Raw genomic sequence first — 56,205 nt, 5'->3', positions numbered from 1 at the left:
GCCGATCTTGTCCCGGCGCAACTGGGTCAGCTGCTTGTCCTTCAGCGTGGACAGCTCGGTCTCGCCGATCCGCACCGAGCCGCTGCTGAAGCTGTCGAGCCCGGCGACACAGTGCATCAGCGTCGACTTGCCGGAGCCCGACGGGCCCATGATCGCGGTGAACTCGCCCTGCGGGAAGTCCACGGACACCCGGTCCAGGGCGACGACCTGGGTCTCGCCCTCGCCGTAGACCTTCGACAGCTCCGTGGCGCGGGCAGCCACCGCGGTGGCGCGGTGAACGGTGGGGGTGGTGGTCACTGGGACGCTCCTGGTTCGGGTGATGCGGATGGGGCCGGGGCCGTGATGCGACGGCGCTGACGCCATGCCTCGGGGACTTACTCCATCCTTACGGTTCGATCGCCTCCGGTCGTCCCTCCCGATGCCCGTTCCCGGGGCCCTCTTGAGTCGCATCACGGGCGTGGATCCGTCCTCCTCGGGTATGACATCGACCCTGAGCAAAGTCGTGCGACCGCCTTACGGCCGCCCGTGGCGGTGACCCAGCGTGAGGGGGCGGGGGTGGCGGCGGGGGCCGGTCGCGAGGGCGCGCGGGCCGCCCCGGAGCGGTGTCGGCCGCAGGGCCGGAGCGAGGCGGCGGCCGAGGGTGGCGTACGCCCTGGCGAGGCCTGGCGGGGACCTGGCGCGTTGGGCCGTACGGGTGCGGCGACTTTCCGTCATTCCGATGCGGCGCGCACACCGCCCGCGATCGGCCGGGGGCGTGTGGTCAGCCCGGCCCGATGTGCTGACGACCCCTCAAGCAGTCAATAAAATAGGACAACATCGCGCCACTGTTCCGCTGATCGAGGGATGGCCCCGGATAGGGTCGGTAGCCAGACGCGGAGCCGCGCGGCACGCCCGGATGGTGGAACGTAGACACGGCGAGCTTAAACCTCGCTGCCCCTCGGGGGCGTGCCGGTTCGAGTCCGGCTCCGGGCACTACGCGCCGCACGCTGCGTGACCCGGACGGCCCTCACCGTGACCGGCGCACCGCCCGGGACGGCGGCCGCCGCACCGTCCGGACCCTGACCGTCACGCCCCCCGACCGCGACCGGAGACCGTTCCGGGACCCGGCCCGGTCTTTGCCGGGCGGTCCATCACGGATGCCGGAAAGATCCTCCCCGGGCGCTAGGGTGATTCTTTTGCCTACCCATTACTCTTGTGGCAAGGCCACGCAGTGTGGCCATGGAGGAGTGAGATGAGGAGCAGCAACCCGGTCTTCTCGCGACGGGGGTTCAGCCGCGACAACGGCCACGCGGGTTTCAACGCGGCGCCGCAGGCCGGGGCCCCCGCGACGGGCAACCCGTACGCACAGGGCACCGCCGCCAACCCGTACGCCACCAACCCCTACGCGCAGACGGACATGCACGGCGCCCCGCAGGCGCCCGCCCGTACCGACGCGATGACCATCGACGGCGTCGTGACGCGCACGGCGATGACGCTCGGCACCGTGATCCTGGCCGCCGCGGCCGCGTGGTGGATCATGCCGGTCGACCAGGCGAACCTGGGCAGCGCCTACGGCGTGGCCATCGGCGCCGCGATCATCGGCTTCGTGCTGTCGCTGGTCAACTCGTTCAAGCGCCGGCCCTCGCCCGCGCTGATCCTGACCTACGCGGCGTTCGAGGGTGTCTTCCTCGGCATCGTCAGCAACATCGTCAGCATGTACGTCGCCCCCGGCGCCGCGATGCAGGCGGTGCTCGGCACCATGGCGGTCTTCGCCGGTGTGCTGATCGCCTACCGCACCGGGCTGATCCGGGTCACGCGCCGCTTCTACGGCTTCGTGATGGCGGCTGCCATCGGCTTCATGCTGCTGATGATGGTCAACCTCCTGTTCGCCGTGTTCGGCGGCGGTGACGGCCTCGGCTTCCGCAGCGGCGCCCTCGGTGTCGTGTTCGGCATCGTGGCCATCGTCATCGGCGCGGCCATCCTCGCCCTGAACTTCAAGCAGGTCGAGGACGGCATCGCCTACGGCGCTCCCCGCGAGGAGGAGTGGCTGGCCGCGTTCGGCCTCACCGTGACCCTGGTGTGGATCTACATCGAGATGCTGCGCCTGGTCGCGATTCTCAGCGGCGACGACTGAGCGGCCCCGTAGTACCCGCAGTACCCCGTAGCACCGGAACGGCCCGCAGGCATGGCGCCTGCGGGCCGTTCCGCGTTCGCTGGGCCAGTGCGGGGCCAGTGCGGGGCGCGTGCGGGGCCGACTGTGCGGATCGGGCCGTTGGCGGGGGCGCAAGCGGGGCGCGTAGGGTCGGCCGGGTGCTCGATACGACGCCTCTGATCCTGGCCGTGGACCGTTTCGCCGACCGGCTGCGTTCGGCCCCGCAGAGCCGCCTCCAGCGTGGTGCGGCCGCCGAGGCGCTGGCCGCCGCCCGGGAGCTCGCCGTACGGGCCCAGCGGCTGGAGACCCCGGACGCCGAGCCGCGGGAGCTGCCGGACGCCGGGATGTTCGCCGTGGGCGACCAGCTCGCCGTCGTCGGCCGGGACCTGGCCGCGGCACTGGAAACGGCCCCGTCCCGGGAACTGGACGAGGCCGTGCGGTATGTCGACGAAGCGGCGGCGCGGGCTTTCGCGTGAGCGGCGCGGGCGAGCGGCCCGCGCCCGGCGGTCAGAGCGAGGCGATGACGCGATCGGCGAGGATGTACACGTTGTCCTCACCGCAGGAGAAGGTCAGCGCGTAGGCGCCCGAGACGCCCGAGCCGCCCAGCAGCACCGGCTGCCGGCCCGCCCGCAGCGCGTCCGCGAGCCGCTCGGCGGTCTCGCGGTGGCCCGGGGTCATGCAGAGCGTGGTGCCGTCGGCGAAGACGTACACGTCGAGCGTGCCCAGCGGGCCGGGCCGCACATCGGTCAGTTCGGTCGCGGTGTCGGCCAGCTCCTCAAGACGGTTCACGGTGCGCTCGTGGTCGGTGACCACCGGCGTCTGCACGGGAACGAAGTCCGGGTGAGAGGGGTGGCGGCGGCGGGCGGCGGCCAGCTCGGGGGAGTCCTCGGGGAACTCCGCAATCTCCGGCAGCCCGGGCACCGGGTCCGTCGCCAGGTCGGCCGGCGGATCGGTCAGCTCGCCGGCCTCGTGGTCCGCGAGGGTCCGCTCGCTGAGCTCGACGAGCTCCTCCATCGCCTCGGCCGCCTCCAGGTCCATCGACTCCAGGCCGGCGAGGTCGGCCTGCCGGGGCAGGTAGTACGGGGCGTCGTCGCCCAGGCCGGACAGACCGCCCAGCAGGGACGGGGCGTCGGCGGCGTCACGGGCCTCCTGGGCCGCCCAGAAGGCGCGCGCCTCGGCCAGCTCGCGCTCCCGCTCCTCGGCGAGGGCGTCGGCGACGGCCGCGCGTATCTCCTCGGCGGGAGTGGCCGCACTGCGGCTCTGCGGTGGCACCGATGCGCCGGAAGCACGGCCGGCGGCCAGCTCCGAGCGCAGCGCCACGACCTGCTTGCGCAGCCCGTGAGCGGCGTGCAGTGCGGCGGCGCCGACGGCCGTGGCAGCGGCGGTGGTCAGCAACAGGGCAAATGACATGGCGCTCACTGACATACTCCCGGTCTCAATCGATACCCCCGACTTCCTACATCAGCTTGGCCTGTACCGGTACGCGCTGTCAGTGCATTACGTCACGAAATGGACAGGTCTTTCGGTCCGATGTTTAGCCTCAAACGGCTGTGACCTGCGGAAATGACGCTCCCCCGGGACGCAGATCACATCCTGGGGGAGATTCGGTCACGGTCGGAGCTCGCTGCGGCTCAGCTCAGCCGCTCGATCACCATCGCCATGCCCTGGCCGCCGCCCACGCACATGGTCTCCAGGCCGAACTGCTTGTCGTGGAACTGGAGGCTGTTGATCAGCGTGCCGGTGATGCGGGCGCCGGTCATGCCGAAGGGGTGGCCGACGGCGATCGCGCCGCCGTTGACGTTGACCTTCTCCAGCGGCAGGCCGAGGTCCCGGTAGGAGGGGATGACCTGGGCGGCGAACGCCTCGTTGATCTCGGCGAGGTCGATGTCGTCGACGGTCAGGCCGGCCCGCTTCAGCGCCTGCTTGCTGGCCTCGACCGGGCCGTAGCCCATGATCTCGGGGGAGAGGCCGGAGACGCCGGTGGAGACGATCCGGGCCAGCGGGGTCAGGCCCAGCTCGCGCGCCTTGGTGTCGGACATGATCACCAGGGCCGCCGCGCCGTCGTTGAGCGGGCAGCAGTTGGCCGCGGTGACCAGGCCGTCGGGGCGGAACACCGGCTTCAGGCCCTGCACGCCCTCCATGGTGACGCCCGCGCGCGGGCCGTCGTCCTTGGCGACCACGGTGCCGTCGGGGGTGGTGACCGGGGTGATCTCCCGCTCCCAGAAGCCGTTCTTCAGGGCTTCCTCGGCGAGGTTCTGCGATCGTACGCCGAACTCGTCCATGTCCTGGCGGGTGACGCCCTTGAGGCGGGCCAGGTTCTCCGCGGTCTGCCCCATCGCGATGTACGCGTCCGGGACGAGGCCGTCCTCGCGCGGGTCGTGCCAGTCGGTGCCGGTCTGCTCGGCGCGGGCGGCGGTGCGGGCCTCGGCGTCGGCGAACAGCGGGTTGTGCGTGTCCGGCAGGCTGTCGGAGTTGCCCTTGGTGAAGCGGGACACCATCTCGACACCGGCCGAGATGAAGACGTCGCCCTCGCCCGCCTTGATCGCGTGCAGCGCCATCCGGCTGGTCTGCAGCGAGGAGGAGCAGTAGCGGGTGACCGTACAGCCGGGAAGGTGGTCCATCCCCATCTGTACGGCGATGATGCGGCCCAGGTTGTTGCCCTGCTCGCCGCCGGGCAGACCGCAGCCCAGCATCAGGTCGTCGATGTCCTTCGGGTCCAGCTCGGGGACCTTGGCCAGCGCGGTCTGGATGATCGTGGCGGTCAGGTCGTCCGCGCGCAGGTCCTTCAGGGACCCCTTGAAGGCGCGGCCGATCGGCGAACGGGCGGCAGAGACGATCACGGCTTCGGGCATCACGCGGCTCCAAGGGGCTGGAAGGCTGTGTGGACGGCAGAACTCCTCTGGAAGTTACCCGGACGTATCGCCGGGGTCACCCGGCAGGCCGTGTGATGCGGGACTCTTTTCTAAGCGCTTGCTCAGCACGGCCTGCCGTCGGCGCCGGCCGTCACGCGTGGCCGTGGCCGCCCACCGTCACGCGTGCCCGTGGGCGGCGTCCGGGTGGGCGTGCGGGGTGGGTTCCGTGGAGGCGGGCAGACGCCGCCGCCTGCGGTGCTTGAGGAGGGCCCAGGGCGCCCGCGCCCCCGTGACCTCCGTACCGGCCTCCCGGGCCGCCTGGGAGGCCGCCTTGGCCACCGGCAGGATGTCCTCGCGCCGCGCCCCGTCCAGCCGGTCGGTCTCCGGCCACAGGCCCAGCACCGCGCAGAGCGTGGGCAGCACCGCCATGGCCGCCGTGGCGTAGCCCTCGGCCGAGGGGTGGTAGTTGTCCGGGCCGAACAGTTCGCGCGGGTTCGCCGCGAACTCGGGGCCCAGCAGATCGCCCAGCGACACCGTGCGCCCGCCCTGCTCCACCGTGCCGATCGTCTGCGCCGCCGCCAGTTGCCGGCTCACCCGCCGGGCCAGCCAGCGCAGCGGCTGGTAGACCGGCTCGATCGTGCCCAGGTCCGGGCAGGTCCCGACGACCACCTCCGCCCCCGCCGTCCGCAGCCTGCGCACCGCCGTCGTCAGACAGCGCACCGACTGGGTCGCGGGCATCCGGTGGGTGACGTCGTTCGCCCCGATCATGATCACGCAGACGTCCGGGACCCGCGCCGGATCCGCGAGCAGCAGCGACACCTGCCGCTCCAGATCGTCCGACCGGGCCCCGGGCAGGGCCACGTTCCGCAGATCCACCGGCCGCTCGGACACCGCCGCGAGACCCGAGGCGAGCAGCGCCCCCGGGGTCTGCCCGGCCCGCCGCACCCCCTGCCCCGCGGCCGTCGAGTCCCCGAGCATCCCGAGCCGCATCGGGTCGTTCGGTCCGGCGAACGCCACTCCGTACCGCCCGTCCGCACTCGGCGGAACCGGAGCCGTCCCACCGCCCACCTGCCTCTTCGCGAGCTGGACCTCCGCCAGGAACACGCCCACGGCCGCCGCACCGATCAACCCGATGCTGCCACCGCCGTAGGCCGCGCCCGCCGCGATCCGCCGTGCCACCCTTGCTCTCGACACAGTCCGGTCCACCTCCTTCTCGCCGTACAGCCGTACACGTACCTACTTGCCCCGCTCGGGGCTCCGTGTACTCCTTCCCGTACGCACAGTGCGTCCCGTACGCATACTCTGGGCCGGACCATCTCGGAGATCCCGGAGTACACGGTGCAATTCCACGATTCGATGATCAGTCTTGTCGGCAACACCCCGCTGGTGAGGCTGCGCAACGTCACGGCAGGTATCCAGGCGACCGTCCTGGCCAAGGTCGAGTACTTCAACCCCGGCGGGTCCGTGAAGGACCGCATCGCGCTGCGCATGATCGAGGCGGCCGAGCAGAGCGGGGAGCTGAAGCCCGGCGGCACGATCGTCGAGCCGACCAGCGGCAACACCGGCGTCGGCCTCGCCATCGTCGCGCAGCAGAAGGGCTACAAGTGCATCTTCGTCTGCCCGGACAAGGTGTCCACGGACAAGATCAACGTGCTGCGGGCGTACGGCGCCGAGGTCGTCGTCTGCCCCACCGCCGTTGACCCCGAGCACCCGGACTCGTACTACAACGTCTCCGACCGGCTGGTCACCGAGACGCCGGGCGCCTGGAAGCCCGACCAGTACTCCAACCCGAACAACCCGCGCTCGCACTACGAGACCACCGGTCCCGAGCTGTGGGAGCAGACGGAGGGGAAGATCACCCACTTCGTCGCGGGCGTCGGCACCGGCGGCACCATCAGCGGCACCGGCCGCTATCTCAAGGAGATCAGCGACGGCGCGGTCCAGGTCATCGGCGCGGACCCGGAGGGCTCGGTCTACTCCGGCGGCTCCGGTCGGCCGTATCTGGTCGAGGGCGTCGGCGAGGACTTCTGGCCGAGCGCCTACGACCGCGAGGTGACGGACGAGATCGTCGCGGTGTCCGACAAGGACTCCTTCCAGATGACCCGCCGCCTCGCCAAGGAGGAGGGCCTGCTCGTCGGCGGTTCGTGCGGCATGGCGGTCGTCGGCGCCCTGGAGGTCGCCAAGCGGCTCGGTCCCGACGACGTCGTCGTGGTCCTGCTCCCCGACAGCGGGCGCGGCTACCTGAGCAAGATCTTCAACGACGAGTGGATGGCGGACTACGGCTTCCTGGAGGACTCGGGCGCCTCCGCCAACGTCGGCGCGGTCCTGGACTTCAAGGAGGGCCCGATGCCCTCCCTCGTCCACATGCACCCGGAGGAGACGGTCGGTGAGGCCATCGAGGTGCTGCGCGAGTACGGCGTCTCGCAGATGCCGATCGTGAAACCGGGCGCCGGCCACCCGGACGTGATGGCCGCCGAGGTCATCGGCTCCGTCGTGGAACGGCAGCTGCTGGACGCGTTGTTCACCCAGCGCGCCTCGCTGACCGACCCGCTGGAGAAGCACATGTCGGCCCCGCTGCCGCAGGTCGGCTCCGGCGAGCCGGTCGAGGACCTGATGGCCGTGCTCAGCGGCACGGAGGGCGCCGACGCGGCGATCGTGCTCGTCGAGGGCAAGCCGAAGGGCGTCGTCAGCAGGCAGGACCTGCTGGCGTTCCTGGCCAAGGACGCGGGCACGGCGAAGGCCTGACGGTCCGGGGGGTCTCCGGGGCAGCCCCGGGAGGCGCCCGGTGGCCGGGCTTCGCGAAGACGGTACGAGCACGTCATGTCCGCGCAGCACCCGCTTAACACGGCTCCGGCACATTGGTGGGTGTCGGCAGGGGAACCCGCCGGCACCCAGAACGGCGACACCGGACTACGGAGCGGCTCCCGGACCTCCACCGTCGCCCGGACGCGAGCATCCGGCCCTGACCCGGACCGCGTCCCTCGCGGGGACCGCCGTCGTCCCGCCCCCCGGGTGACCGGGGGTGCGGCGGTCCCCGCGACATAACGTCCGGGCTCGCCCCGTCTCCGCCCGCGCCGGGCTCAGTCCTTCCAGTCGGACGACGCCCGTTCGTCCCGGCGGCGGAACAGCCCCCCGCCCCGCGCCGCCTGGAACGCGTTGACGCCGACGATGCCCAGCCAGGCCACCACCAGCCCCTCGATCCCGGCGTTCGCGACGCCGATCGCGGACAGCGGGACGGCCAGGATCAACGAGGCGATCCCCAGCGCGTACCGCTCCCCGAAGCTCTCCGGCTGAGCCGGACGGGCGCCCCGGACACCGGCCGTCTGCTGCTCGGCGAGCTGGCGGCGGACCCTGCGGTCGAGCGTGGTGTCGAGGCGCTGCTCGACCTTCTCCAGGAACGATTCGATGAGCACGGACTCGTACTCCGCACCCAGCTCGCCGCGGGCCTGGAGGGTGGCGGCGAGCTCCTTCTTGAGCTCGTGGTCACGGGCTTCCATGGAGATGACGGTACGGAGTCCAGGCCCCCGTGACAGTGGGGCTAACCCCCGGGTTTTGTCGCGGCCAACCCCCCTCGCGGGTCTCCCGCGGTCTCCTTCCGGCCAGCTGCTGCATATGGACATACAGCATCCTTCCTGGCTGAATAGAACGGTCGGCGCCGGTCGTGGCGCGACGGATCCAACGAGGGGACAGCATGAGGGGGAGCAGCCCCGCCGCACGGTTGCAGCGGCTCTTCGAGGGCCACCGGCTCACACCCACCCAGCGGCGCATCGCACACTGCATGGTCCGCCGGGCCGCCGACGCGCCGTTCCTCTCCAGCGTCGAGCTGGCCGAGCTGGCCGGGGTCAGCCAGCCCTCCGTCACCCGCTTCGCCGTCGCCCTCGGCTTCGACGGCTATCCGGCGCTGCGCAGGCACCTGCGCGAGGTCGCGCCCGCCGAGGCGGAGCAGGAGGAGGCGGGGGAGACGTACAACGAGTACCAGCAGGCCGTCCGCGCCGAGATCGAGAACCTCCAGCACCTCAGTGACATGCTCGCCGACCCCGCGCCCGTCGAGCGGGCCGGCCGGCTGCTCGCCGCCTCCCGGCCCCTGCCGGTGCTCGGGCTGCGCGCCGCCTCCTCGCAGGCGCGCGGCTTCGGCTACTTCGCCGCCAAGGTGCACCCCGACGTCCGGGTGCTCGACGAGGGCGGCACCATGCTGGCCGACCGGATCGACTCCGCCCGCCGGGCCGGGGCCACCGCCCTGATGTGCTTCGCCCTGCCGCGTCACCCCAAGGAGAGCGTGGACGCGCTCGCGTACGCCCGGGACCAGGGGCTGACCGTCGTGACGGTCGCCGACTCCGCCTTCGCGCCCGTCGCCAAGCACAGCGACCTGCTGCTCCCGGCGGCGATCGGCTCCGGGCTCTCCTTCGACACCGTCTGCGCGCCGATGCTCCTCGGCCGGGTGCTGCTGGAGGCGATGTGCGACGGACTGCCCGACGCCCAGGCGCGGTTGGAGGAGTTCGACGTACGGGCGGCGGCGCGCGGCCTGTTCGTGGAGTGAGACCCGAGGGCCCCGCGCCGCCCCGGACGGGTCAGACCTCCAGCTCCGCCTCGATCTTCTTCAGCTGGTGGCGGGCCATCGCCAGGTTCGCCCGGCTCGAGTCCAGCACCAGGTAGAGGAACAGGCCGTTGCCGCCACGGGTCTTGAGCAGCCGGATCAGGTGGTACTGGGTGCCCAGGGTGATGAGGATGTCCTCGATCTCCTCCTTGAGCCCCAGGTGTTCCATGGTGCGGAGCTTGGCGCGGATCACGTCGGTGTTGCCCGCGGCGGCGACCTCCAGGTTGAAGTCCTTGCCGCCGCCGAGCGTGCCGAGGGCCATTCCGCTCGTGTAGTCGACGAGGGCGACACCCGTGGTGCCCTCGATCGAGCTCATCGCTTCCTTCAAAGACGCTTCGGTGTTCGCCATGGTGGCTCGTTTCCTTTCCCTGGCCGGCCGTGGTGACCGGGTCCGTTTCTGTGCCGGCCGCTGGGCCGGTTTCCGTGCGGGCTGGTGCTCGGGCTTCTGCGTGATGGCTGAGTCCCGGTGGTTGTGGCGGTACGGGTGGGGGGAATCGGGCGACCGCTGCGCGCAGGCGCGTTACGTGGGGCGTTGCGGCAGGGCGCGGTCGGGTGCGGTGGCCGGGCGCGGCGGCGCGGCACGGGGAGTGGCCGCGGCGGGGCGCTCGACGCGCTCCAGCGCGGTGTCGACGAGTTCGCCGATGCGGGCGCCCGCGCGGCGGCCCTCCAGATGGAGCCGGCCGACGTTGATGCGGTCCTCGGCGAGCAGGGTCAGGACGGCGGAGGAGCCCGCGGCGTAGGTGGCGATGTAGCCGCTGCCGCCGCGGACCAGCAGTTCCCGGAAGCCGCCCCGGCCGGTGGCGTCGGTCATGCGGATGGAGACGCCGAGGGCGGCGGCGGTGAGGGCGGCGACGCCCTCCGCCTCGACGCCCGGGGTGTCGTGGGCCAGGACGAGCCCGTCGGTGGAGGCGGCCAGCGCCCCGGAGAGCAGCGGGACCCGGGCGCGTAACCGCTGGAGCTCGTCGAGGACATCACGCACTTCGGCCTCGGGCACCATCAGCTGTCTCCTCCCGGCACGCTGTCTGAGCGCGCGTATCACAGGGCCTCCAATGCGTCTCGGAGTCGGCGCAGCAGGGCGATATCGGGGTCGGCCGTCACCTCGGGGAGTGGGATCCGGCGCGGCGTCGCGGCGGCCGGCAGGGGCTGGGCGCGGACCGCCGCCACCAGACCGGCCGCGGCGAGCCGTCGCAGGTCGACCAGGATGTGGAACGCGGAGCGGCCCAGGGCCTGCGCGATGTCCGAGGCCGTACGGACCCCGTCGACCAGCTCCAGGAGCCGGCGTTGCCGGGCCGGGACCGGGGCGTCTGGCCCGTGGGCCGTCCGCAGGAGCGGGGCGCTGTCGCAGGCGGGATCGGGCCAGATCCGGTCCAGGAACTCGCGTCTGCGCAGCGTCTCGCGTTCCACGGCGGCCACCGGCACGGGCCGCACCGGACCGATCCAGTGCGCCACCCCGTAACGGAAGCGGGCGGGCGTCCCGGTCGGGGCGAGGGCGAAGAACGCGGCGTCGTACAGCGCGCCCAGATGGCACAACTCCAGCGCGCCGCCCGGCACATGACCGCTGTCCACCAGATAGCGGCCGACCCGGCGGCCCGCCCCGGCCTGCGCCACCGCGTCCCACCAGCCCTCGTGCCGCAGGGTTCCACCGGTGGTGAGCAGGACGTCGATGCCGGGGGTGGCGGGGCTCTCGGCGTGCACGACCTGGCCGTCGGCGAGGTAGAGCGTGCCGCGGTCGCGCATCAGGGCGCCGGTGGCGCGCTCGGCGGCCAGGCGCTGGAGCATCGGGGAGAGGACCGGCAGCCGGTCCGTCGCGGGTGCGTCGGGGTCGGCGGCTATCGCGCTCATGCCAGCACCAGCCGCTCGGCCAGCTCACCGAGCCGCCTCCGGGCGAGCGCGAGGTTGCCCGCCGAGCGGTCCATCCAGAGGTGCAGGAAGACGCTGCTGTCGAATGCCGTCTCCACGAATCGGAGCATGTGGTATCCGTCATGGGTGGTGACGATGACGTCCTCGACGGGCGTGCTCGGTGGCTCCGCGGTCCGTTCGCCCTCGGCGCCGAGGCGGGCGAAGGCGGGCTGTTCGGCGGTCATCCGGGCGACCTCCGCGGTCTCGGCGGCGGTCGCCTCGTGGTCGCCGTTGGGGGAGTCCCCGATGGTGCCGAGGGCGAGACCGCTCGTCCAGTCGACCACCGAGGCGCCCCGGGCACCGGGCAGCCTCATGACTTCGAGCAGGCACTCGTCGATTCCGGGCACGCGGATTTCCCCTCCCGACGTGGCGTACGGCTGTAACGCAGAGGCTACGCATCGTGCTCACGCCTGGTGGAGGTTCTGGCATTTTCCTTTGGTACATGCCCTCCGGGGTGTAAAGGGGCGGCTGAAATGTGGTGGCCGGGGGGCGCTGTGATGTCCGGTCAGGGGGCGTCGGCGCCGGACCTCTCGCGGGCGGTCATCACCGCCCTGTTGAGCACCCAGAGCCCGATCCCGATGAGCAGCAGGACTCCGGCGCGCACGTACACGTCGGAGCCCCGGTCGGCGAGCGGGCTCGCCAGGATCAGCGAGGTGAGCGCGCCGAGCACCGGAAGCGCCGTGGGCGTACGGAAGTGGGGGTGGTCCACCGGGTCCCCGCGCAGCACCAGCACGGCGATGTTGACCACGGCGAAGACGCAGAGCAGCAGGAACGAGGTGGTGTCGCCGAGCCCTTCGATCTCGCCGGTGGAGACCAGGCCGATCGCCAGGGCGGAGACGAAGACGATCCCGACCCAGGGGGTGCGCCGGCCGGCCAGTACCTTGCCCATCGCGGGCGGCAGGATGCGCTCGTTGGCCATGCCGTAGCAGAGCCGCGAGGCCATCATGATGTTGATCAGCGCCGAGTTGGTGACGGCGAACAGCGCGATCAGCGCGAAGAGTTTCGGCGGGAAATCGACGCCCCCGGCCTTCACCACCTCCAGCAGCGGGCCGCTGGACCCCGACAGGGTGCGGGAGTCGACCAGGAGTGAGGAGATCAGGGCGACCAGGACGTAGATGGTGCCGGTGACGCCCACGCCGATGAAGATGGCGCGGGGGAAGTTCCGGGCCGGGTTCTTGGTCTCCTCGGCCATGTTCACCGAGTCCTCGAAACCGACGAAAGCGAAGAAGCCGAGCGCGGTGGCGCCGAGGACGCCGGTGAGCAGGGCGTATCCGGTGCCGCCGGTCTCGATCTGGGTCAGCCGGGAGGGTTCGCCCTCGCCGCTGAGGACGGCGTACGCGCCGATCGCGAGGATCACCGCGAGCCCGCTGACCTCGACCAGGGTCAGGACCACGTTCGCCTTGACCGACTCGGCGACCCCGCGCAGGTTGATCGCGGCCAGGGCGAGGACGAACAGGACCGCGATCAGGGTCGGCGGCACGGCGTCGGTGAACTCGCCCAGATAGTCGCCGCTGAACGCCCGTGCCGCCGCGCTCGCCGAGGAGAGGCCCGAGCACATGACCATGAAGGCCACGACGAAGGTCAGGAAGGGGACCTTGAACGCCTTCTGGGTGTAGAGCGCGGCCCCGGCCGCCTTCGGGTACTTGCCGACCAGCTCCACGTACGAGGCCGCCGTCAGCAGCGCGACGACGAAGCCGATCGCGAACGGCAGCCACAGCGCGCCGCCGATCTTGCCCGCCACGTCTCCGGTGGTGGCGTAGATGCCGGTGCCGAGGATGTCGCCGATGACGAAGAGGACCAGCAGCTTGGGGCCGAGGGCCCGCTTGAGCGGCGGCGATCCGCCGTCCTTCCCGGTCGGCCGGGCGCTTGCGGGTGGGTCGGGAGTGCTCATCGGTGCCTCCGGGGCGGCCGCTGGTGCGGGGGTGGGAAACACGTCTTCCCGATCGCGACGCGAACCGCACCTGTTGACTACGACTATTCAGAGCATCAGGATGTGAATAGTTTTCCACCGTCGCGAGGAGGCACCGCCATGTCAGGACCCCGCCCCGTACGGGCACCGCGCGGCAGCGCACTGACCGCCCGGGGATGGCAGCAGGAAGCCGCCCTGCGCATGCTGCAGAACAACCTGGACCCCGAGGTCGCCGAGCACCCCGACAAGCTCGTCGTCTACGGCGGCACCGGGAAGGCGGCCCGCGACTGGCGCTCGTTCGACGCGATGGTCCGCACCCTCCAGACGCTCAAGCAGGACGAGACGATGCTCGTCCAGTCCGGGCGGCCGGTCGGTGTCATGCAGACCCACGAGTGGGCGCCGCGCGTGCTCATCGCCAACTCCAACCTGGTCGGCGACTGGGCCAACTGGGAGGAGTTCCGCCGCCTGGAGCAGCTGGGTCTGACCATGTACGGCCAGATGACCGCCGGGTCCTGGATCTACATCGGCACCCAGGGCATCCTCCAGGGCACCTACGAGACCTTCGCCGCCGTCGCCGCGAAGAAGTTCGGCGGGACGCTGGCCGGGACGATCACCCTGACCGCCGGTCTCGGCGGCATGGGCGGCGCCCAGCCCCTCGCCGTCACCATGAACGACGGCGTCGCGATCTGCATCGACGTCGACCCGCGCGCCATCGAGCGCCGCATCGAGCACCGCTATCTGGACGTGAGGGCCGACAGCCCGGAGCACGCCCTCCAGCTCGCCATCGAGGCCCGCGACCGGCGCAAGCCCCTCTCCATCGGCCTCCTCGGCAACGCGGCCGAACTGCTGCCCCGGATGCTCGCCGAGGGCGCGCCGATCGACATCGTCACCGACCAGACCAGCGCCCACGATCCGCTGGCCTACCTGCCGCTCGGCGTCGACTTCGACGACATGGCCACCCTCGCCGCCGAGAAGCCCGCCGACTTCACCCGGCGCGCCCGCGAGTCGATGGCCCGCCACGTCGAGGCCATGGTCGGCTTCATGGACGCCGGCGCCGAGGTCTTCGACTACGGCAACTCCATCCGCGGCGAGGCCCAGCTCGCCGGGTACGACCGCGCCTTCGACTTCCCCGGCTTCGTCCCCGCCTACATCCGCCCCCTCTTCTGCGAGGGCAAGGGCCCCTTCCGCTGGGCGGCCCTCTCCGGCGAGGCCTCCGACATCCACAAGACGGACAAGGCGATCCTGGACCTCTTCCCGGAGAACGAGTCGCTGCACCGCTGGATCAAGATGGCCGGCGAGCGCGTCCACTTCCAGGGGCTGCCCGCCCGGATCTGCTGGCTCGGCTACGGCGAGCGCGACAAGGCCGGCGAGCGCTTCAACGACATGGTCGCGAGCGGCGAACTGGCCGCCCCGCTGGCCATCGGCCGCGACCACCTCGACTGCGGCTCCGTCGCCTCCCCGTACCGCGAGACCGAGGCCATGCTCGACGGCTCCGACGCCATCGCCGACTGGCCGCTGCTCAACGCCATGGTCAACGTCGCCTCCGGCGCCTCCTGGGTCTCCCTCCACCACGGCGGCGGCGTCGGCATGGGCCGCTCCATCCACGCGGGCCAGGTCTCCGTCGCCGACGGCACGAAGCTGGCCGGCGAGAAGATCCGCCGCGTCCTGACGAACGACCCCGGCATGGGCGTCATCCGCCATGTCGACGCCGGCTACGACATCGCGGAGACCGTCGCCGCGGACAAGGGCGTACGCGTGCCGATGACGGAGGGCAACTGATGCCCACGGGCACCTCGGGGCAGGGCCCGGCCGGCGCGGCCGGGCCCACCCCTCCCGCCCCGGGGCGGCAGCCGTGGCGCGCCGGGGACTCCTTCCTCTCGATGTGGCGGGAGCTGGCTCCCGTCGGACGCCACCCCGACAGCGGCGGCTACCGGCGCTACGCCTGGTCGGCGGCCGACCTCGACTGCCGGGCCTGGTTCCGCGCGCAGGCCGAGGCGCGCGGGCTCGCGTACGAGACCGACCGCAACGGCAACCAGTGGGCCTGGCTCGGCGACCCCCTGGCCGGGGATGCCGTCGTCACCGGCTCCCACCTGGACTCCGTCCCGGACGGCGGGGCCTTCGACGGCCCCCTCGGGGTGGTCTCCTCCTTCGCCGCGCTCGATGAACTCCACCGCAGGGGAGTGGAGTTCACCCGACCGCTGGCCGTCACCAACTTCGGTGACGAGGAGGGGGCCCGCTTCGGCCTGGCCTGCGTCGGGTCCCGGCTCGCCGCCGGCCAGCTCGCCGTCGCCGACGCCCACCGCCTGAGGGATGCGGACGGGACCACCCTGCCCGCCGCCATGGAGGCGGCCGGATACGACCCCGGCACCATCGGCCCCGACCCGGAACGCCTCGCCCGCATCGGCGCGTTCGTCGAACTCCACGTCGAGCAGGGCCGCGCCCTCGACCTGACCGGCGACCCCGTCGGCATCGCCTCCGCCATCTGGCCGCACGGCCGCTGGCGGTTCGACTTCCGGGGCGAGGCCAACCACGCGGGCACCACCCGGCTCGTCGACCGCCGCGACCCGATGCTCACGTACGCCGAGACCGTGCTCGCCGCCCGCCGCGAGGCCGAACTGACCGGCGCGCTCGCCACCTTCGGCAAGATCGCGGTCGAGCCCAACGGGGTCAACGCCATCCCCTCCCTCGTCCGCGGCTGGCTCGACTCCCGCGCCGCCGACCAGGCCACCCTCGACGCCGTCGTCAGCGGCGTCGAGCGCGCCGCCCGGGAGTACGCCGAGCGGGCCGGGATCGACCTCGACGTCGTCCGCGAATCGTTCACGCCCGTCGTCGAGTTCGAGCACGCCCTGCGCGACGAGCTGGCCAAGATCCTGGAGGGCGGCGGCGACACGGGGCGGCCCGTTCCCGTCCTCGGCACCGGCGCGGGCCACGACGCGGGTATTTTGTCCGCCTCGGTGCCCACCGCCATGCTCTTCGTACGGAACCCCACCGGCATCTCGCACTCACCCGCCGAGCACGCCGCCGAGGACGACTGCACGGCCGGGGTCGAGGCACTCGCCGACGTACTGGAAGGTCTCGCGTGCAGCTGACACAACGGACGACGGGCGCACCCGTCACCGCGACCTACTGGATGGACCACGCCTGGCTCGGCACGCACGTCGAACCGGGTGTCACCCTGGACGTCGCGGACGGCCGCATCGCCGGGATCAGGACCGGGGTCGAAACACCCCCGCCCGGCGCGACCGCGCTGCGCGGCCTGACCCTCCCCGGCCTCGCCAACACCCACTCCCACGCCTTCCACCGGGCCCTGCGCGCCACCGTCCAGGTGGGCACCGGGACCTTCTGGACCTGGCGCGAGCTGATGTACCGCACGGCGGACCGGCTCACCCCGGACACCTACTTCGACCTGGCCCGCGCCACGTACGCCGAAATGGCCCTGGCCGGCATCACCTCCGTCGGCGAATTCCACTATCTGCACCACGCCCCCGGCGGCACCCCCTACGCCAACCCGAACGCCATGGGCGAGGCGCTCATCGCGGCCGCCGCCGAGGCCGGGATCCGGATCACCCTGCTGGACACCGCCTATCTCGCCGCCGGATTCGGCGAGCGGCCAGGCCGGCACCAGCTGCGCTTCTCCGACACCACCGCCGAGGCCTGGGCCGAGCGCGCCTCCCTCCTCAAGGGCGACGACCACACGCTGATCGGCGCGGCGATCCACTCCGTCCGGGCGGTCCCGGCGGACCAACTGGCCACCGTGGCGCGGTGGGCCGAGGAGCGGGAGGCCCCGCTCCACGTCCACCTCTCCGAGCAGCCGGCGGAGAACGACGCCTGCCGGGCCGCCCACGGCCGCACCCCCACCCGGCTGCTGGCCGACCACGGGGTCCTCGGCCCGCGCACCACCGGCATCCACAACACGCACTTGACCGAGGCGGACATCGAGCTGCTGGGCTCCTCGGCGACGGGCACCTGCATGTGCCCCACCACCGAACGCGACCTGGCCGACGGCATCGGCCCCGCCACCGCCCTCCAGAAGGCGGGCTCGCCGCTCTCGCTGGGCAGCGACAGCCATGCCGTGATCGACCTCTTCGAGGAGGCCCGGGCGATGGAGCTCAACGAGCGGCTGCGCACCCACATCCGGGGCCACTGGACGGCCGCCGCCCTGCTGAGGGCCGCCTCCGCCGACGGGCACGCCGCGCTGGGCCGCCCCGACGCGGGCGTCCTGGAGCCGGGCGCCCCCGCCGATCTGACCACCGTCGCCCTGGACTCCGTCAGGACGGCGGGACCGGTGCCCCGACTGGCAGCGGAGACCGCCGTATTCGCCGCCTCCGCCGCTGATGTGCGGCACACGGTCGTGGCGGGGCGGCACATCGTCCGGGACGGCCGTCACACACAGGTCGAGGACGTGCCCCGGGCGCTCGCGACCGCCATCGCCGCCCTGCACGGCTGAGCCCGGGACGCGCCCCCTCCGCACGACTCACCCGGGACCGCCCGGAGCCCCGGGACCGCCCGGAACGCAGGGACCGCGCGGAGCCCCGGGAACCCCCAGACCCCCCGGAACGCAAGGAGAACACTCTCCAGATGACGACCACCGCCGTCACCCACATCGCCAGCCTGGTCACCAATGACCCCTCCCTCGGCAACGGGACCCCCCTGGGCCTGATCCAGGACGCGGCCGTCGTCATCGAGGGCGACCGCATCGTCTGGACCGGTGAATCCAGCAAAGCACCCGCCACTGACAACGTCCTCGACGCGGCCGGCCGCGCGGTCGTCCCGGGCTTCGTCGACTCCCACTCCCACCTGGTCTTCGCGGGCGACCGCACCCAGGAGTTCAACGCCCGCATGTCCGGGCAGCCCTACCGCGCGGGCGGCATCCGCACCACCGTCGCCGCCACCCGGGCCGCGACCGACGAGGAGCTGTCCGCCAACGTCGCCCGCTACCTCGCCGAGGCCCTGCGCCAGGGCACCACCACCTTCGAGACCAAGTCCGGCTACGGCCTCACCGTCGAGGACGAGGCCCGCGCCCTGCGCATCGCGGGCCGCCACACCGACGAGGTCACCTACCTCGGCGCCCACATCGTGTCCCCCGACTACGCCGACGACCCCGCCGGATACGTCGACCTGGTCACCGGCCCGATGCTGGAGGCCTGCGCCCCGCACGCCCGCTGGATCGACGTGTTCTGCGAGCAGGGAGCCTTCGACGGCGACCAGGCCCGCGCCATCCTCACCGCGGGCCGCGCCAAGGGGCTGCACCCGCGCATCCACGCCAACCAGCTCAGCTACGGCCCCGGTGTCCAGCTCGCCGTCGAGCTCGACGCGGCGTCGGCCGACCACTGCACCCACCTCACCGACGCGGACGTCGACGCGCTCGGCCAGGGCCGCACGGTGGCCACGCTGCTCCCGGGCGCGGAGTTCTCCACCCGCGCCGCCTGGCCCGACGCCCGCCGCCTCCTCGACGCCGGGGCCACCGTCGCGCTCTCCACGGACTGCAACCCCGGCTCGTCGTTCACCTCGTCCATGCCGTTCTGCGTCGCGCTGGCCGTACGCGACATGGGGATGACCCCGGACGAGGCGATCTGGTCCGCCACCGCGGGCGGAGCCGCGGCCCTGCGCCGCACCGACATCGGCCGGATCACCCCCGGTGCCCGCGCCGACCTGGTCCTCCTCGACGCCCCGAGCCACGTTCACCTCGCCTACCGCCCAGGCGTCCCGCTGGTCAGCGCGGTGTGGCGGAGCGGAGAGCGGGTGGTGTGACGGGCGCCCCGGCGGCCCACAGGCGGAAGGACCGGCCCCCACACGCGGAAGGACCAGGCCCCCACACACGGAAGGACCCGCCCTCACACGCGGAAGGACCCGCTCCCGGCGATCCGGGGCGGGTCCTTCCGCGGTGCTCCTCGGCTCCCCCTGGACCCCGTAGCGGGGCGGCGGGCCGGGTGGGTCACTCCTCCAGGGTCAGACCCTTGCGGAGCTTGGTCAGCGTGCGGGAGAGCAGCCGGGAGACGTGCATCTGCGAGATGTTCAGCTCCTCACCGATCTCCGACTGCGTCATGTTGCTGACGAAGCGGAGCGAGAGGATCATCCGGTCCCGGGCGGGCAGCGCGGCGATCAGCGGCTTCAGCGACTCGACGTACTCGATGCCTTCGAGCCCGTGGTCCTCGTAACCGATGCGGTCCGCGAGGGCGCCCTCGCCCTCGTCCTCCTCGGGCTTGGCGTCCAGCGAGCTGGCGGTGTACGCGTTGCTCGCGGACATGCCCTCGACGACCTCGTCCGGGGTGATGCCGAGACGCTCGGACAGCTCCGCCACGGTGGGCGCGCGGTCCAGCTGCTGGGAGAGCTCGTCGCCCGCCTTGGCCAGGTCGAGCCGCAGCTCCTGGAGCCGGCGCGGTACGCGCACGGACCAGCTGGTGTCACGGAAGAAACGCTTGATCTCGCCGACGATCGTCGGCATCGCGAAGGTCGGGAACTCCACGCCGCGGCTCAGCTCGAACCGGTCGATCGCCTTGATCAGGCCGATGGTGCCGACCTGGACGATGTCCTCCATCGGCTCGCTGCGGGAGCGGAACCGGGAGGCGGCGAACTTGACGAGCGCGAGGTTCAGCTCGACGAGGGTGTTGCGGACGTAGCTGTACTCGTGGGTGCCCTCTTCGAGGGACTCCAGCCGCTCGAAGAGCGTCTTCGACAGGGCCCTGGCGTCCAGAGCGCCCACTTCGGCGTACGGCGGTATCTCGGGAAGCCCTTCGAGTCCTTCGAGGGACTCACCGGCCCCTCCGAGGTTCTCACCGAACCCTTCGAGGCTCTCACCGGAAGCGCCGGAGAAGTCTGAGGTGGTGCTGGTGGTGCCGGTGGTACGAGGGGTACCGGTGGTGCCGGCGCGCGGGCCGGGGACGGCTCTCGCGGCGGGGGAGTCGGAATTGGTCGGTCCCTGAGGACATGCCGACGACGCGTTCTGGGTACGCGCTACGTCGAGCCGGGGTGACATGGTTCTCCTCCATCGTTCTCGGCATATGGCTGCCGATGCCCATACGTGTTCCTGCGGTGAAGCGGCGCCTCCGAAGCCGGTCGCATTTCTGGTGTCCCTCTACCCATACCCGGTCTCGACCAGCAGTGACAAGCGCCAATTGCTGCTATATGTCCGGTTTGTTGAGGTCTCCGACTACCGTGTGGCGTTCGGAACGCGTACTGTTTTACGCACGTCGGCGGCAGCTACGCATACAGCCGCGCAGGCAGTGACGCGCACAGTGACGAACGGCGAAGAGGGACAGGCATGGACCGCGGGACGGTCGGCAGTGCGAACCGAGGTCGACTTCAGGTCGATGCCCGGACCGAGGGGCGCAGCGAGGTGGTGACCCCGGTCGGTGAGCTCGATCACCACACCGCGGATCTGCTGCGCGAGCCCCTGGAGAGTGCGGTCGAGCAGGGGCGGTCACGCCTGGTGGTCGACTGCTCCCGCCTGGATTTCTGCGATTCCACCGGGCTGAACGTGCTGCTCGGCGCCCGCCTCAAGGCGGAGGCGGCCGGAGGGGGCGTCCATCTGGCCGGAATGCTGCCCGTCGTGGCGAGGGTGTTCGAGATCACCGGCGCCGAGGCGGTCTTCACCGTCCACGCCACGCTCGAAGAGGCCCTGGCCACCTGACCCGGGCACGGCCGTGCGACCGCGGACATTCCCGATGTCGGCTGCGTCACGCGATCGTGTGCCTCAAGTGGGTGTTGTTGCGACATGGCAGGGCAGGAGACACCCCGGCGGTGCCCCGCAAAGGCTCCGGCACACTCGGTAACTGATCACTTTCTGTTCAACGGCGACATGGCGACATGGCGAATCGGTGAGGTGAAGCGCTGATGAGCACCACCCGGCAGCATCCGCCGGGCGACCTCGGTCGCGAGCCGGACGGAGCGGGCGCAGCCTCGCCCGTCCCGGCCGAGCGGCAGTGGCGCACGCTCTCGCTCGCACAGGCCGGGGGCATCGTCCCGACGGCCCGGGACTTCGCCCGGCAGGCGCTGCACGACTGGGGCTGGCTCCCGGCGTCCACCGCCGACCGCAGGGCCGCCGCCGAGGATGTCCTGCTGGTCGTCTCCGAGCTGGTCACCAACGCCTGCCTGCACGCGGAGGGCCCCGAGGAGATCCGCATCGCCCGCACCCCCAAGGGGCTGCGGGTGGAGGTCGTCGACCGGGGTGCCGGACAGCCCGCCCCCCGTACGCCGCACCGCGCCGGCCGCCCCGGGGGCCACGGCATGTTCATCGTGCAGCGCCTCTGCCTCGACTGGGGCGTGCTGCGTACGCCGGACGCGCCGGGCAAGACCGTCTGGGCGGAGCTCGCCGCTCCGGCGTAGGGCCCGCTCCTCGCCCCCTCATCGAACCACCGCACCGAAAAGAGCGCGCCGGATCGGCGCGCTCTTTGTCTTCCCTCCATCAGGCCCCGGGCGTACCTTGAGCGGCCAATCTGATGTGCCGTCAGCAATGTGTGCGCGTAAGCATCATGGCGGGCGGCGGCGTCCGGCAAGAGGGGAACACGAGGTGCCGAACCGGAAACGGACAACTCTCGCGCTGGCGGCCGCGCTGGCGGGCTCGATCGTGGCGGCGGGCGCGCCTGCCGCGTACGCCCAGGTCGTGGACGTCAACTATCAGTGCGTGACGCCCATCGGCCCCAAGGGGGCCGTCTCGCCCATCGACATCAAGAGCGTCAAGAGCGGCGGTGGCTACAAGCTCACCATGTCCTTCCAGAAGGGTGTCTCCTCCAGCCCGGTCGAGCTGGGCAAGGGGGCCATGAACCCGAGTGCCGTGATCGAACTGGGCGGAGCGGAGACGGGCAAGGTCCAGGTCTCCGGCCCGGCGAACGCCGAGGCGATCCCGGCCAACACCCCGATCAAGATCAGTGACCTGTCGGGGACGTACACCCCGAAGAAGAGCGGCAAGGTCACCTTCACCGCCGGGGTCCTCACCATCAAGGCCCTCGGTACGACCACCACCTGTACGCCCAGGAACAGCCCCGGCCCGTCCCTCGAACTCGACGTCGAGGGGGCGGGCGGCTCGTCGGGCGGCGGCTCGACCGGGGGATCGACCGGCGGGTCCACGGGAAGCGGCTCCACGGGAAGCGGCTCCACGGGCGGTGCCACCGGAGGCGCTTCGGGCGGCGGCGAACTGCCCCGCACCGGCCCCCTGGACTCGGCGGTGGCGCTCGGCACGCTCGGCGGCACCGTGCTGCTGGCCGGAGCGGCCGGGGTGCTCTGGCTGACCCGGCGCGGACAGCGGCCCACGGGCTGACCACGGCATGGGGGAAGCGTACGACCCGTGAGAGGCGCACGGCCCGTACGCCGCCGTCGCCGCCGGAAGGCAAGGAGCCGCCCATGTCGCCACCCGCCCCGCGCCTTTGGCGGGCGCTGCCCGTCCTCACGGCGGTGCTCGCCGCCCTGCTGTACGGGCTCGCGCCCCCGGCAGCCGCCGACGACGGTCCCGCGGACTGGACGGCCCGGCCCGCCGGGACCGGCAGCGGCCGGGACGCCCGGCCGTACGTCTATCTGGAGGGCGCGCCCGGCGCGGTCCTCCAGGACCGCCTCGCGGTGACCAACTCGGGGCGGGCCCCGCTGACCGTACGGCTCCGGGGCGACGGCCGGGCCGGGGGCTGGATCAGGTTCGCCGAGGACACGGTCACCGTCCCGGCCCGCACCCGCGCCGATGTGCCGCTCGCCCTCACGGTGCCGCCCGACGCGGTGCCCGGCGACGCCTCCGGGGAGGCCGTGGCCATCGGCGGGGGCGAGGAGGTCCGCGTACCGGTCCGGGTCCGGACCGTCGGCGCGACACTCGCGGCGCTCACCGTCGAGGACGTCGAGATCTCCGGTGGGACGATCAGGTACGCCCTGGTCAACCGGGGCAACGCGACGCTGAGGCCGCGGCTGGCGGTGCGCGCCGAGGGCGTGTTCGGCACGCTGCTGGACCGCCCGGAACGGCCCCTGCCGCTGGAACTGGCCCCCGGCCGGAGGGCCGAGCGGACCGAACCCTGGCCCGACGCCCCGGCCCTGGACGCGGTGACCGTACGCCTGCGGGTCACCGCGCCGGGGGGTGTCCGCGACGAGGCGGAGGCCTCGGCGACGTACCTCCCGGTGGGCCCGGCCGTCGGCGGCGGGCTGCTGCTCCTCGGCGGCCTGGCCGTGTTCGCCTCCGGCGCGTACCGGAGGCGGCGGCCCACGGGGCGCACGGCCCCGCAACCACTCAGGGGCGAGGCACAACCCCCGACGGCCACAGAACCGTTGCTGAAGGCGGGAGCGAAGACGTGACGCGGCAGCCCGAACGCGAAGCCCCCCGCACCCTTCTCCGGCCCGCCCGGCCCGCCCGGCCCGCCCGGCCTGCCCGGCCTGCTCGGCCCATCCGACCTGTCGGCAGGCCGCACCTGACCGCCCTCCTGGCCCTCCTCGCCCTGCTGCCCGCTCTGCTGGTCCTCACGGCACCGGGCGCGCGGGCGGCCGACGGCGACCCTGCCGTCAGCCTGTCCAAGAAGGAGGCGGGCAAGGGTGGGGAGATCACCGTCAGCGGCAGCGGCTGGCGGCCCGACGCGCTGCTGATGCTGCTGATCTGCGGTCGGTCCACGCCGGAGCGGGGTGTCATCGGCGGCACCAACTCCTGCGCCAACGCCGACGGCCGCGCCGTCACGACCGACAAGAAGGGCGCCTTCCGCAAGAAGCTGCCGGTGTCCGAACCCCCACAACCCTGCCCCTGCGTGGTGCACGTCGCCACGGTGACGGGTGAACAGGCGCTGTTCGACGCGGAGTTCACGGTGGCGGGCCATCCGACGGCGGATCTGCCGAGGCAGAGCGGCGACGGGAGGCTCGCGGTGCTGGCCACCGCGCGTCTGGAAGGCGACAGCTCCCTGCTGACCTGGTTCGGGGCCCCGCCCGCCCGCAGGCTGGTCTTCACCGTCGGCAATCCCGGCTCCGCCCCCCTCCAGGACCCCGTCTTCGAGATCGGCACCGCACACGGCGTCTACGCCCCGCAGTGGGAGGAACGCCAGTGGCGCGGCACGGTCGCGCCCGGTGGCAAGGCGCGGATCGAGCTGCCGGTCGAGCTGTCGGCGGGCGCGCACGGGGACTACCAGGTCTCCCTTCGGTACGGGGACAAGGTGCTGGCCGAACAGCCGTGGGGGGTGGCCCGGCCGTGGGGCGTCACCCTCTTCTGGGTCCTGCTCTGCCTGGTCGTCCCGGCGGCGGTCTTCCGTATCGGCATGGCGATCGTGGACAAGGTCCGGCCCCGCCCCGCCGGCGCGCACCGCATGCGGAGGACGGCCGGGCTCCCCGACGCGACCTCCGCCGACCCCACGGACGCGAACACGACCACGGCGGTGCTGCCGTGGTTCACCCCGGACTCCGCACCGTCAGAGAACCGACCCCCACCCACGACGAAGGGACAAGCGTGAGAACGCAACGGAGGATGAGCGCGGCGGGAGTCGCGCTGATGCTCGGCGGCGCGGGCATCCTGATGGCCGCGAGCCCGGCCCGGGCCGCCGAGGTCAGTTACGCGACGGAATGCGTCCCGCCGCCGATCTCGGGACTGCCCGCCGTGCAGGGCACCACGAAGGTGGAGCTGGCCGCTCCGGCCGAGGCGAAGGTGGGCGACCAGATCGAGGTCGTCTGGAAGACGGTCGAGGCCGCTTCCAAGAACCCGGACGTGCTGGACCTGGGGGCGGACACGGTCAAGCCGACCGGAACCGTCACCCTGGGCGGCACGGCGAGCGGCGAACTGAAGCTGGAGGGCCCCCGGCAGAACCCGCCGATCCCCAAGAACAGCCCCATGGTGCTGCCCGACATGAAAGGCACGCTGAAGCTGGAGAAGGCCGGGGAGATCACGCTGACCCCGGGCGCGTACACCATCAACGTGTCCAAGCCGATCTCGACGGACACCAAGTGCGCGCCGAAGGAAGAGGTGCGGCCGGGCGCCACGATCAAGGTCACCGAGGGCGGCGGCTCCACCTCCGGTGGTACGACCACGGGTGGCTCGGACTCCGGCGGTACGACGACGGGTGGCTCGGACTCCGGCGGTACGACGACGGGTGGCTCGGACTCCGGCGGTACGACGACGGGTGGCTCGGACACCGGCGGTACGACCACCGGAGGCACGGACTCCGGCGGCGCCACGTCCGGAGGCGGTGACGGCGGAAGCACCGGCGGCGGGGGAGGCGGGACCGACTTCCCCGGCAAGGAGGTGTCCGTCGCCTACGCGTGCAAGACCCCCATCGGGGACAAGAACGCCACCTCGCCGGTCCGCATCAGCGCCAAGAAGAGCGGCGGCGACTACGCCCTGACGGTGAAGTTCAGCAAGTCCGTGATGGACAGCCCGATCGACATCCCGGCCAACCAGGTCAAACCGTCCATGGACGTCAAGCTCGGCGGGGCGGACAACGGCACGGTCACGGTCGAGGGGCCGCTGAACAAGGAAGTCATCAAGACCGGCGCCCCGATCGAGATCCCGGATCTCACGGGCACGTACAAGCCCGGTGCGAGCGGGAAGTCCACGCTCAGCCCGGGCGTCCTGACCGTGATGGCCGCCGGTACGACGACCACCTGCACGCCGCCCGCCGATGTGGCCGTCTCCCTGGAACTGGACACCTCCGCCCAGCCGGGCGGCGCGTCCGGCGGCAGCGGCAGCGGCGGCGCGGCGGGCTCCGGCGGAGCCGCGGCGTCCGGCGGTGGCACGGACTCGGGTGGCGGCCTGGCCGCCACCGGGGCCGAGGACGGCGGTGCGCTGAGAGCGCTCGGCCTGGTCGCCGGCACGGCGATCCTGCTGGGCGGCGCGGTGTTCACGTTCACCCCGTGGCGGAAACTCCGCGCCACACGCTGAGCGCTCCCGACGCGTCACGCGGTCCCACCACGACACGCGCTCCGGCACGTCACGCGCTTCCACCACGACACGCGGTCCCGACGGCGAGACGCGGTCCCGACGGGACCGCGTCCCGGCATGACAGAGGGCCGCCGCACCGGAACACTCCGGTGCGGCGGCCCTCGGCCGTACGTACCTCCCCCCGAGGGGACCTACGGGGCGTGCGTCAGCGGACGTCACCCATGAGCTGCTTGACCTTGCCGCGGTACATGAAGATCGCGATACCGGCGGCGACGGCGAGCGTCGCCTCCAGGGCCACGACCCCGGTGCCGTTGAGCTCCACACCGGCCAGCGAGAGCAGACCCGTGGTGCAGTCACCGGCGGTGACGGCCAGGAACCAGACACCCATCATCTGGCTGGCGTACTTCGCCGGCGCCATCTTCGTGGTGACGGAGAGGCCGACCGGGGAGAGCGTCAGCTCGGCCACGGTCTGGATGAAGTAGATCGCGACCAGCCACATCGCGGCGGCCTTGTGGCCGTCACCCGCGATGGTCAGCGGCATCAGGAAGACGAAGAACGAGGCGCCGACCAGCACGAGGCCGGAGCTGAACTTCACGATCGTGCTCGGCTCCTTGCCACGCCGGTTCAGGGCGAGCCAGAAGGTGGCGAAGACCGGCGCGAGCGCCATGATCAGGACCGGGTTGACCGACTGGTACCAGGAGACCGGGAAGTCCCAGCCGAAGATGCTGTTGTCGGCCGAGGACTCGGCGAAGATCGAGAGCGTCGAGCCGCCCTGGTCGTAGATCATCCAGAAGATGGCCGCGGCCACGAAGAACCAGATGTACCCGGTCATCTTCGACTGCTCGGCGGGGCTGAGCTCCTTGTCGCGCTTGATGCGCGCGAGGACCATCACCGGAATGACCAGACCCGCGATCGTGATCGGGACCAGCAGCCAGTTCAGCGTGTAGACGCCGGTGACGACCGTGCCGATGTAGAAGACGGCGGCGACGCCCAGCCAGATCATCGACTTGCGCAGCGTGGCCGCGCGCTCGTCCTTGGAGAGCGGCTTCGGGACGACGAGGCTGCGCTCGTTCAGGTGGCGGGTGCCCATGAGGAACTGGACCACGCCCAGGCCCATGCCGAGCGCGGCGAGGGCGAAGCCGAGGTGCCAGTTGACGTTCTCGCCCACGGTGCCGATCACCAGGGGAGCCGCGAAGGCGCCCATGTTGATGCCCATGTAGAAGATCGTGAAGCCACCGTCGCGGCGCGGGTCGTCCGGGCCGTCGTAGAGGTGGCCGACCATCGTGGAGATGTTGGACTTCAGCAGGCCGGAGCCGATGGCCACCAGGCCGAGACCCGCGAAGAAGGTGCCCTCGGAGGGCAGGGCCAGGGTCAGGTGGCCGAGCATGATGATGCCGCCCGCGATGGCGACGGTCTTGCGCGGACCCCAGACCCGGTCGCCGAACCAGCCGCCGGGCATGGCGAGCAGGTACACCAGCGACAGGTAGACGGAGTAGATCGCGGTCGCCGTGCCGGCATCCATGTCGAGCCCGCCGGGCGCGATCAGGTAGAGGGGAAGCAGTGCCCTCATGCCGTAGTAGCTGAAGCGCTCCCACATCTCCGTCATGAAGAGTGTGGCCAGGCCGCGGGGGTGGCCGAAGAAGGTCTTCTCGCCGGAACTGGGCGAGTCCTTCGTCAGGCTGGACGCCATGGTCGATCCTTGCTGGTCGGGACGCGCCGCCTCATGAGCGGTACGCGCCCGGTGGGGGGCAGCCGGCACCGGCGCGGCGTACCCCGTCCCCACGCCTGAGGGGGACGTGCTCCATGCGACCGGGCTCCTGGCGGGGCTCGGCGTGGAGCGGGGAAGAACCGCGTCGGGATCCACACCCGGGGCGCGTTCGCGCGTCCCGGGCCCGGCTCACAGGTCATTCACTCAGAGCGGGCCGGCGGGAACCGGCCCCGCACACAAAAGGGACCCTTGGCGCTCATGGCTGCCCAAAGGTCCTTGAGTAGTGCAACAGGCGTCGGGACACCATACGACACGACACGGCGGGATATGAAAGGACTTGAGAGATGGATCACAGGTCCTGATGGAACCAGACTCCCACATTCAAAGGCCCCCGTCCTCTTTGTGGCACTGACCCGCAGGTGACGTCGCGGGCCTCACGGCGGGCTGCCCGGCCGGACTACCATCAGTCCATGACCCGTGTACTGCTCGCCGAGGACGACGCATCCATCTCGGAGCCCCTGGCCCGCGCACTGCGTCGGGAGGGTTACGAGGTCGAGGTCCGCCAGGACGGTCCGACCGCGCTCGACGCCGGACTCCAGGGCGGTATCGACCTGGTCGTCCTCGACCTGGGGCTGCCCGGGATGGACGGTCTCGAAGTCGCCCGCAGACTCCGGGCCGGCGGCCACACCATCCCGATCCTGGTGCTGACGGCCCGCGCGGACGAGGTCGACACGGTCGTCGGCCTGGACGCGGGCGCCGACGACTACGTCACCAAGCCGTTCCGGCTCGCCGAGCTGCTCGCCCGGGTCCGCGCCCTGCTGCGCCGCGGCTCCTCCGAGCCCGTCCCGCAGCCCGCCACCCACGGCGTCAGGATCGACGTGGAGTCGCACCGGGCCTGGATGGGCGAGGAGGAACTCCAGCTCACCGCCAAGGAGTTCGACCTGCTGCGGGTCCTCGTCCGGGACGCCGGCCGGGTCGTCACCCGCGACCAGCTGATGCGCGAGGTCTGGGACACCACCTGGTGGTCCTCCACCAAGACCCTCGACATGCACATCTCCTGGCTGCGCAAGAAGCTCGGCGACGACGCCGCCAATCCGCGGTACATCGCCACCGTCCGGGGCGTCGGCTTCCGGTTCGAGAAGAGCTGACGTACGAAGCACCCATGCCTCCCATGCGTCCTGCGTCTCCCCTGCGTCCTGTGCGTCCTGTGCGTCCTGCGCGTCCTGCGTCTTCTGAGAACCGCCCCGACGGCCCCCTGAGGCGGCGGGCATGCGCCGTCGGCTGATCAACTCCACGCTTGCCGTGGTGCTCGTCGTCATCGCCGTCTTCGGCGTCTCGCTGGTGATCGTGGAGACCCGCACCATCAGCGCCAGCGCCCAGGAGAGCGTCGAGTCCGAGGCGCTCCGGCTGATCAGCGTGGTCGAGAGCCGGCTGCTGGGGGAGGAGACGATCAACTCCGGCGTGCTGGCCGAACAGATCGACCCGGCCCGGTACGCGCTGATCGAGATCCCCGGCCGCGAGCCCATCTCCGTCGGCGACCGCCCCACCGGCTCCGTCCTGCGCGCCACCGAGACCGGGGAGGGGGGCGAGAAGGTCACCGTCGAGGAGTCCCGCTCGTCCGTCACCCGCGAGGTCGGGCGCACCCTCCTGATCATCGGCGCGGTGGCGCTGCTGGCGATCGTCTCGGCCGTGCTCCTCGCCGTACGCCAGGCCAACCGGCTGGCCTCCCCGCTCACCGATCTCGCCGAGACCGCCGAACGCCTGGGCTCCGGGGACCCCCGCCCGCGCCACAAGCGGTACGGAGTGCCCGAGCTGGACCGGGTCGCCGACGTCCTGGACTCCTCGGCCGAGCGGATCGCCCGGATGCTGACCGCCGAACGACGGCTGGCCGCGGACGCCTCGCACCAGTTGCGGACACCGCTGACCGCGCTCTCCATGCGGATCGAGGAGATCTCCGTCACCGACGACCCCGAGACGGTCAAGGAGGAGGCGAACATCGCCCTCACCCAGGTGGAGCGCCTCACCGACGTCGTCGAGCGGCTCCTGACGAACTCCCGCGACCCGCGCACCGGCTCCGCCGTCGTCTTCGACCTCGACGAGGTCATCAAGCAGCAGATCGAGGAGTGGCGCCCCGCCTACCGCTCCACGGGCCGGGCCCTCGTCTGCTCCGGCAAGCACGGGCTGCGGGCCGTCGGCACCCCGGGCGCGGTCGCCCAGGTCCTGGCGGCGCTGATCGAGAACTCCCTGATGCACGGCGGCGGCACCGTCGCCCTGCGCACCCGGGTGACCGGCAACCAGGTGGTCATCGAGGTCACGGACGAGGGCCCCGGCGTCCCCGCCGAGCTGGGGGCGCGGATCTTCGAGCGGGCCATCAGCGGCCGCAACTCCACCGGCATCGGCCTTGCCGTCGCCCGCGACCTCGCGGAGGCGGACGGCGGGCGGCTGGAACTGGTCCAGCAGCACCCGGCGGTCTTCGCGCTCTTCCTCAGCCGGGTCCCGGTCGACCGCAGGACCCCTGAGCGCCCGGTGCGCTGAACAACGACGGACGCGCCACGCCGGTTCCGTACGAGGCCGGAATCCGGCTCCGTACGAGGCCGGGCCTCAGTTCCGTACGGGACCGGGCTCTAGGGTCTCCGTCGGCCGCCGCTGCTCCAGAAACCACTCCGCGGAGCGCGCGGCCTCCTCTGCGGGAAGGGTCTCCGCGCGAGGGGTCTCCGAGGGAGGGGCCCCTGCCGCAGGGGTCTCGACGGGCGGAGCCCCGACGAGCGGCGCCTCCACGGACCGGGCCTCCACGGACCGGGCCTCCATGAGCGGGGCCTCCACGGGACGGATCTCGGCGGGGAGCGCCTTGAAGACCCACGTCCGGTAGGACCAGAAGCGGAAGAGGGTCGCGAGCCCGATGCCGAGGACCTTGAAGACGTTGCTCTGGACCGGGCTGTTCCAGCCGAAGCCGTACGTCGCCAGATACAGCACACCGTTCTCGATCACCGCGCCCGCCGCGCTGAACAGCAGGAAGAGCGTCAGCTCGCGGGTCCGGCCGGTCTTGTCGCGGTCCCGGTAGGTCCAGTAGCGGAAGCCCACGTAGTTGCAGAGGATCGCGACGAAGGTCGCCAGCACACTCGCCCGGACGACCTGGAGGTCCGTCGTGTGCCGGAGCAGGTTGAAGACGGCGATGTTGACCAGCAGTCCCACCGCGCCGACCGCGCCGAACTTGGCCACCTCCCGGGCCAGCAGATCAAGCCGGGTCCGCAGTGCGCCCCGTTCGCTCATGGTGATCGCTCAGTCCGTCCGCTCGATGGCGTCGACGCAACCACGTCAACCCCGCCATGCTAACCAGCCCACCCGTGTGACGCCCGTGAGTCCGCGGGGGCGGGCCCGTGCGGCCATCCGTACGGCCGTCCGGGAACCACCGGCGTGGCGGATACCCTGGAGGCGTGACGTTCCCGGTAGTCGGCATGGTCGGCGGCGGTCAGCTCGCCCGCATGACCCACGAGGCGGGTATCCCCCTCGGCCTGAAATTCAAGCTGCTCAGTGACACCCCCCAGGACTCGGCGGCCCAGGTGGTCAGCGAGGTCGTCATCGGCGACTATCGCGACCTGGACACCCTGCGCGCCTTCGCGCGCGGCTGCGACGTGATCACCTTCGATCACGAGCATGTGCCGACCGAGCATCTGCGTGCCCTGGAGGCGGACGGCATCCCCGTGCGCCCCGGCCCCGATGCCCTGGTGCACGCCCAGGACAAGGGGGTGATGCGCGCCAGGCTCCTGGAGATCGGGGCACCCTGCCCCCGCCACCGCATCGTGAGCGACCCGGCCGACGCCGCCGCGTTCGCCGAGGAGGTCGGGGGCTTCCCCGTCATCCTCAAGACCGTGCGCGGCGGATACGACGGCAAGGGCGTGTGGGTGGTCCGCTCCGAGGCGGACGCCGCCGACCCGTTCCGCGCCGGGGTCCCGGTCCTCGCGGAGGAGAAGGTCGACTTCATACGGGAGCTGGCGGCCAACATCGTCCGCTCGCCGCACGGCCAGGCCGTCGCCTACCCGGTCGTCGAGTCCATCCAGGTCGACGGCGTCTGCGACACGGTGATCGCCCCGGCCCCGGACCTCTCCGAGGAGCTGGCCGGCGATGCCCAGCAGCTCGCGCTGCGCATCGCCGCCGAGCTGGACGTCGTCGGCCACCTCGCCGTCGAGCTGTTCGAGACGCGGAGCGCCGACGGCACCCCCGGCATTCTGGTCAACGAGCTGGCGATGCGCCCGCACAACTCCGGCCACTGGACCCAGGACGGCGCGATCACCTCGCAGTTCGCCAACCACGTACGGGCGGTCCTCGACCTCCCGCTCGGCGACCCGCGCCCCCGCGCCCCCTGGACGGTCATGTGCAACGTCCTGGGCGGCGACTACCCGGACATGTACCAGGGCTACCTGCACTGCATGGCCCACGACCCGCAGCTCAAGATCCACATGTACGGCAAGGACGTGAAGCCCGGCCGCAAGGTCGGCCACGTCAACACCTACGGCGACGATCTGGCGGACGTGCGGGAGCGCGCCCGGCACGCGGCCGACTACCTGCGAGGAACGATCACCGAATGACTCCCCCCTCCGCACCGGCGCCCGTGATCGGCATCGTGATGGGCTCCGACTCCGACTGGCCCGTCATGGAGGCGGCGGCCAAGGCGCTCGACGAGTTCGAGATCCCGTACGAGGTCGACGTCGTCTCCGCCCACCGCATGCCGCGCGAGATGATCGCGTACGGCGAGGAGGCCGCGGGCCGTGGTCTGAAGGCGATCATCGCGGGCGCGGGCGGAGCGGCCCACCTGCCCGGCATGCTGGCCTCGGTCACCCCGCTGCCGGTCATCGGCGTCCCGGTGCCGCTGAAGTACCTGGACGGCATGGACAGTCTGCTCTCCATCGTCCAGATGCCCGCCGGGGTGCCGGTCGCCACCGTCTCGGTCGGCGGAGCGCGTAACGCGGGCCTGCTCGCCGCCCGGATCCTCGCCACGCAGGACCCCGCGCTCCAGGAGCGGATGCGGGAGTTCCAGCAGGAGCTGAACGACCAGGCCACCGAGAAGGGCAAGCGGCTGCGCTCCAAGGTCCAGGGCTCGGACTCCTTCGGCTTCGGAAAGTAGGGGGCGGCCCCCATGGACCACCTCGCCCGCGCCCGTGAACTGCTGGCCGCCCACCCCGTCGTCGACGGCCACAACGACCTCCCCTGGGCCCTGCGCGAACAGGTCGGCTACGACCTCGACGCCCGGGACATCGCCGCCGACCAGCGCGGCCTGCTCCACACCGACCTGAGCCGGCTGCGGGCCGGCGGGGTCGGCGGGCAGTTCTGGTCGGTGTACGTCCGCACCGACCTGACAGGCGACGCGGCGGTCAGCGCCACCCTGGAGCAGATCGACGTCGTCGGCGAGCTGATCGCCCGCTACCCGACGCATCTGCGGCGGGCGCTCACCGCCGACGACCTGGAGAAGGCCCGCGCCGAGGGACGGATCGCCTCCCTGATGGGCGCCGAGGGCGGCCACTCCATCAACAACTCGCTGGGCACCCTGCGCGCCCTGTACGACCTGGGCGTCCGCTACATGACGCTCACCCACAACGACAACATCGACTGGGCCGACAGCGCGACGGACCTGCCGCGCCTCGGCGGTCTCTCCGCCTTCGGCCACGAGGTCGTCCGCGAGATGAACCGCATCGGCATGCTGGTCGACCTCTCGCACGTGGCGGACGGCGTCATGCGCGACGCGCTCGCCACCAGCACCGCCCCGGTGATCTTCTCGCACTCCTCGGCCCGCGCCGTCTGCGACCACCCGCGCAACATCCCCGACGACGTGCTGGCGGCCCTCCCGGCCAACGGGGGCGTCGCGATGGCGACCTTCGTCCCGAAGTTCGTGCTGCCCGAAGCCGTCGCCTGGACCCTGGCCGCCGACCGCAACATGCGCGAGCACGGTCTGCACCACCTCGACACCACCCCGGTCGCGATGCGCATCCACGAGGACTTCGAGGCGGCCCACCCGCGCCCCGAGGCCACCGTCGCCACCATCGCGGACCACCTCGACCACATGCGCGCGGTCGCGGGCATCGACCACATCGGCATCGGCGGCGACTACGACGGCACGGCGTTCACCCCGCGCGGCCTGGAGGACGTCTCCGGCTACCCGAACCTGATCGCCGAGCTGCTGCGACGCCACTGGTCCGAGGGCGACCTCGCCAAGCTGACCTGGCAGAACTCCGTACGGGTGCTGCGCGACGCGGAAGCCGTGGCCCGCGACGAGCAGAGCGGGCGCGGCCCGTCCCACGCCACGATCGCGGAGTTGGACGGCTGACGCCCCGCAGCCCTATCCGCCGCCCACCGCCGCGAACGGTCCCCCCGGACCGAAGGCGAACGCCCCGAAGCGCTCGCCGATGCGCCGGTGGGCGGCGGCGTCCGGGTGCAGCCGGTCGGGCAGCGGCAGCTCGGCGTGGTCGGCCTCGCCGTAGAGGGTGAGGCCGTCCAGGTAGGACAGCCACGGGTCGTCGGCCGCCCGCTCCGCCACGATCCGGGCCAGCTCCTCCCGCACGACGCGCAGCGTCAGCTTGCCGTGCGCCGCGTCGGCCGGGTCTCCCAGCGCCGTGAACTCCACCCGCCCCTCGGAGACGTCCGGGGCGGCGGGCCCCGGGGTGTCCTCCTGCGCGGGGCAGAGGATGGGCGAGACGACGAGCAGCGGCACGGTGGGATGCCCGTCGCGGACGGTGTCGAGGAACCCGTGCACGGCCGGGCCGAAATCGCCCGCCCCCATCGCGTCGTGGTTGACGAGATTGATGCCGATCTTGACGCTGATCAGGTCGGCGGGGGCGTCCCGCAGAGCGCCCGCGATGAACGGATCGAGGAGTGCGCTGCCCGCCAGCGAGGCGTTGACCAGCTCCACACCTCCCGACGCGGCGGCCAGGGCGGGCCACGCGGTGGCGGAACTGTCGGCCGAGGACCCCTGGCTGATGGAACTGCCGTGATGCAGCCAGACCGGCCGCCCGCCCGGCTCCAGGGCCTCGACCGGGGCATCGGTGCGCAGCCCGAGCAGTTCGGTGGTCTCGGTGTAGGGCAGCCAGATCTCGACGGTCTTCTCCCGCGCGGGCAGCCCGGTGAAGGACACCGTCCCGGGGTTGCCGGGGAACAGCTCCCGTGCCCCGTCGGACAGGTCGACCATCAGCACGTTGCCGCCGCTCGCCGAGGCCCGGCCGGCCGCTTCCCCGTCGACGTACAGGTCGTACGCACCGTTCGGGAGAGGCGGGAGCCCCCGGTGCCCCACCACCGTGCGCAGGACGTCCAGCTCCACGGCGGTGGCCCGGCTGCGGAACACCACGCGCACTCCCGAGGGCTGCGACTCCGCCTGCGCCACCTGCTCGTCGCCGCCGGCCCGGGCACGGGCCGGGGCGGGCAGCCGGTGGGGGAGGAGCCCGCCGCGCGCGGTGCGCTCCAGGTCGAGCGCGCCGCGCAGAAGATCGGCGGTGAGCGGGGTGGTGATCCGGCCGCGGAAGTCGTCCATGGCCTCAGCCTGTCCGCCGGAGGCGGGGCCGAAGCCGGGACGGCCCTTACGCCTTCGGGCGGCCCATCGCCCGGTAGGTCCACCCGGCCTCGCGCCACACCGCGCTGTCCAGGGCGTTGCGCCCGTCCAGGATGATCCGGCGGGCGGCCGCCGCACCCAGCTCGGCCGGGTCCAGCTCGCGGAACTCGCGCCACTCCGTCAGGTGCAGCACCACATCCGCGCCGCGCACGGCCTCCAGAGCCGAGTCCGCGTAACCGAGGGTCGGGAACAGCCGGCGGGCGTTGTCCATCCCCTTCGGGTCGAACACGGTCACCTGGCCGCCCTGGAGGTGGATCTGCCCGGCGACGTTGAGCGCGGGGGAGTCGCGTACGTCGTCGGAGTCGGGCTTGAACGTGGCGCCCAGCACCGCCACCCGCGTGCCGAGGAACGACCCGCCGCCCACGGCCTCGCGGGCCAGCTCCACCATGTGGCCGCGGCGGCGCATGTTGATGGAGTCGACCTCGCGGAGGAAGGTGAGCGCCTGGTCCGCGCCCAGCTCGCCGGCGCGCGCCATGAAGGCGCGGATGTCCTTGGGCAGGCAGCCGCCGCCGAAGCCGATCCCGGCCCGCAGGAACTTCTTCCCGATGCGGTCGTCGTGCCCGATGGCCTCGGCGAGCTTCACGACGTCCCCGTCCGCGGCCTCGCAGACCTCGGCCATCGCGTTGATGAAGGAGATCTTGGTGGCGAGGAAGGAGTTGGCGGAGGTCTTGACCAGCTCGGCGGTCGGGAAGTCGGTGACGACGAACGGCGAGCCCTCGGCGATCGGCCCGGCGTACACCTCGCGGAGCAGCTTCTCGGCGTTCTCGCTCGTGACCCCGACGACGATCCGGTCGGGATGGAGGGTGTCCTGCACGGCGAAGCCCTCGCGGAGGAACTCCGGATTCCAGGCCAGCTCGGCCCCGGCCCCCGCCGGAGCCAGCTCGGTGAGCCGGTCCGCGAGGCGGGCGGCGGAGCCGACGGGGACGGTCGACTTGCCGACGACCAGGGCGGGCCGGGTCAGGTGCGGGGCGAGCGCGTCGAAGGCGCTGTCGACGTAACTCATGTCGCACGCGTACTCGCCGTGCTTCTGCGGAGTGTTCACACAGACGAAGTGGACGTCGCCGAACTCCGCGACCTCCTCCCAGGAGGTGGTGAAGCGCAGCCGCCCGGTGGACCCCTCGATACCCGCGACGTGCCGCTGGAGCATCTCCTCCAGCCCCGGCTCGTACATCGGAACGCGCCCGCCGGACAGCAGCTCGACCTTCTCCGGCACGATGTCGAGCCCCAGGACCTCGAAGCCCAGCTCGGCCATGGCCGCGGCATGGGTGGCGCCGAGATAGCCGGTGCCGATCACAGTGATCCTGAGGGCCATGGAGTGCTCCTGGGAGGTACGGACGGACGTGCGGACCGAGCATAGTCGGGGACCCGGAGGCCGGAATTCACCGCCGGATATGCCCGGTACCTCCCCCGTGCCCCACCCCTGTCGGCAAGCTCACGTGCTCGCCACGTATGCCGTCGGGCGGTCCGCGCACTAAAATTGAGTTACTTAACGGTAGTTAGCATCTGGGGAGTGAGCGTCTTGGCGGGTTCGACCGATTTCGACCTGTACCGTCCGGCCGAGGAGCACGACATGCTCCGCGAGACCATCCGCGCGCTCGCCGAGTCGAAGATCGCCCCCTTCGCCGCCGCGGTGGACGAGGAGAGCCGCTTCCCGCAGGAGGCGCTGGACGCCCTGGTCTCGTCGGACCTCGCCGCCGTCCACGTCCCGGAGGAGTACGGCGGGGCCGGAGCCGACGCGCTCGCCACGGTCATCGTGATCGAGGAGGTGGCCCGTGTCTGCGCCTCCTCCTCCCTGATCCCGGCCGTGAACAAGCTCGGCTCGCTCCCGGTGATCCTCTCCGGCTCCGAGGAGCTGAAGGCCAAGTACCTGGGCCCGCTCGCCAAGGGCGACGCGATGTTCTCGTACGCCCTCTCCGAGCCGGACGCCGGCTCCGACGCGGCGGGCATGAAGACGAAGGCCGTGCGCGACGGCGACTTCTGGGTCCTCAACGGCGTGAAGCGCTGGATCACCAACGCGGGCGTCTCCGAGTACTACACGGTCATGGCGGTCACCGACCCGACCAAGCGCTCCAAGGGCATCTCGGCGTTCGTCGTCGAGAAGTCCGACGAGGGCGTCTCCTTCGGCGCCCCGGAGAAGAAGCTCGGCATCAAGGGCTCCCCGACCCGCGAGGTCTACCTCGACAACGTCCGCATCCCCGCGGACCGCATGATCGGCGAGGAGGGCACGGGCTTCGCCACCGCGATGAAGACCCTGGACCACACCCGCATCACCATCGCGGCCCAGGCGCTCGGCATCGCCCAGGGCGCGCTGGACTACGCCAAGGGGTACGTCCAGGAGCGCAAGCAGTTCGGCAAGCCGATCGCGGACTTCCAGGGCATCCAGTTCATGCTCGCGGACATGGCGATGAAGATCGAGGCGGCCCGCCAGCTCACGTACGCCGCCGCCGCCAAGTCGGAGCGCGGTGACGCGGACCTGACCTTCCAGGGCGCGGCGGCCAAGTGCTTCGCCTCGGACGTCGCGATGGAGGTCACCACGGACGCCGTCCAGCTGCTCGGCGGCTACGGCTACACGCGGGACTACCCGGTGGAGCGCATGATGCGCGACGCCAAGATCACGCAGATCTACGAGGGCACGAACCAGGTCCAGCGCATCGTCATGGCGCGCAACCTGCCGTAACGGCCCTCCGCGCAGCGCCCGTTGCACGGCCCCCGGCGAACCTCGACGGGGGCCGTTCGCGTACGCCCCCTACCGAGGGGCGGCCACCGCGAAGACGCCCCGCGCAGCCGCCCCGTCCGGCCAGGTCCAACCGGCGACGAGGTGTGCCGACGGCGGCTGCTCATCCGCACCGGCCCGCAGAACGCGCCGGATCCGCACGCCCGGCCCATCGCCGGAACCGGCTCCGTGCACGGTGACGGTCGGGTCGGGGGTGTCGCTCAGACTCTGGTGCTGCGGGTCCGCTTCGCCCCGCAACAGGGCGCTCAACTGGGCCAGGACCACCGGGTCGTGGACGCCGTCGTAGACCCACCGGGTGCCGAGCACGCCGTGCTCGGAGGTGCCGACGAGCGCCGCTTCGGGCACGCCCTCCAGCGCCGTGTCGCGGTAGCTCAGCGGCACCAGATACGCCACCGGATCCGGCCCGGCGGAGTCCACGACGACCATGAACTCGATCCCGACAGCCCCTTCCGGGTCGTCCAGCCGGAACCCGCCGGCCCTGGTCAGGTCCGGCGCTCCGCCGGTGCCGGCGTACCAGCTCTGCTTCGGCAGCCAGCCGGTGATGAGCTCCAGCTTGCCGGGCGTCATGGTGGTGCGGTGGATGAATGCCATGCGAGCTCCCTGTGGTCGGTCTCCGGCCGGGGACTTCGGCCGGGGACTCCTCTGGCCGTCACGTTCAACGGGATGATGGACTGCGTGCCGTGGCGACCATGACGACCCGAGTCCTGCGGGCAATCGACCGATTCCACAGCGTCCACCCGTGGGACCATAACGCTCACTACCACCGGTGGATCATGCGGCAGATCCCCCGGCGCTTCGACAGGGCCCTGGACATCGGATCGGGCAGCGGCGACCTGGCCCGGCTCCTGGCCACGCGGGCCGCGGCGGTGCGGGGCCTGGACGCCGACCGTGCCATCGTCGCGAAGGCCCGGGAGCTCACGGCCCCGGCCGTCCCCGTGACGTTCACCGCCGCGGACGCGCTGACGGAGATACCGCCGGGGCCCTACGACGTCATCACCTGCGTCGCCACCCTCCACCACCTGCCGTTCACCCGGGCCCTCACCCACTTTCGCCGGCACCTGGCGCCGGGCGGGACCCTGGTCGTCGTCGGTGTGGCCCGGGCGGCGTCCCCCGGTGACCATCTCCTCGGCGCTGCCGCGATCCCGCTGAACATCGCCATGGCATGGATCAAGAACAAGGGGCGCCGGGCACCACGGCCGGACTCCATGACCGCTCCCACCCGCCCGGCGGCCATGAGCTTCGCCGAGATCGTCCGCGACGCCCGACGCGTTCTGCCCGGCGCCCGGCTGCGCCGACGCCTCTTCTGGCGCTACACCCTGGTCTGGCGTGAGCGGCCCGCCCGAGGGCCGTACACGTCCCCCTAGGGTGGACCGGTGATCATCTGGCTGAACGGAACCTTCGGCGCGGGCAAGACCACCACCGCGAAGGAGGTGACCTCGCTCCTCCCGGACTCCCGGCTCTTCGACACCGAGACGGTCGGCTGGATGCTCCGGCACGTCCTCGGCGCCCCGGAGAAGGACTTCCAGGACTTCCCGCCCTGGCGGGGCCTGGCCGTGGAGACCGCGCGGCAGGTGCTCGACCACGTCGGCGGCACGCTGGTGGTGCCCCAGACCGTGCTGGTCGAGGCGTACTGGCAGGAGATCCGCGACGGTCTGGCGAAGGCCGGTGTCCCCGTGCACCATTTCCTGCTCCACACCGACCGCGACACCCTCGTCGAACGCATCGAGACCGACACCAAGCCGGACAGCGCCGGTGCCGAGCGGTGGCGGCTGGACCACCTGACCGACTACGAGCGGGCTCTGCCGTGGCTCCGCCGGGAGGCTCGGGTGGTCGACACCACGGGCGTCGTGCCCGCCGAGGTCGCGGCGACCGTCCTGCGAGGGGTACGCGCCGGCTGACGGCCCGTCCCCGCCCGACGGGTCAGCGGACGACCTCGAAGACGTTCTTCTGGATGCCGTTCGCGTACGCCTCGTGCTCGACCAGCTTCAGCTTCTGCTGGTCCTTGTCCGTGGTGCTGAACAGGCGCTTGCCCGCGCCGAGCAGGACCGGGAAGACCAGCAGGTGGTACCGGTCGATCAGGTCGGCGTCCGCGAGGTTCCGGTTCAGCTCGGTACTGCCGTGCACGATGATCGGGCCGCCCTCGGTCTCCTTCAGCGCGGCGACCTCGTCGAGCGACCGCAGGATCGTGGTCTCGCCCCAGTCGGACACCAGGTCGCCTTCGGTGAGCTTGGTGGAGACGACGTACTTCGGCATCGCCTTGTACCCGGTGAACTCCTCCATGCCCGGCCACACCGGACTGAACGCCTCGTAGCTGGCCCGGCCCATCATCAGGGCCGCCGCCTCGTCCTGCTCCCGGGCCTTGAGCTCGTACGCCTCCGGCAGGAACTCGATGTCCTTGAACGTCCACCCCGAGTTCCGGTAGCCGGGCTCGCCGCCGGGGGCCTCCATGACACCGTCGAGCGAAACGAAGGCGGTGCTGATCAGGGTGCGCATCAGGTCTCCTGGGTGTGTCGTCGCGGGCCTGTTCGGTGCCCGCCGTCGCTTCTCACTCTTACGGATGTACTGACCGCGTGCCAGGCGGAAACTCATCGGTCCCATGCCGTCGAACCGTGCCGGACCGCCTCCCGCCCCCGGCCGGTAGCCTCCCTCCCCATGACCGAAGCGACCGAACTCGACAGGCTGACCGCCCTCTTCAGGGCCCTGGGGGCGGACGCCGACGCCCGGGACTGGGCGGAGTCCGAGGCCGAGGAGGGGCTGCCGCAGCTCGCCCGCTACCGCCTCCTGCGGACGGTGTGGCAGGACGTCGACGCCTGGGGCACGGCCGCCCGGCAGTGGGTGGACGCCTATCGCGCCGACGGGGCGGCGGCCGACGCCGTCGACCGGGCCCTCGCGGCCGGCCTCACCCCCGAGGACCTCGGCGCGCTGGCCCGCGAGATCGCCAGGGAGACCGCGTTCGCCGTGCTGTACGCCTTGGCGGACCCGGCGGACGGCTCGCTCCCCGCCGAGGTCGAGGCGCGACTGCCGAGCTGGCGGCTGGCGGAGCTGAACGCGGCGGGCGCACCGACCGGGCGCCATCTCGACGCCCTCCACGAGGACTTCGCCGAACTCGAACCGAAGGGGACCACGCTGTGACCGGGGCGACCGAAGTGACCGCCCCCGCGATCACCCCCTTCGACCACGCCGAGCGCCACATCTGGTCCGGAAAGGCCGAGGCGTACGCCGACACCTACGCCCGCCTCTGCGCTCACCCCGTTCCGGCCCTCCTCGACGCCGCCGAGGTGGGGCCCGGCACCCGCGTCCTCGACGTGGGCTGCGGCACCGGAACCGTGAGCGCGGCGGCGGGGGCACGCGGAGCGTCCGTGTACGCGGCCGACGCCGACCCCGGCATGGTGGCCGCGACCCGCCGGAACGTACCGAGTGCCACAGCGCACATCGCGCGACTCCCCGAACTGCCCTACGAGGACGACACGTTCGACGCCGCAGTCGGCAACTTCGTGCTCAACCACGTGGGCCGCCCCCTCGCCGCACTGGCCGAACTGCGTCGCATCACCCGCCCCGGCGGCCGGGTCGCGGTCACCATCTGGCGGTCGCCCGGAGCCCCCGGCCAGACCCTGATCGGCCGAGCCGCCCAGTCTGCCGGCCTCACCCGCCCCACCTGGCTCCCCGCCCTCGCCCCGCAGGACGACTTCCCCCGTACGCCCGAGGGGTTCGCGGCCCTGCTCGACGCGGCCGGGCTCCTCGGCGCGGAGTCCTCCGAGGTGGCCTGGGAGCACCGCTGCGCCCCGGACACCTGGTGGGCGGGGGCCGAGCGGGGGATCGGCGCGATCGGCCAGGTCCTCAACAGCGGAGGCGCGGAGGGGATCGCGGCGGCTCGGCGGGCGTACGACGGCCTGTGCGCCGAATTCCGCACGCGGGACGGTCTGTTGGTGCTGCCGCACGCTGCGCTGCTGGCGAGTGGAAGAGCGTAGGAGGACGGCCGGAGATCAACAATGGAGATTCATTTAATCGCACGGGTAGGGTGACGCGCGCGAAACGATTCTCTAGGTAGTACACGGGGTGTGGAGCATGTCGTTCGATCAGGAGTGGGGCGAACTCAAGGCCGCCGCCGCGATGAGGCTGAACCAGGCCGCAGGCTCCGGCGGTTCCGGACCGAAGGGGTCGGCAGACTTCGTGGTCAAGGACGACGAGCTGGGGGGCATCGGTCACGCCGCGTTCGGCCTGTTCAACAAGCTGGAGCCGACGGGCAAGCACGCGAAGACGGCGAGCGAGACGGCATCCAAGGGCCTCACGGGCGACGGGTTCACGACCGGGGCGGCGTTCACGGAAGTGATCGGGACCTGGGAGAAGCAGGTCAAGAGCCTCCTCCAGGCGTGCGCTCACATCTCCAACCACCTCGACTACACGAAGAAGGCGAGAAAGTCCGACGACGAGTGGCTGGAGACACAGCTGCGCATCGTCGGTCCGGTCGCCCCGGGAGCGGACGGAGCCGTCCCCGCCTCCCAGCTCAACAAGTACTTCCGGTAAGGAGCCGCCACCGTGCCCACCTTCGAGCAGCTCCTCACCGCCCGCCTCGGCCCGATGGAGACCGCCGTCACCCAGTGGACCGAGATGATCGGCAAGCTGAAGACTCCTCTCCAGGACGACGCCAAGGCGATGAAGTCCAAGGCCGACAAGTCCACGTGGAAGGGGGAGAACGCCACCGTCACCAAGGAGTTCGTCACCAAGACCGCCAAGGAATTCGACGACGCGGTCAAGGAGGCGGAGTCCGTACGTGACCTCCTCAAGGACGCCCACGGCCTCTTCAAGTCGGCCCAGGACGATCTCAAGCACGCGTACGAGAACCCTCCGCCAGGCATCATCATTCACCCCAACGGCGTTCTCAGCCACCGTGTGCATCCCGACCGGCGCTCGAAGGACAGCACCGACCCCGTCGCCACCGAAGCCCAGTTCGAGGCGCTGCGGAGCAAGCTCGAAGGCATTCTGAAGCGCGCCGACGAAGCCGACGAGCTGTGCTCCTGGGGCCTGCGCGCGCTGATACGCAACCACCCCAACGACTTCGGGGACACCGAGTTCAACGGCCTGGCCGACGCCAAGCGGGCGCGTGCCGAGGAGAAGCAGCAGGCGGAGAACGGGCGCGAGGCCGCCAAGCTCTACGCGCGCTGGGAGCACCTCAACGACGAGGAGCGCGAGCGGCTCCTCGACTACGCCGAGAAGGGCAAGAACTCCCCGGCCTTCGCCGAACAGCTGATGACGAACCTCAGCTACCGGGGCCGGGACCAGCAGGAAGCCGTTCTGCTCCTCGCCAGCAGCCTGGAGTCGGGCGGCCGCGACGGCCAGCTCTCCAGCACCGACGCACGCCTCTACAAGGCCCTGTCCGGCTCCCTGGCCACCGCCACCGGACCCGACTCCTCGATCGGTACGCCCGGTGGTGTCGCATCGGCGTGGACCGACAAGCTCATCACCACGGCCCGCGACGGCAACGGCCTGCCCCGTCAGCACCCTGGGGCCATCGGGGGCGGTGCCGCGAGCCTGAAGAACCTGACGGACCTGATGGCGGCCGACGCCGGCGACAAGGCGTACGACCCGGAGGACGAGAAGGCCTCACCGTACGACAAGGACAAGGGCGACCCGGTCTACAGCGAGGCCTTCCTGACCGAGGTCGGCGACACGATCCGCGACTGGGAGACGAACAACGACGACGCCTACGACGGCGTCATGAAGAACTGGCAAGGCACGCAGGAGGACCCGATGAAGGGCCTGCTGAACGCCATGAGCCGCAACCCGTCCGCCTCCACCCACTACTTCGACCCGAACACCACCGACAACCTCAAATACTTCCTGGAAGACCGGGAATGGCCCGGAGGCGCCGTCGAGGACAAGATGCCCGACGACCTGAAGCGGACCTCGGCCCGCGCCGAGCTGGGCACCGCTTTGGAGGCCGGGGCCACCGGTCGCGAGCCGGGCAGCCCCCTGCACGCCCCGCCCGCCCACCACGACAAGGCGGAGGCCGCGATCTTCGAGCGGGTTCTCAAGGAGTACAGCGGCAAGGACGCTTCGGAGAACCAGAGTTCAGTGCCTGTTTCCATGCGCACGAGCGTGGGCAGCATGATCGGGGACTACGCCTCGGACGTCCACCAGATACTCGGCAAGAAGATGGACGGGCCCACCGACTTCAACAACCTGGAAGTCGAGCGGGGTGACCTCCTCCGCATCATGCGCGGCGCCGCGGAGGACCCGAAGGCCTTCGGTGTCATGCACCAGTCGCAGACGGTGGTGATCGCCGAGGGGATGAATGACTACCCGGCGAGTTCGTACCGCAAGGAGGACGAAGAGCTCCGCGCGTGGATCAAGCAGTCCGCGTCGGTGCTCGGCCACCTCGACGGCGTGCGCGGCGATGTCATCTACGACCTGGGCCAGGCGGAGAAGGACGCCAACGGCTGGAACAAGATGATGAACTACCACGCCATCGGCGCGCCCTTCACAGCCATCCCCGTCGTCGGTGACGCGATTCAGCGCTCGGTCGACGTCGGCACCGCCGCGTACATGAACGACCTGAACGCGAAGGTCGACGCCGAAACCCGCAGGAACATGGTCGACCACTTCGAGAACGGCGAGCAGCAGATGGACGCCATGATGCGCAGGACGGCGATGGACAAGGGCCTCACGAAGGAGGAGCTGGACGCCAGCCCGGGCGAGTACGAGGATCATCTCCAGGCGGCTGCCGAGAATTGGTACCAGTACGGCATCGAGGACGCCCAGAAGAAGATGGGGCAGCCGTAGCCATGAACAAGAAGCATCTGCTCCTGCCCGCCGTGCTCGTCGTCGCGGCGGCGGTCGTCGCGACGGTTCAGCTCTGGCCGACGGAGCTCAAGAAGCTGCGCGAGCAGAATCTGTGTCTCGGAATGCTTACGGAGCAGACCGCCGGCCTGATCCAGGACGGCAAGGGCGGTGCCGTCGTGGTCGAGGAGTCCATCCCGGACAGTTCCGGGTCCGCGGCCAAGGCGGCGGACCAGATCTTCTCCACCATCTGTTTCGTCAGTCGGAAGAACGCCGATGACAAGAGCAGCGCGCGGCTCCAGTACACCCTGGACGTGCGGCCCACCGACACACTGAACGACCGGCCGAAGGGCGCCACCCCCGTCAAGGGTGGACTCACGGGCTGGGTGGGCCAGCGGCAGAGCGAGGTCCAACTGCCTGACGGCTGCGCGAAGGAGATGAAACGGCCCGACGCGCGGTACATCACTGTCACCCTGAAGCTCTCACCGGTCACCCTCGTCGGACGGGACTGGGACTACGCGTCCCTGATGAAGGACTCCCGCACGGTGATCCTTGAGGCCGTGGAAAGCCTGACGAAGCAGTACGACTGCGCTGCCTGACGGCCATCCGGAAGGACCGATGGACAAGAAGTGGCTGCCGTTGACCATCACGCTCGGCGTTGCCGGGGTGGCGGTGGTGGCGGCGAGTGTCTGGCCCGACGACGTGGAGAAGCCGCCGTTGCCGCAGAGCCTGTGTCATGGTGCGCTCAGCCGGGAGACGGCGGAGCTGATCGACGACGGCCAGGGGGGCGAGATCAGCACGGACGAGTGGGAGAGCAAGGGCAGCACCACTGACACCGCGGTGTTTAAAGCGTGTCGAGTGCTGCGCGCGAACCCGTACGACGAGAGCGACAACCCGCGCACGGTCTACAAGCTGGTCGTCGAGGACACTCCTAGCCCTCCCGGCCGAAAGAAGGGTTCCACCTCTCTCGGTTCCGGGCTTGTCGGCTGGGCGCTCCCCGAAGAGGCCGCGGTCACGTTGCCTGCCGGTTGCCCCGTCCGGATGGGCTCGACCGCCCCGTACATCAGGGTGTGGCTCGACGTGCCCTCGCAAGACGAGAAGAACCTGGCCAGGCTGGAAGAGAAGCGGCCTGTGGACGCGGATGTCGCCCTGCGCAACAACGTGACCGTGATGCGGGAGGTGGCCGCAAGGCTCACCAAGCGTTACGACTGCGCTGCCTGACGGCCACCCGGAAGGACCGATGGACAAGAAGTGGTTGCCGTTGACCGTCACGCTCGGTGTCGCCGGGGTGGCGGTGGTGGTGGCGAGTGTCTGGCCTGACGACGTGGAGAAGCCGCCGTTGCCGCAGAGCCTGTGTCATGGTGCGCTCAGCCGGGAGACGGCGGAGCTGATCGACGACGGCCAGGGGGGTGAGGTCAGCGCGGGCGCGTGGGAGAGCAAGGGCAGCACCACTGACTCCGCGGTGTTCAAGGAGTGCCACGTGCTGCGCGCCGGCCAGGACAGTGCCAAGCGGCGCGGCGTCTACAAACTGGTCGTCGAGGGCGCACGGAGCGCCTCCGGGGCGAAGAAGGGCTCCGTCCCTCTCGGTGCCGGGTTCACCGGCTGGGCGCTCCCCGACCGGGCCGAGGTCACCCTGCCCACCGGCTGCGCCGCCCGCATGGGCTCGGACGCCCCGCACATCAGGGCGTCGCTCGAAGTGCCCTCGCAGGACGAGGAACGCCTGTACCGGCGGGGAGAGAAGCCGCCCGTCGACCCGGACACCGCGACGCGCAACAACGCGACCGTGATGCGGGAAGTGGCCACCAGGCTCGCCGAGCGGTACGGCTGCGCCGACTGACCGTGCCCTGCCCGCTAGGCCGCCTCCCCGTACTGGGCCCGGCAGTCGCGGCAGTGGCCCGGGTCGTGGGAGCGGAAGGCCCGTTCGCAGCCGTCGCAGGTCTGGAACGGGGTGACCTGCGCACGGCGCGGTGGCGCGAGAGCGTGGATGCCGGGGAGCGGGGGCGGCAGGAGGGCCGTCAAGCGGTGCCTGAGAAGCCTCGCCGGGTGCTTCAGCGGCTTCGGGAGGTCGGCCGTGAGGGTGCGCCGGATCGTGTCGAGGGTCGCGTCGCGTTCGAGCCAGGCGGCCACCCCGGGCGCCAGCTCCTCGACGTCCCGCTCCGAGAGCACCAACTCCTCGGCGTGACGCCGCAGATCGGCGAGGAACGCGGACGCGGTCTGTCGCAGCTCCGGGGTGGGTGCGTGGGGGTGGGGGAGCGGCCTACGCGGCTGGGTGGGCGCGGTCCGGGCCGGTAAGCGGACCGGGGCGGGCAGCGCTTCCGGTACGAGGACGTGCTCCGACACGGGTCGGGGCTCCTCCCGGACGCCGACGTGCTCCGGCACAGGTCGGGGCTCCTCCCGGACGCCGACCTGCTTCGGCACAGGTCGGGGCTCCTCCGGTACGGCGGCGGGCTCCGGCTCCAGTGCGCGGATGTGTTCCCGTACGGGAGTGGGCGCGGGCGCGCGCCCGGTGCCGCGTACCGCCGGACCCACCACGGGCACCACCCCACCCCGCAGCACCGCCCCCGGCTGGTTGCAGAACACCGTGCGGGTGGCGACCCGGCCCTTCGCGAGTCTGACGCGGGTGCGGTGCAGATAGCCGTGGGCCTCCAACTCGCGCAGGGCGCGGGCGATCTTCACCTCACCCTCGGGGAAGCGGGCCGCGAGCGCCTTGATCCCGACCTCCGCTCCGGCGGGCAGCGACTGGATGTGGACGCCGACCCCGATCGCGACGAGGGACAGCTCGGCGTGCTGGGCGAGGTGGTTGCCGACCACCGTGAACCGGCTCGTGTGCGGGATCACGACGTGAATGACGCCGGAGGGCGGGACGGGCCCGGGAATTGCGGCCAGGGCATGGGCCAGGGCGTTATCGTGCTGGGTATCCATCGGGAAGTCGTGTCTTCCTTGGTGGCTAGGCCCTCGGTTCGGGATTGCCGTCCCGGCCGGGGGCTGTTCGATGTCTGATAGGTCGATCGACGGGCGATCGACAGGCGATCGAAGGTCGATCAGCGCGAGCATATGCCTGCCAACCGGGCCGGAATCCAGCTCAGTCGGCAAACCTCACCCGCGCGAGTGACGAGCCCTCGCGCAGCTGACCACCGGGATCAGGTGGGGCGGGGTTGGGTTATTTCTCCTGGTTCTTTAAGTAGTTGATGTCGCGCCCCACCGCGTCGCGGTCGGCCACGATCCGGTGGGCCATGACCGGGTCGTGAGGAGCCACGACCCGGTGTGAGCCAGGTGAGGCACCCGCCTTTGCTGCGGAAAAGCGGAAACCCTGACACCGACAGCCCCCTTCGGCACACTGAGTGCATGGACGATCACCCGGGGAAGTCGCCGGACCATCTCACGATCAATGTCACCCACCACGACGATCCGGTCTTCGAGGTCACCGAGGCGGACGCGTTCGCCTCGGCCCGCAAGTACCCGAACATCGTCGTCCGCGGGCCGCTGTTCGGGCTGGCCGAGCAGCGGCGCGGGGACCGGCCGCGCTGGCGGCTGATGGGTGAACTCGACAGCGGGTTCCCGCAGATGGTCCGTGACGAGCTCAATTCGCACCTCTGGTTCAAGGCGAAGGACGAGACCGACGATCCGGCCGAGCGGCGGTCGCTGCTGGCGGCCGTGGCGCGGCTGGAGACCGAGAAGGTCGACGAGGTATCCGCGTGCGGCGTGCGCTACCGGGTCGTGCGCGCCGACGAGTTCACCCGGATCGGCGACGGGAGCCTGGAGCCGCCCCGGGCCACCGACCCGGACGACGACGGCTGGGACCTGGACGCCCCCGACCCCTGCCGCACCGAGGGCTTCGTGGTCGACCACGCGGCCGCCGTCGGGCTGAGCGAGGGGATCGGCCGGGTCGAACTGCTCCACCTCGCCTACACCGCGGAGCGCTTCCCCGCCGACGTGCGGGCCGATTCCCAAAGGGCGTTGACCACTCACCCGGGCGTCGTGCTCCTTCCGACGACGTTCCGGGTGGTGCAGCGCAATGAGGTGTCCTGGTCGATGGTGACCGGGCAGCACTCGACCCCGCAGGGCGCTCGGCGCGCCCTCGTCGACCACCTGACCCGGCCCTTTCCCGAACTGCCGGACCTCCCGGGCATGCCGGAGCTGCCCGCGTGGATGAAGGTGGACGAGAAGGAGGCGGCCGTCAACGAGCGGGCCGCGAAGAAGTTCATGGCTCGCCGTCGGCCCAACGAACTCTTCGTGCGCGGCAAGCGGTTCGAGGTGATCCGGGCCGAGCGCATGATGCGCATCGGGCCCGACGGGCCGGAGACGCCTCGCCCGTCCGACGTCGACGAGTACGGCCCCTCCCAGCTGCATCCCCCCATGGACGAGCGCGGGAACATCACCTACGGCACGTAGCGCGTCGAAGGCGCCCACGGACGGCGAAAGGGCTCCGGGCGGCAATCGCCCGGAGCCCTCAACGGGTGTTCAAACGGCCTCAGTTGCCCTTGACCGTGACCTTCTCGTCGTTGTTCAGCTGCTGCACCAACTGCTTCACCTTGGCCTTGTCCCAGACCAGGTTCCCGCCGACGCTGCCCGAGATCGGCATGTTCATCGACGTACCGTCGCCGCCCGTGACGCCCTTCATCGCGAAGAACATGTTGCCCAGCGCCCAGAGCGACATGTCCTTGTCCACGATCAGCGTGTCCAGGCCCGCGCCCATCGTCGGGTACAGCTTGAACGGGTTGATGATCGTGGACGGGGTCGCCGTCTGGCTCGCCAGCGCCGCGAGGAACTTCTGCTGGTTCTTCGTGCGGTCCAGGTCGCTGCCCGCGAACGCGTACCGCGTGCGGACGAAGGCGAGGGACTGCTCGCCGTTCAGCGTCTGCTTGCCCGCCTGGAAGTCGGCCCCCGACTTCTTGTCCTTGAACGCCTTCGGGATGTCCAGCTCGACCCCGCCGATCGCGTCCACGATCTTCGCGAAGCCGCCGAAGCCGATCTCGACGTAGTGGTCGATGCGCAGACCCGTGTTGAACTCGACCGTGCGGACGAGGAGTTCGGGGCCGTCCTCGGCGTACGCGGCGTTCAGCTTCACCTGCCGGCCGGTGCCCTGGAACATCTTCCCGGACTCGGACCCCTTGAAGGACGGGATCTCGACGTTGGAGTCGCGCGGCAGCGAGATCAGCGTCGGGCCGTTGGAGCCGTCGTGCAGGATCATCATCGAGTCGGTTCGCTTGCCCTCGGCGGAACCGGTGCGCAGCCGCTTCTTCTCCTCGGCCGACATGCCCTCGCGGCTGTCGGACCCGACGATCAGGTAGTTCGTGCCGTCGCCGGACTCCGGCCGCTCGATGACCTTGGAGAGGTCCACCTCGCGCTTCAGCTTCGAGTCGGCCCAGAAGTACGTCGAGATCGAGACCGCGAGCACCACGACCACCAGGGTCAGCGCGCCGAGCTTGATCCGGCGCCGCCAGTCCGGAGCCGGGCGGCCCTGGACGTAACCTCCGTCACCGCCGCCGCGACGGCCACCGCCGCCCCGGCCGTCGGAGCCGCCGCTGCCCGATCCGTAGACCTGGCCCGTGTTGTAGCCGCTGTCGTACCCGGGCTCGGGGCCGTTGCCGTAGCCGCCGCCCTGGTAGCGGTCGTCGTACCCCTGGCTCTGCGGCGGAACCTGCGGCCGCTGCGGGGTACGGGGCTGGGCCGGGCGGCGCTGGACGTGCGGCATCGACCGGGCGCCCTCGGGCTGGGGGCTGGCGCTGCCCCGCCCGTAGCGTTCGCTGCGGTCACCGGTCCGTCGATCGGGCCAATCGTTCATCCGAACAGTGTGCCGCCCCGGCCCATGGCAATTACAGGGTGTAAGGGAAATCGCACCAGGGCTGTTGCGAACCTGATGCATTCTGCGGGAGCGCGGACCCCGCATAAGGTGGACGGTATGACAGATCAGGCCACTGGCGTAACAGATCCGGCCAATCGTGCGGAGGATGAGCTTCCGGGCAAGCCGACCGCGGCGTCCCGGACCACCCTCAGCCACATCATGACCGGCAGCGACACCAACCTCCTCGGCACGGTGCACGGTGGCGTGATCATGAAACTGGTCGACGACGCCGCGGGCGCGGTGGCCGGCCGGCACTCCGGCGGGCCCGCCGTGACCGCCTCGATGGACGAGATGGTCTTCCTGGAGCCGGTCCGCGTCGGCGACCTCGTCCATGTGAAGGCCCAGGTCAACTGGACCGGCCGGTCCTCCATGGAGGTCGGCGTCCGGGTGATGGCCGAACGCTGGAACGAGTCCACCCCCGCCCAGCAGGTCGGCAGCGCCTATCTGGTCTTCGCCGCTGTCGACGGGGACGGCAAGCCGCGCCGCGTACCGCCGGTGATCCCCGAGACCGAGCGCGACAACCGGCGCTACCAGGAGGCACAGATCCGGCGCACCCACCGGCTCGCCCGCCGCCGCGCGATCAAGGAACTGCGCGAGAAGCGCGCCGCCGAGGGATTCGACGACTGAGGCCGGGGGCGGGCCCGGCAGCAGGCCCGACAACAGGCCTGGCAGCAGGCCCGGCAACCCGTCCCTACGGGCACACCACCTCGTCGCCCCTCACCGTCGCGAACTCGCCCGCCTCACGGGGCTCCGCCTTCACCCGCTGCACCTTCGTGAAGTCCGCCCCCACCGTCACCCTCATCTGCGGACCCTGGCCCTTCACCGCCTTCAGCTCGCTCCCGGGCAACGCCGTGGCCAGGGACTTCGCCGACCGGTCCCAGCGCGGGTCGTACTCCACCAGCGTCCGCTTCAGCTCCCGCACCTCCCCGTTGAGCGGGGCCTCGGTCGTGGTGAACCCGGTCGCGCGCAGCGCCTCGTCCACCGTCCGGCCCAGGCCGTCCTTCGGGGTCCCGTTGTAGACCTGCACCCGCACGTCCTTCGGCGCCACGTCGACCAGCTTCGCGGGCGGCTGCTGCGGGCCCGCCGCGGGCTTCGGCTCCGGCTTCGCCGGGGCCAGCGGCTTGTCCTCGCGCAGGGCCTGGAACAGCTTCTTCGCCTTCTTCGCGTCCCACTGCACCGTCGAGCCGATGCCCTTGACCGGGAAGCTCGGATTGCCGACGGGCACGGACGTGAACTCCGACGAGGCCGGCCCGAAGTCCTTCATCGCCTTGCCCAGCGCCAGCATCTCCTCCGTACCGAAACCCTTGTCGGCCCGGACGGAACCAAGCACCGAGCCGGAGACCTGCTGGAACTTCACCGGGTTCAGCAGCACCCCGCTGCTCGTGACCCGCTTGATCAGCGCCGCCATGAACTTCTGCTGGCGCTCCATCCGGCCCAGGTCGGCGGCCACGTCCACATGGCGCGAGCGGACGTACTGGAGCGCCTGACCGCCGTCCAGCTCATGCGTGCCCGCGGGCAGGTTCAGACCGGTGTACGCGTCCTTCATCGGCCGCGCCGTGCAGATCTTCACCCCGCCCACCGCGTCGACCGTCTTCATGAAGCTGGTGAAGTCGACCTCCAGATAGTGGTCGATCTTGACCTTGGTCATGTTCTCGACGGTCCGCACGGTCAGCGCGGGCCCGCCCTCCGCGTACGCGGCGTTCAGCTTCACCGGGTGGCCGGCGTGGTGCTTGCCCGTGGTGCGGTCGGTGTGGGCGGGCATCTCGGCGTAACTGTCCCGGGGCAGGCTGACCACGCTCGCCCGCTGCCGGTCGGCCGACAGATGGACCAGCATGATCGTGTCCGTGCAGTGGCAGGGCGCGCCACCGAGCTTGTACTTCCGCTTCTCCGCCTTGGTGATCGTGTCCCGGCCGTCCGTGCCGACAAGCAGCAGATTCGTGCCGTGACCCCCCTCGGGGCGGTTCTTCATGTCCCGGAACGGATCGACCCGGCCGATCCCGCCCTCCAGGCCGCTCACCACGGCGTGACCGATCCCGCCCGCCCCCAGCACCAGCACCGAGAGACCCGTGGCCACCCGCATGCCCCAGCGCGGCCGCTCGTCCTGCTTCCGGGACCGGACCGGCCGGGTGCCCTGCGGTGGCCGGGCGCCCTGCCGCGGGCGGCGTCGCGGGGGAGTGGCGCGGGGGCGCGGCGGGCGCTGCGGCGGTTGTTGCGGTTCGGGCACGGGGAGACACCTCCGGGGTGCAAGGGAGACACCTCTGCGGTGCAAGCGGACCATCGCACGGTAGGCCCATACGACCACCGCCCCCGCCCGCGACCCGGCGGCGCGCACCGGTGTCCCCCATTCGCGGTAACGTGGCGGCCGAAAACCGAGCCGCCTCCTGGGGTACGAAACCCCCGGCGCCCCCGAGGACCCCCCGAGGACCACATGTCTGCCGCGCAGTACCCCGCCGTCTCCGTGATCATGCCGGTGCTCAACGAGGAACGCCATCTCAGGAACTCGGTCCGGCACATCCTGGAGCAGGAGTACCCCGGTGAGATGGAGGTCGTGATCGCGCTCGGCCCCTCCGCCGACCGGACGGACGAGATCGCCGCCGAGCTGGTCGCCGAGGACCCCCGCGTCCACACCGTGCCCAACCCCACCGGCCGCACCCCCGCCGCGCTCAACGCGGCGATCAAGGCCTCCCGCCACCCGGTCGTCGTCCGGGTCGACGGCCACGGCATGCTCTCGCCGAACTACATCGCCACCGCCGTGCGCCTCCTGGAGGAGACCGGCGCGCAGAACGTCGGCGGCATCATGCACGCCGAGGGCGAGAACGCCTGGGAGGACGCCGTCGCCGCCGCGATGACCTCGAAGATCGGCGTCGGCAACGCGGCCTTCCACACCGGCGGCCAGGCGGGCCCGGCCGAGACCGTCTACCTGGGCGTCTTCCGCCGCGAGGCGCTGGAGAGGGCGGACGGCTACAACGTCGAGTTCATCCGCGCCCAGGACTGGGAGCTGAACTTCCGCATCCGCGAGGCCGGCGGGCTGATCTGGTTCTCGCCCGAGCTGAAGGTCCAGTACCGCCCCCGCCCCACGGTCAAGGCGCTCGCCAAGCAGTACAAGGACTACGGCCGCTGGCGCCACGTCGTCGCCCGCTACCACGCCGGCTCGATCAACCTGCGCTACCTGGCCCCGCCGACCGCCGTCGTCGCCATCGTGGCGGGCCTGGTGCTCGGCGCGACCGTCACCCCGTGGGCGCTGGTCGTCCCCGGCGGTTACGTCGCCGCGATCGTCGCCGGGTCGCTGCCCGCGGGCAAGGGGCTCTCGCTGAAGGCCCGCGCCCAGATCCCGGTGGCGCTGGCGACCATGCACATGTGCTGGGGCTTCGGTTTCCTCACCAGCCCCCGCTCCCTGGCCAAGCGGGTCATCGCGAGCCGCCGCCCGGCGATGACCGGCAGCAGCGAGACCGTCTGAACATAGCGGGGAGAGTGCTAGAAGGCCCCCCCACATGCGGACTTCCCACAAGATGTGGGCGGCCGGAGACAGGTAGTCGGGATCCCACTCACCCCCTAAGGGTTGTCCCGTAAATGATCTTCGGTGGACGGGGACAAGGGGCCCTTGGTCGGGTGGTTCGCTCAGCCGGCGATCGCAAGGTTGTGCAGGCGGGCGATGCCGAGCATCGCGTGGTGCACGCCGTCGCCCTTGAGGCGGCAGTCGCGCAGGATCTTCCAGCCCTTCATACGGGCGAAGGCGTGCTCGACGCGAGCGCGAACCTGCTTGTGGGAGTGGTTGTGCTGCTGCTTCCAGTCCGGGAGTTGGGCCTGTCCCTTCGCCCGGCGGTGCAGCATGACGAGTCCGGTGCCCGGATAGCCGCCGTCGGCGATGGTCATCGTCTTGCCGACGGCGTCCTTCGCGCCGGATTCCTCCCACGCCTTGCAGTCGTTGCGGTTGCCGGGTGAGGGCCGGCCCGACCACGACGACCAGGCGGGTGTCGGCGTCGATGACGACCTGGTGGTTCGTGGAGTAGTGGTAGTTCTTCAACTGCTCGGCGGTCGTGTGGTCGCGGGTGGGCACCAGAGTGCCGTCCACGATGAGCACGGCGTCTATGCGGAACCGCTCGCGCGGTTGGAGTGCGAGTTTCGGGCCGAGGTGGTCGATGATCCGGTCGGCCGCGAACTTCGAGATGCCGAAGAGTGGGGCGAGCTGACGCAGCGTCAAGTTCGTGCGCCAGTAAGCCGCGACCAACAGAACCCGGTCTTCCAACGGCAGGCTCCACGACCGACCGCGCCGCAGCTCGTCTACGATCTCGCGGCGGACCCACGGTCATCAACTTGCCGGAGCAGCGCGGGTTCAGTCTGGTGAACGAGGTTATCCAGGACGGCTCCGACGCCGTGATCACACCAGCCACACCAAGATCATCTCACCTGTGACCAGACATTACGGGACAACCCCTTAGGTGTATAGATCCGCAGGGTCGCTGACGTGAGCGATAAGCGGCCTTCCGTCGAGTGCGGTGTTGATAGCCGTCGTTGTAGGTGTGGAGGGAGCCTCCCAGGGCCGCAGATCAGCTCCCTCAGGAAGGGGCGGTAAAGAGTCTCACCTCGTGGTAAGCGCCGTTTTAATGATCGTGCTTGAAATGGCTAGGAGCTTATTTGCTGTGCTTGACGACGTCGGAGAGGGCCGCGCTTCCCTTTACCGGCGAGGCGGCCCGTCTCCGGATCAGCCGCAGTGGAAGTAGCCGCGGACCGGTACGCGATGCTGAATGACATCCCGCCCACCAGGCTTGTACATAACTAGCTCGTAAGCGACACAAGTATTCTTTCCGTTGAGCTTCACTGGACCTGCGTAGTAACTGAAAAATCCGGAATCTGAATTAGACGTGCCCTTCTGGGTTTCGAGGGCGAGGGTCATCTTTGAACTAACTCCGTAGTACGAACCCTTTTTGTCGGCAATCACGCAGTTATTAGTTCCGTCCCAGTAAAGCCCTACGACAGCGATCACTTCTCCGCCGTACGAGTGGGAAGATTGGTCGACCTGCGTTCCACTGCAGCCGGCGGCAGCTGCAGCCGGTGCGGCGTTGGCCACGGGAGCGATGAGGCTTGCACCAGTAAGTACTGCTGCGGTGGTCAGGATTCTGGCAAGTCTGTGCTTCATGCGTGGTGCTCCTTATGTGAGATTTTGACCAGAGTGCACAAGTGCTGCGAATCTTAGTTCGAAAGAATGCCCCTTGGTGGTACTGGCTCAAAATAGCCGTAGAATGACTGATTCTAGTATGAGGGGGTGACTGCGAGTCCCACTCAGTGAGCTTCTTCAGCGTTGCCGCTCCAGTGTGAGGACAGCTTTGGCGATTGACGTCATG

Annotated in this window: 52 protein-coding genes, 1 tRNA gene and 2 pseudogenes (1 of these 55 only partly in view); 33 read left to right on the top strand and 22 right to left on the bottom strand. The window is 71.1% G+C overall.

Going from position 1 to position 56,205, the window contains the following annotated elements; genetic code table 11:
* On the bottom strand, window positions 1-297 hold the 5' portion of the coding sequence (locus tag IE145_RS14770; protein ID WP_189525513.1) for an ABC transporter ATP-binding protein. It extends 474 nt beyond the left edge of the window; 297 of the gene's 771 nt are visible here — the first part of the coding sequence; its start codon is at window positions 295-297; its stop codon lies off the left edge, out of view.
* Between the two features lie 592 nt (window positions 298-889).
* Between IE145_RS14770 and IE145_RS14765 the strand changes: the two genes are divergently transcribed.
* The 3 genes from IE145_RS14765 to IE145_RS14755 all read left to right on the top strand — a co-directional run bounded on the left by IE145_RS14765 (window position 890) and on the right by IE145_RS14755 (window position 2,607).
* A tRNA-Leu gene (locus tag IE145_RS14765) sits at window positions 890-972 on the top strand.
* 259 nt (window positions 973-1,231) lie between these two features.
* The gene (locus IE145_RS14760; RefSeq protein ID WP_189525512.1) at window positions 1,232-2,113 is read left to right on the top strand and encodes a Bax inhibitor-1/YccA family protein; all 882 of its coding nucleotides are present in this window, start codon (window positions 1,232-1,234) and stop codon (window positions 2,111-2,113) included.
* A gap of 176 nt (window positions 2,114-2,289) precedes the next feature.
* Window positions 2,290-2,607, top strand: coding sequence for a hypothetical protein (locus IE145_RS14755; protein WP_189525511.1), 318 nt, complete (start codon window positions 2,290-2,292; stop codon window positions 2,605-2,607).
* Window positions 2,608-2,638: 31 nt separating this feature from the next.
* Here IE145_RS14755 and IE145_RS14750 read toward each other — a convergent pair whose 3' ends face one another.
* The 3 genes from IE145_RS14750 to IE145_RS14740 all read right to left on the bottom strand — a co-directional run bounded on the left by IE145_RS14750 (window position 2,639) and on the right by IE145_RS14740 (window position 6,162).
* The gene (locus IE145_RS14750) at window positions 2,639-3,541 is read right to left on the bottom strand and encodes a hypothetical protein (protein WP_229825559.1); all 903 of its coding nucleotides are present in this window, start codon (window positions 3,539-3,541) and stop codon (window positions 2,639-2,641) included.
* A gap of 221 nt (window positions 3,542-3,762) precedes the next feature.
* Entirely contained in the window at window positions 3,763-4,983 is a 1,221-nt protein-coding gene (locus IE145_RS14745) for an acetyl-CoA C-acetyltransferase (protein ID WP_189525510.1), read from the bottom strand.
* Window positions 4,984-5,160: 177 nt separating this feature from the next.
* Entirely contained in the window at window positions 5,161-6,162 is a 1,002-nt protein-coding gene (locus tag IE145_RS14740; RefSeq protein ID WP_189525614.1) for an SGNH/GDSL hydrolase family protein, read from the bottom strand.
* 159 nt (window positions 6,163-6,321) lie between these two features.
* Here IE145_RS14740 and IE145_RS14735 point away from each other — a divergent pair, with 159 nt between their 5' ends.
* Window positions 6,322-7,728, top strand: coding sequence for a cystathionine beta-synthase (locus IE145_RS14735; protein WP_189525509.1), 1,407 nt, complete (start codon window positions 6,322-6,324; stop codon window positions 7,726-7,728).
* Between the two features lie 335 nt (window positions 7,729-8,063).
* On the opposite strand, the gene IE145_RS14730 is transcribed toward IE145_RS14735, so the two are convergent.
* Window positions 8,064-8,480 (bottom strand): hypothetical protein, encoded by a 417-nt coding sequence (locus IE145_RS14730; protein WP_189525508.1) that lies wholly within the window; start codon window positions 8,478-8,480, stop codon window positions 8,064-8,066.
* A 194-nt stretch (window positions 8,481-8,674) separates the two neighbouring features.
* On the opposite strand from IE145_RS14730, the gene IE145_RS14725 reads away from it, so the two are divergent.
* Entirely contained in the window at window positions 8,675-9,520 is an 846-nt protein-coding gene (locus IE145_RS14725; RefSeq protein WP_189525507.1) for a MurR/RpiR family transcriptional regulator, read from the top strand.
* A gap of 31 nt (window positions 9,521-9,551) precedes the next feature.
* Here IE145_RS14725 and IE145_RS14720 read toward each other — a convergent pair whose 3' ends face one another.
* From IE145_RS14720 to IE145_RS14700, 5 genes are all read right to left on the bottom strand, one after another.
* A complete protein-coding gene (locus IE145_RS14720) occupies window positions 9,552-9,926 on the bottom strand; it encodes a roadblock/LC7 domain-containing protein (protein WP_006125087.1) in 375 nt (124 codons plus the stop codon).
* A 171-nt stretch (window positions 9,927-10,097) separates the two neighbouring features.
* Window positions 10,098-10,574 (bottom strand): roadblock/LC7 domain-containing protein, encoded by a 477-nt coding sequence (locus IE145_RS14715; RefSeq protein WP_189525506.1) that lies wholly within the window; start codon window positions 10,572-10,574, stop codon window positions 10,098-10,100.
* A 38-nt stretch (window positions 10,575-10,612) separates the two neighbouring features.
* Window positions 10,613-11,419 carry a transcriptional regulator gene (locus tag IE145_RS14710; protein WP_189525505.1) on the bottom strand — a complete coding sequence of 269 codons (807 nt, stop codon included), beginning with the start codon at window positions 11,417-11,419 and terminating at the stop codon, window positions 10,613-10,615.
* Entirely contained in the window at window positions 11,416-11,823 is a 408-nt protein-coding gene (locus tag IE145_RS14705; RefSeq protein WP_189525504.1) for a hypothetical protein, read from the bottom strand. Before IE145_RS14705 ends, IE145_RS14710 begins: the two co-directional genes overlap by 4 nt.
* A gap of 158 nt (window positions 11,824-11,981) precedes the next feature.
* On the bottom strand, window positions 11,982-13,367 hold the full coding sequence (locus tag IE145_RS14700; RefSeq protein WP_189525503.1) for an APC family permease: 1,386 nt from the start codon (window positions 13,365-13,367) through the stop codon (window positions 11,982-11,984).
* A gap of 138 nt (window positions 13,368-13,505) precedes the next feature.
* Between IE145_RS14700 and hutU the strand changes: the two genes are divergently transcribed.
* The 4 genes from hutU (at window position 13,506) to hutI (ending at window position 19,136) form a co-directional block, all read left to right on the top strand.
* Window positions 13,506-15,164, top strand: coding sequence for a urocanate hydratase (gene hutU / locus IE145_RS14695; RefSeq protein WP_189525502.1), 1,659 nt, complete (start codon window positions 13,506-13,508; stop codon window positions 15,162-15,164).
* Window positions 15,164-16,474, top strand: coding sequence for an allantoate amidohydrolase (locus IE145_RS14690; RefSeq protein WP_189525501.1), 1,311 nt, complete (start codon window positions 15,164-15,166; stop codon window positions 16,472-16,474). Before hutU ends, IE145_RS14690 begins: the two co-directional genes overlap by 1 nt.
* A complete protein-coding gene (locus IE145_RS14685; protein ID WP_189525500.1) occupies window positions 16,465-17,832 on the top strand; it encodes a formimidoylglutamate deiminase in 1,368 nt (455 codons plus the stop codon). The genes IE145_RS14690 and IE145_RS14685 overlap by 10 nt, the downstream gene beginning before the upstream one ends.
* Before the next feature lie 131 nt (window positions 17,833-17,963).
* Window positions 17,964-19,136, top strand: a complete 1,173-nt coding sequence (hutI, locus tag IE145_RS14680; protein ID WP_189525499.1) for an imidazolonepropionase — start codon at window positions 17,964-17,966, stop codon at window positions 19,134-19,136.
* Between the two features lie 184 nt (window positions 19,137-19,320).
* Here the strand turns inward: hutI and IE145_RS14675 are convergent, their stop codons facing one another.
* The gene (locus IE145_RS14675; RefSeq protein ID WP_189525498.1) at window positions 19,321-20,361 is read right to left on the bottom strand and encodes an RNA polymerase sigma factor SigF; all 1,041 of its coding nucleotides are present in this window, start codon (window positions 20,359-20,361) and stop codon (window positions 19,321-19,323) included.
* A 285-nt stretch (window positions 20,362-20,646) separates the two neighbouring features.
* Between IE145_RS14675 and IE145_RS14670 the strand changes: the two genes are divergently transcribed.
* From IE145_RS14670 to IE145_RS14645, 6 genes are all read left to right on the top strand, one after another.
* The gene (locus tag IE145_RS14670) at window positions 20,647-21,015 is read left to right on the top strand and encodes an STAS domain-containing protein (protein ID WP_189525497.1); all 369 of its coding nucleotides are present in this window, start codon (window positions 20,647-20,649) and stop codon (window positions 21,013-21,015) included.
* Window positions 21,016-21,218: 203 nt separating this feature from the next.
* Window positions 21,219-21,710: an ATP-binding protein gene (locus tag IE145_RS14665; RefSeq protein WP_189525496.1), complete on the top strand. Its 492-nt coding sequence runs from the start codon at window positions 21,219-21,221 to the stop codon at window positions 21,708-21,710.
* Between the two features lie 184 nt (window positions 21,711-21,894).
* The gene (locus IE145_RS14660; RefSeq protein ID WP_189525495.1) at window positions 21,895-22,641 is read left to right on the top strand and encodes a peptidase; all 747 of its coding nucleotides are present in this window, start codon (window positions 21,895-21,897) and stop codon (window positions 22,639-22,641) included.
* Between the two features lie 83 nt (window positions 22,642-22,724).
* Complete coding sequence (locus IE145_RS14655; RefSeq protein WP_189525494.1) at window positions 22,725-23,651, top strand: COG1470 family protein; 927 nt, start codon at window positions 22,725-22,727, stop codon at window positions 23,649-23,651.
* Between the two features lie 89 nt (window positions 23,652-23,740).
* On the top strand, window positions 23,741-24,784 hold the full coding sequence (locus tag IE145_RS14650) for a hypothetical protein (protein ID WP_189525613.1): 1,044 nt from the start codon (window positions 23,741-23,743) through the stop codon (window positions 24,782-24,784).
* Between the two features lie 14 nt (window positions 24,785-24,798).
* Window positions 24,799-26,205 carry a hypothetical protein gene (locus IE145_RS14645; RefSeq protein WP_189525493.1) on the top strand — a complete coding sequence of 469 codons (1,407 nt, stop codon included), beginning with the start codon at window positions 24,799-24,801 and terminating at the stop codon, window positions 26,203-26,205.
* Between the two features lie 205 nt (window positions 26,206-26,410).
* Here IE145_RS14645 and IE145_RS14640 read toward each other — a convergent pair whose 3' ends face one another.
* The gene (locus IE145_RS14640; protein ID WP_189525492.1) at window positions 26,411-27,895 is read right to left on the bottom strand and encodes an oligopeptide:H+ symporter; all 1,485 of its coding nucleotides are present in this window, start codon (window positions 27,893-27,895) and stop codon (window positions 26,411-26,413) included.
* 488 nt (window positions 27,896-28,383) lie between these two features.
* Here IE145_RS14640 and IE145_RS14635 point away from each other — a divergent pair, with 488 nt between their 5' ends.
* Together IE145_RS14635 and IE145_RS14630 are read left to right on the top strand one after the other, a co-directional pair.
* On the top strand, window positions 28,384-29,061 hold the full coding sequence (locus IE145_RS14635) for a response regulator transcription factor (RefSeq protein ID WP_006125067.1): 678 nt from the start codon (window positions 28,384-28,386) through the stop codon (window positions 29,059-29,061).
* A gap of 121 nt (window positions 29,062-29,182) precedes the next feature.
* Window positions 29,183-30,448, top strand: a complete 1,266-nt coding sequence (locus tag IE145_RS14630; RefSeq protein ID WP_189525491.1) for a sensor histidine kinase — start codon at window positions 29,183-29,185, stop codon at window positions 30,446-30,448.
* Window positions 30,449-30,745: 297 nt separating this feature from the next.
* On the opposite strand, the pseudogene IE145_RS14625 reads toward IE145_RS14630, so the two are convergent.
* A pseudogene (locus IE145_RS14625) lies at window positions 30,746-31,183 on the bottom strand (GtrA family protein); the annotation flags it as partial.
* A 164-nt stretch (window positions 31,184-31,347) separates the two neighbouring features.
* On the opposite strand from IE145_RS14625, the gene IE145_RS14620 reads away from it, so the two are divergent.
* Genes IE145_RS14620 through IE145_RS14610 form a run of 3 tightly spaced genes read left to right on the top strand, consistent with a single transcriptional unit; the run spans window position 31,348 to window position 34,232 of the window.
* Window positions 31,348-32,499 carry a 5-(carboxyamino)imidazole ribonucleotide synthase gene (locus IE145_RS14620; RefSeq protein WP_189525489.1) on the top strand — a complete coding sequence of 384 codons (1,152 nt, stop codon included), beginning with the start codon at window positions 31,348-31,350 and terminating at the stop codon, window positions 32,497-32,499.
* The gene (purE, locus tag IE145_RS14615; protein ID WP_189525488.1) at window positions 32,496-33,035 is read left to right on the top strand and encodes a 5-(carboxyamino)imidazole ribonucleotide mutase; all 540 of its coding nucleotides are present in this window, start codon (window positions 32,496-32,498) and stop codon (window positions 33,033-33,035) included. Before IE145_RS14620 ends, purE begins: the two co-directional genes overlap by 4 nt.
* Window positions 33,036-33,047: 12 nt before the next feature.
* Entirely contained in the window at window positions 33,048-34,232 is a 1,185-nt protein-coding gene (locus IE145_RS14610; protein ID WP_189525487.1) for a dipeptidase, read from the top strand.
* A 12-nt stretch (window positions 34,233-34,244) separates the two neighbouring features.
* On the opposite strand, the gene IE145_RS14605 is transcribed toward IE145_RS14610, so the two are convergent.
* The gene (locus tag IE145_RS14605; protein ID WP_189525486.1) at window positions 34,245-35,429 is read right to left on the bottom strand and encodes a GDSL-type esterase/lipase family protein; all 1,185 of its coding nucleotides are present in this window, start codon (window positions 35,427-35,429) and stop codon (window positions 34,245-34,247) included.
* A gap of 46 nt (window positions 35,430-35,475) precedes the next feature.
* A complete protein-coding gene (locus IE145_RS14600) occupies window positions 35,476-36,819 on the bottom strand; it encodes a UDP-glucose dehydrogenase family protein (RefSeq protein ID WP_189525485.1) in 1,344 nt (447 codons plus the stop codon).
* Between the two features lie 207 nt (window positions 36,820-37,026).
* On the opposite strand from IE145_RS14600, the gene IE145_RS14595 reads away from it, so the two are divergent.
* Window positions 37,027-38,184, top strand: a complete 1,158-nt coding sequence (locus IE145_RS14595; protein WP_010059900.1) for an acyl-CoA dehydrogenase — start codon at window positions 37,027-37,029, stop codon at window positions 38,182-38,184.
* Window positions 38,185-38,253: 69 nt separating this feature from the next.
* Here the strand turns inward: IE145_RS14595 and IE145_RS14590 are convergent, their stop codons facing one another.
* Complete coding sequence (locus IE145_RS14590) at window positions 38,254-38,832, bottom strand: maltokinase N-terminal cap-like domain-containing protein (RefSeq protein WP_189525484.1); 579 nt, start codon at window positions 38,830-38,832, stop codon at window positions 38,254-38,256.
* A 98-nt stretch (window positions 38,833-38,930) separates the two neighbouring features.
* Between IE145_RS14590 and IE145_RS14585 the strand changes: the two genes are divergently transcribed.
* Window positions 38,931-39,605, top strand: a complete 675-nt coding sequence (locus IE145_RS14585; RefSeq protein ID WP_189525483.1) for a class I SAM-dependent methyltransferase — start codon at window positions 38,931-38,933, stop codon at window positions 39,603-39,605.
* A 9-nt stretch (window positions 39,606-39,614) separates the two neighbouring features.
* Window positions 39,615-40,139: a P-loop nucleotide/nucleoside kinase family protein gene (locus tag IE145_RS14580; protein ID WP_189525482.1), complete on the top strand. Its 525-nt coding sequence runs from the start codon at window positions 39,615-39,617 to the stop codon at window positions 40,137-40,139.
* Window positions 40,140-40,161: 22 nt separating this feature from the next.
* On the opposite strand, the gene IE145_RS14575 is transcribed toward IE145_RS14580, so the two are convergent.
* Entirely contained in the window at window positions 40,162-40,734 is a 573-nt protein-coding gene (locus IE145_RS14575) for a dihydrofolate reductase family protein (RefSeq protein WP_189525481.1), read from the bottom strand.
* Window positions 40,735-40,893: 159 nt separating this feature from the next.
* On the opposite strand from IE145_RS14575, the gene IE145_RS14570 reads away from it, so the two are divergent.
* The 7 genes from IE145_RS14570 (at window position 40,894) to IE145_RS14540 (ending at window position 46,855) form a co-directional block, all read left to right on the top strand.
* Window positions 40,894-41,373 (top strand): hypothetical protein, encoded by a 480-nt coding sequence (locus IE145_RS14570; protein WP_189525480.1) that lies wholly within the window; start codon window positions 40,894-40,896, stop codon window positions 41,371-41,373.
* 29 nt (window positions 41,374-41,402) lie between these two features.
* A complete protein-coding gene (locus tag IE145_RS14565; RefSeq protein WP_189525612.1) occupies window positions 41,403-42,209 on the top strand; it encodes a class I SAM-dependent methyltransferase in 807 nt (268 codons plus the stop codon).
* Between the two features lie 97 nt (window positions 42,210-42,306).
* Window positions 42,307-42,765, top strand: a complete 459-nt coding sequence (locus IE145_RS14560) for a hypothetical protein (protein WP_189525479.1) — start codon at window positions 42,307-42,309, stop codon at window positions 42,763-42,765.
* Between the two features lie 12 nt (window positions 42,766-42,777).
* A complete protein-coding gene (locus IE145_RS14555; protein WP_189525478.1) occupies window positions 42,778-45,021 on the top strand; it encodes a DUF6571 family protein in 2,244 nt (747 codons plus the stop codon).
* 2 nt (window positions 45,022-45,023) lie between these two features.
* The gene (locus IE145_RS14550; protein WP_189525477.1) at window positions 45,024-45,617 is read left to right on the top strand and encodes a hypothetical protein; all 594 of its coding nucleotides are present in this window, start codon (window positions 45,024-45,026) and stop codon (window positions 45,615-45,617) included.
* Window positions 45,618-45,636: 19 nt separating this feature from the next.
* A complete protein-coding gene (locus IE145_RS14545; RefSeq protein WP_189525476.1) occupies window positions 45,637-46,239 on the top strand; it encodes a hypothetical protein in 603 nt (200 codons plus the stop codon).
* 19 nt (window positions 46,240-46,258) lie between these two features.
* Window positions 46,259-46,855, top strand: coding sequence for a hypothetical protein (locus IE145_RS14540; protein WP_189525475.1), 597 nt, complete (start codon window positions 46,259-46,261; stop codon window positions 46,853-46,855).
* Between the two features lie 14 nt (window positions 46,856-46,869).
* Here the strand turns inward: IE145_RS14540 and IE145_RS14535 are convergent, their stop codons facing one another.
* Window positions 46,870-47,940 carry a hypothetical protein gene (locus tag IE145_RS14535; protein ID WP_189525474.1) on the bottom strand — a complete coding sequence of 357 codons (1,071 nt, stop codon included), beginning with the start codon at window positions 47,938-47,940 and terminating at the stop codon, window positions 46,870-46,872.
* A 423-nt stretch (window positions 47,941-48,363) separates the two neighbouring features.
* Between IE145_RS14535 and IE145_RS14530 the strand changes: the two genes are divergently transcribed.
* Window positions 48,364-49,410 (top strand): DUF5954 family protein, encoded by a 1,047-nt coding sequence (locus tag IE145_RS14530; RefSeq protein ID WP_189525473.1) that lies wholly within the window; start codon window positions 48,364-48,366, stop codon window positions 49,408-49,410.
* 79 nt (window positions 49,411-49,489) lie between these two features.
* Here IE145_RS14530 and IE145_RS14525 read toward each other — a convergent pair whose 3' ends face one another.
* Entirely contained in the window at window positions 49,490-50,803 is a 1,314-nt protein-coding gene (locus IE145_RS14525; protein ID WP_189525472.1) for an LCP family protein, read from the bottom strand.
* 117 nt (window positions 50,804-50,920) lie between these two features.
* Between IE145_RS14525 and IE145_RS14520 the strand changes: the two genes are divergently transcribed.
* Complete coding sequence (locus IE145_RS14520) at window positions 50,921-51,490, top strand: acyl-CoA thioesterase (RefSeq protein WP_189525471.1); 570 nt, start codon at window positions 50,921-50,923, stop codon at window positions 51,488-51,490.
* 64 nt (window positions 51,491-51,554) lie between these two features.
* Here IE145_RS14520 and IE145_RS14515 read toward each other — a convergent pair whose 3' ends face one another.
* A complete protein-coding gene (locus IE145_RS14515) occupies window positions 51,555-53,087 on the bottom strand; it encodes an LCP family protein (protein WP_444545678.1) in 1,533 nt (510 codons plus the stop codon).
* A gap of 204 nt (window positions 53,088-53,291) precedes the next feature.
* Here IE145_RS14515 and IE145_RS14510 point away from each other — a divergent pair, with 204 nt between their 5' ends.
* A complete protein-coding gene (locus tag IE145_RS14510) occupies window positions 53,292-54,320 on the top strand; it encodes a glycosyltransferase family 2 protein (RefSeq protein WP_189525470.1) in 1,029 nt (342 codons plus the stop codon).
* 161 nt (window positions 54,321-54,481) lie between these two features.
* On the opposite strand, the pseudogene IE145_RS14505 reads toward IE145_RS14510, so the two are convergent.
* A pseudogene (locus IE145_RS14505) lies at window positions 54,482-55,254 on the bottom strand (transposase).
* Window positions 55,255-55,565: 311 nt separating this feature from the next.
* Window positions 55,566-56,000, bottom strand: a complete 435-nt coding sequence (locus IE145_RS14500; RefSeq protein WP_189525469.1) for a hypothetical protein — start codon at window positions 55,998-56,000, stop codon at window positions 55,566-55,568.
* Window positions 56,001-56,205 lie beyond the last annotated feature (205 nt).

The sequence above is a fragment of the Streptomyces sindenensis genome, from assembly GCF_014649035.1.
In the GTDB taxonomy this organism is placed as follows: Bacteria; Actinomycetota; Actinomycetes; order Streptomycetales; family Streptomycetaceae; genus Streptomyces; species Streptomyces sindenensis.
Note: the sequence above shows the minus strand (reverse complement) of the source record. Positions and strands in the feature narration are given on the sequence as shown.

What these genes read in the sequence shown, in the direction of transcription:
- IE145_RS14760 (WP_189525512.1), top strand. Translation starts at nt 1,232, where the DNA reads ATGAGGAGCAGCAACCCGGTCTTCTCGCGACGGGGGTTCAGCCGCGAC.
- IE145_RS14750 (WP_229825559.1), bottom strand. Translation starts at nt 3,541, where the DNA reads ATGTCATTTGCCCTGTTGCTGACCACCGCCGCTGCCACGGCCGTCGGC.
- IE145_RS14745 (WP_189525510.1), bottom strand. Translation starts at nt 4,983, where the DNA reads ATGCCCGAAGCCGTGATCGTCTCTGCCGCCCGTTCGCCGATCGGCCGC.
- IE145_RS14730 (WP_189525508.1), bottom strand. Translation starts at nt 8,480, where the DNA reads ATGGAAGCCCGTGACCACGAGCTCAAGAAGGAGCTCGCCGCCACCCTC.
- IE145_RS14725 (WP_189525507.1), top strand. Translation starts at nt 8,675, where the DNA reads ATGAGGGGGAGCAGCCCCGCCGCACGGTTGCAGCGGCTCTTCGAGGGC.
- IE145_RS14720 (WP_006125087.1), bottom strand. Translation starts at nt 9,926, where the DNA reads ATGGCGAACACCGAAGCGTCTTTGAAGGAAGCGATGAGCTCGATCGAG.
- IE145_RS14715 (WP_189525506.1), bottom strand. Translation starts at nt 10,574, where the DNA reads ATGGTGCCCGAGGCCGAAGTGCGTGATGTCCTCGACGAGCTCCAGCGG.
- IE145_RS14710 (WP_189525505.1), bottom strand. Translation starts at nt 11,419, where the DNA reads ATGAGCGCGATAGCCGCCGACCCCGACGCACCCGCGACGGACCGGCTG.
- IE145_RS14700 (WP_189525503.1), bottom strand. Translation starts at nt 13,367, where the DNA reads ATGAGCACTCCCGACCCACCCGCAAGCGCCCGGCCGACCGGGAAGGAC.
- hutU (WP_189525502.1), top strand. Translation starts at nt 13,506, where the DNA reads ATGTCAGGACCCCGCCCCGTACGGGCACCGCGCGGCAGCGCACTGACC.
- IE145_RS14690 (WP_189525501.1), top strand. Translation starts at nt 15,164, where the DNA reads ATGCCCACGGGCACCTCGGGGCAGGGCCCGGCCGGCGCGGCCGGGCCC.
- hutI (WP_189525499.1), top strand. Translation starts at nt 17,964, where the DNA reads ATGACGACCACCGCCGTCACCCACATCGCCAGCCTGGTCACCAATGAC.
- IE145_RS14675 (WP_189525498.1), bottom strand. Translation starts at nt 20,361, where the DNA reads ATGTCACCCCGGCTCGACGTAGCGCGTACCCAGAACGCGTCGTCGGCA.
- IE145_RS14670 (WP_189525497.1), top strand. Translation starts at nt 20,647, where the DNA reads ATGGACCGCGGGACGGTCGGCAGTGCGAACCGAGGTCGACTTCAGGTC.
- IE145_RS14665 (WP_189525496.1), top strand. Translation starts at nt 21,219, where the DNA reads ATGAGCACCACCCGGCAGCATCCGCCGGGCGACCTCGGTCGCGAGCCG.
- IE145_RS14655 (WP_189525494.1), top strand. Translation starts at nt 22,725, where the DNA reads ATGTCGCCACCCGCCCCGCGCCTTTGGCGGGCGCTGCCCGTCCTCACG.
- IE145_RS14645 (WP_189525493.1), top strand. Translation starts at nt 24,799, where the DNA reads ATGAGCGCGGCGGGAGTCGCGCTGATGCTCGGCGGCGCGGGCATCCTG.
- IE145_RS14640 (WP_189525492.1), bottom strand. Translation starts at nt 27,895, where the DNA reads ATGGCGTCCAGCCTGACGAAGGACTCGCCCAGTTCCGGCGAGAAGACC.
- IE145_RS14635 (WP_006125067.1), top strand. Translation starts at nt 28,384, where the DNA reads ATGACCCGTGTACTGCTCGCCGAGGACGACGCATCCATCTCGGAGCCC.
- IE145_RS14630 (WP_189525491.1), top strand. Translation starts at nt 29,183, where the DNA reads ATGCGCCGTCGGCTGATCAACTCCACGCTTGCCGTGGTGCTCGTCGTC.
- purE (WP_189525488.1), top strand. Translation starts at nt 32,496, where the DNA reads ATGACTCCCCCCTCCGCACCGGCGCCCGTGATCGGCATCGTGATGGGC.
- IE145_RS14610 (WP_189525487.1), top strand. Translation starts at nt 33,048, where the DNA reads ATGGACCACCTCGCCCGCGCCCGTGAACTGCTGGCCGCCCACCCCGTC.
- IE145_RS14605 (WP_189525486.1), bottom strand. Translation starts at nt 35,429, where the DNA reads ATGGACGACTTCCGCGGCCGGATCACCACCCCGCTCACCGCCGATCTT.
- IE145_RS14600 (WP_189525485.1), bottom strand. Translation starts at nt 36,819, where the DNA reads ATGGCCCTCAGGATCACTGTGATCGGCACCGGCTATCTCGGCGCCACC.
- IE145_RS14590 (WP_189525484.1), bottom strand. Translation starts at nt 38,832, where the DNA reads ATGGCATTCATCCACCGCACCACCATGACGCCCGGCAAGCTGGAGCTC.
- IE145_RS14585 (WP_189525483.1), top strand. Translation starts at nt 38,931, where the DNA reads ATGACGACCCGAGTCCTGCGGGCAATCGACCGATTCCACAGCGTCCAC.
- IE145_RS14575 (WP_189525481.1), bottom strand. Translation starts at nt 40,734, where the DNA reads ATGCGCACCCTGATCAGCACCGCCTTCGTTTCGCTCGACGGTGTCATG.
- IE145_RS14570 (WP_189525480.1), top strand. Translation starts at nt 40,894, where the DNA reads ATGACCGAAGCGACCGAACTCGACAGGCTGACCGCCCTCTTCAGGGCC.
- IE145_RS14560 (WP_189525479.1), top strand. Translation starts at nt 42,307, where the DNA reads ATGTCGTTCGATCAGGAGTGGGGCGAACTCAAGGCCGCCGCCGCGATG.
- IE145_RS14550 (WP_189525477.1), top strand. Translation starts at nt 45,024, where the DNA reads ATGAACAAGAAGCATCTGCTCCTGCCCGCCGTGCTCGTCGTCGCGGCG.
- IE145_RS14545 (WP_189525476.1), top strand. Translation starts at nt 45,637, where the DNA reads ATGGACAAGAAGTGGCTGCCGTTGACCATCACGCTCGGCGTTGCCGGG.
- IE145_RS14540 (WP_189525475.1), top strand. Translation starts at nt 46,259, where the DNA reads ATGGACAAGAAGTGGTTGCCGTTGACCGTCACGCTCGGTGTCGCCGGG.
- IE145_RS14535 (WP_189525474.1), bottom strand. Translation starts at nt 47,940, where the DNA reads ATGGATACCCAGCACGATAACGCCCTGGCCCATGCCCTGGCCGCAATT.
- IE145_RS14530 (WP_189525473.1), top strand. Translation starts at nt 48,364, where the DNA reads ATGGACGATCACCCGGGGAAGTCGCCGGACCATCTCACGATCAATGTC.
- IE145_RS14525 (WP_189525472.1), bottom strand. Translation starts at nt 50,803, where the DNA reads ATGAACGATTGGCCCGATCGACGGACCGGTGACCGCAGCGAACGCTAC.
- IE145_RS14520 (WP_189525471.1), top strand. Translation starts at nt 50,921, where the DNA reads ATGACAGATCAGGCCACTGGCGTAACAGATCCGGCCAATCGTGCGGAG.
- IE145_RS14510 (WP_189525470.1), top strand. Translation starts at nt 53,292, where the DNA reads ATGTCTGCCGCGCAGTACCCCGCCGTCTCCGTGATCATGCCGGTGCTC.
- IE145_RS14500 (WP_189525469.1), bottom strand. Translation starts at nt 56,000, where the DNA reads ATGAAGCACAGACTTGCCAGAATCCTGACCACCGCAGCAGTACTTACT.